Here is a 55,451-nt window from a genome sequence, read left to right on the forward strand (position 1 = left end):
TAGGAGAACCATCCTCCTTCATCACAGCGACATGGGCTCGAACTACACGTCGTGCCGGTTCGTGAATCGCTTGTACGACAACGGGATCCTGCCCTCGATGGGCTCGGTCGGTGACTCCTATGACAACGCGCTGATGGAGTACTTCCGGCGGCTCCCCATGACGGCTGAGTCGGCGAGCCCCAGTTGGTCATGCGGGGGCTGCGGCGCCGATCAACGAGTCGTGGATCTCCCAGGCGAGCTTGCCGGCGCACCAGCTGTGATTGCCGAGGATAGCGACGTCCACGTCGAGGCCGGGGTAGTGGTACAGGCGGGCGCTGACGCCGTCCTCCTCGCCGGTGTGTCCCCAGCGGACCACGGTGTCGTGGTCGTCGAGGATGAACATGACTCCGTAGCTGTACTTCCATGTGTAGCCGCGGGTCCGCTCGTCCTGCTGTTTGACCTGTGGGGTGAGCATCCGACTGGTCAGCTCTTGCCCCAGCAGCAGCCCACCGCGCAAGGCCCGGTTGAAGGCGATGAGGTCGGCTGTGGTGCAGGTGGCCCCGCCGTCGGCGGCCCCCTCGGGCGTCGTCGAGTAGATGTTGCGTTTCCAGCCGGTGACGGCGCCGTCGGCGTCCGTGGGCGGAAGGTATCCCTCGGCGATGTGGGGCTCGACGTCGTCGAGGGCGACGAAACCCGCGCCGTGCATCCCTGCCGGCTCGAACACGTGCCGGCGGATGTGGTCGAAGTAGGTGTCTCCGGTGATCCGCTCGATCAGCATGCCGAGCAGCAGGTATCCGGCGCCGTTGTAGCTGTACCGCTCGCCGGGCGCGGACAGCGGCGGCTCGTGCGCGAACAGCGGCAGATAGTCCTCGTGGCGGCGTAGCAGGTAGATCGGTTGGCGGCGGATCAGCTCGGCCCAGTTCTTTTCCCAGTCGCCCGACTCGTCGAACCAATCGGCGATGCCAGAGGTCATCGTGAGGAGCTGCTCGACGGTCACCTCCGCGGGCAACGTCGTCCCGGATAGGTCGAGCATGGTGCCGATGCGGTCGCCGAGGCCGAACTGGCCCTGCTCGACGAGGCGCAGCACGGCGACCGCCGTGAACATCTTCGATATCGACGCCACCCGGAAACGCGTTTCTTGATCGTTGTGGACCTGCCACGCCCGATTGGCCAGACCGAATGACCCGCGATAGACCTCCCGGCCAGCCTGTTCGATGCGGATCGCGCCGGAGAAGTCCGGCAGTGTCGTGAGTTTCCGGTCGTCGAAGGCGAGATCTGTGGGCATTTGGGCACCCTATGCTTCGGCGATGCCGCGAGTCCTTGAGACGACGGTACCTAACCCACCGGCTGCGCGGCGGCGGATTCCCACCGGTGTTGCCGTGGATAAGCTCCTCGAGTGCACCCTGACCTGGAGGCGTGGGAGCCGTGGCACCCGGCGGTGGCCGCGCGGCGACTGGCCGGCCTGGCGGCGCCCTGGTACGTGGCAGGCGGCTGGGCGATCGACCTGTTCGTCGGTGGCCCGCCCCGGGTCCACGATGACCTTGAGATCGCCGTACCTGCCGGACGGTTCGCGCTGGTCCCGCCGCTGCTGCCTAACTGCGACTTCTGGGTGCCGCAGGGCGAGGGCAGGCTGGCGCCGATGACCAGCACGGCCCTTGCCGGCGAGTCGCACCAGACGTGGGTATGCCAGCGGTCGGCGGGCGTGTGGCGGCTCGACGTGTTCCGGGAGCCGCACGCGGGCGACACCTGGATCTGCCGCCGCGACGAGGCCAGGATCCAGCGGCCATATGCCGAGATCATCCGCTACACCACGGACGGGATCCCGTACCTGATTCCCGAGGTGGTGTTGCTGTTCAAGGCGAAGGCCGCCCGGCCCAAGGACGAGGCCGACCTCGCACGGGCGTTGCCGCTGATGACCTCGCCGCAGCGGGCGTGGCTGCGGAAGGCGCTAGAAGTGGTGCATTCGGGACACGCGTGGCAGCGGGCGTGCTGAGGTCACCGGTGTGGTTCCGCAGAAAGGCGACCGAGGCGGTACAGCAGCGAAGTACAGCAACTGACCGAACCGCACCGGTTCGTAGACAACCTTGCGCGACCGGCTGATCTCGCGGGATGCGTCCCAACCGTTGGGGTCCACGCCCGGCGGATAGGTCGACTCGGCGTGCAGGCTGTGGCTCATGCCGAGTTGCCCCCAGCAGAGCCACTCGGCCATCGTCATCCCTAGGCGATAGCTGAAGGCTCCTTTTGCCATGACTTCGGCGCCTCGTGAGTACACCTCGTTGGCTACTAGCGCGTATCGCGGTTCTCGAGTCGTGCTGGTGACCGGGATACGACGAAGGTATGCCTGCAAGGGTGCGCACTGGGACAGAATTTCGTGGCCAGCAAGATGAGGGACATGTGCGAGCCACCGCGATACGTCGCGGCCCACAGTGATTGCAGCTTGCAAGACAGCTCGCCACGACGTGGTGATGCGGTAGCTTCCGTCTTGGGCATGCCCATGTCAGGCCAGGGCGTCATCGCAGATGCAACCACGTTGGCTCGTGGCCGGCCCTGCACATCCATGGGACTGCTGTGTTTGACGAACACAGGCACGTCGAACGTGTCGTCGTACTGATCGGACCATCTACGGCGTCAGCTCCCGGATGCACGACGCAGTGTGGCATGCCCGCCGGGGCCGTGATGAAATGTCACCCGTACCGGTCACGCGGCACGATCTTATTCGTGGAGCGGATTGAGCTGCCCCCGCTTCGATGGAGTGGAACCTAGCTAGGCTGGCTCGACCAGGTGGTTTTGGTAGGCCAGGACTACGGCCTGGGTGCGGTCCTCCACGTCCAGCTTCATGATCACCCGGCAGACGTGGGTCTTCACAGTCGCCTCGGCCAGGAACAGCCGCTCGGCGATCTCCCGGTTGTTAAGGCCGTGCGCCATCAGTTGCAGGATCTCGCACTCGCGCGGGGTGAGCCGATCAAACCGCCCGGGCTTACGGGGTGCCGGGCCGGAGCGATGGGCCAGGTCGGCGATCACGCTGCGGGTCACTGCAGGATGCAGGTACGCGTTTCCGGCATGGATCTCCCGTATGGCGTTGGCGAGATCGGTAGGGACGCCGTCCTTGAGCAGGAACCCCGAGGCGCCCGCCCGCAACGCCGCGTACACCTGCTCGTCGTTGCTGAACGTGGTCAGGACCAGCACCTTGACGGTGTGCCCGCGGTCGGCCGTAAAGTCGTCGGCGGTGAGCTGTCGGGTAGCGCCCACCCCGTCCAGGTTCGGCATCTGCAGGTCCATGATCACGATGTCGGGCTGCAGTTCGCGGGCCAGATTTACGGCCTGTAGGCCGTCGGCGGCCTCACCGACCACCTCCATGCCTGCCTGAACAGACAGCAGCATCGCGATGCCGGCCCGGACGAGTGGCTGGTCGTCGGCGAGCACGATGCGGATGGTCGCGGCGTCCACGGCTGGACTCCCCATACCCGAGATTCTCGATCACGACGACCGGCCCGCGCAGGCGTTCGGGCGGCAACCGCGCCTGGCGTACGACCACGGCGGTACACGGCGGCCGCACAGCGCCGCCGCAGGTGGACGACCCCGACAGGGCCGGTGACACACGATGAGGTCAGTCGTTATCCGCGGCCACCTGATCCTCACCAAGGAGCCGACATTGCGCACCACCATCGCCACGTTTGCGGCCACCACCGTGCGGCGAATCTACTCGGTGTGGTTGGTCGTCACCGCGCTCGTGCTGTGCGGCACCGCATACCGCAACGAGTTCGGCTCGGGCGTGCTCGTCGCACTCGGGGCCACGATCACGTTCACCATTCTCACCGGCGCGATCGCGTACCACCGGGTGCGGGGTCGCGCTGAGGCGGAACGTACCCTGCGCCGTCGGGAGGCGGAGCTGCGTGGCTTCATCACGATGGCGAGCCACGACCTGAAGTCGCCGCTGTCTGTCATCTCGTCCCACCTGCAGATGCTGCGCGAGGACCACGGCCGGACCCTCGGTGCCGACGGTGAGCGGGGCTTGGCCGCGATGGATCGGGCGACCCGGCGCATCGACCGGCTGGTGGAAGGGCTGCTTGGGCATGCTCGGGCCGAAGCGTCCGCCCTCCGGCTCGCCCCCGTGGCGCTGGACGACATGGTCGCCGACGTGGTGACAGAGCGCGTCACCGCCGGCAACGGGACCCGCGTGGTGACCGACGGCCCGCTGCCGACCTTGACGGCCGACGCGGTGCTACTGCGCCACGTCATCGACAACCTGGTCGGCAACGCCCTCAAATACGCCCCCGCGGGAACCCGGCCGAACGTCACGGTCTCGGCCCGGCACCTCGCTGGCGAGGTGCGGATCGAGGTGGCCGACCGGGGCATCGGGATCCCGGAAGACGAGCGTCCGCGGATCTTCGACGAATTCCACCGCTGCGCCAACAGTCGCGGGTTCCAAGGCACCGGGCTGGGCCTGGCCATCTGCCGCCGGATCGTGGAGCGGCACGGCGGCCGGATCGGGGTCGAGGAGAACCCCGGCGGCGGCAGCCGATTCTGGTTCACGCTGCCCTGATTCCCCAGCCCACTCCTGTTCCATCAGAAAGGATGTCGTCATGAACCGGATCGGTCGTTTGCTGGTCGACCTGCTTCTCATCGCGCTGGTCGGGGTGACCAACCTCCTCACGCTGAGGGGCGTCCGCGAGCCCTGGGTAGTCGTTGTCCTGGTGACAGGTGGTGTCCTCAGCGTCACGTTCGTTGCGTTGCGCAAGCGGATGCCCGGTACGGCCTTCGTCGTCCAAGTCGTTTGGTGCACCGTCGCGCAGCTGCCGGGCGGTCTTACACCGGTACCCGCGCTGTTGGTCGGGCTTTACGCGGTGGCGGCCCGCCGGCCGCTGTCTTGGCTCTGGGCGGCGCTGGTCGCGTGTCTCCTACCGGCCACGGTGTACGCCGTCAACTGGGGTCTGCATCTCAACTCGCTCGCTGCGTCGTCTCAGTACGTCTTAAGCGCAGCAGATGTCGCCCTCGCCGCAATCGTTCAAACCATCTTCATGCTCATCGTGCCCGCGGCTGTGGTTGCGGCTACCGGCTACCGACTGCCGCGCGGCGCCGTGGCACGGCGCGCCGCGGCCGCCGAGGTAGAGGCCCGGCACGAGGAGCGGCTGGTCGTCGCCCGCGAGCTGCACGACATCGTCGCCCACTCGGTCAGCATCATGGTGCTGCAGGCGGCCGGCGCTCGCGGCGTACTCGACACCGATCCGGCCAGGGCGGCCAAGGCGCTCGACGTGATCCAGGATGCGAGCACCCAGTCGATGGACGAGCTGCGGCGGCTGCTGCACCTGCTACAGACCGACGGCGACGACGACAGCGACCGGCCGCTGCCCGGCATCGAGGCCATCGACATGCTGGTGACCCAGTCACGGGCCGGCGGCCTCCGAATAGAGGTGACGGTCGATGGCGAACCAGGCCAGCTAGACCCAAGCGTAAGCACCACAGCTTACCGGCTGGTGCAGGAGGCTCTGACCAACACCCGCAAGCACGCCGACGACAACGTCACCGCGACGGTGACCATAGCCTGGATGCCGGACGGACTGCACCTGACCGTCGAGGACCGCAGGGCCGCGCCCCGCACCGCCCCGGCCCGGCACGGCCTCTCCACCGGCCACGGCCTGCTCGGGCTCAGCGAACGGGTAGCCACGGTGGAAGGCACGCTCAGGGCGGAACCGACCCCGCACGGCTTCCTGGTGAGCGCGGTCCTACCGCTCGCCCGCCAGCCGATCTCCGGGGCGACCCGATGACCACAACGATGCCTCCCCGGCGGGTGCCGACCCGGTTGGCCGACCTAGCGGTACCTTCTATCTTCCTGCTCGCCGGCCTCTGGGCCGCGTTCGGGCAGACCGCTCCGTCCGGGTGGTCTGGCCTCCCGCCTGCGCCGACCTGGCTGGTCGTGGTAAGCGTCGTCGTGTACTCCGCTGTCCTGGTGCCGCGACGCCACTGGCCACTAACCGTGTTCCTGCTCCAGTTCCTGGTGTTCGGCGGGTCGCTGGCGTTGTCGCTGGCGTTCGGTTATCTGCTCACCTTCGCCTCGTACCCCGCGCTGCTGGTGGGTCTCTACTCCGTCGCGGTGCACCGGTCTAAGCGCGTGCTCATCTGGGCACTTGCCAGCTTCGTCCCGCTCTGCTGCCTTGTGTTTTACCACCTCCGGGCCCGGCCCTTCCTCGACATCGGAACTATGGACTTCGACGGCAGCGGGACCTACAACCCCAGCCCCGAGGTCCTGCAGGGCATCTACACCTTCCTCGCAACGCTAGGCGCCGTGATGCTGATGCTGGCCGCGCTGGTCGTCGCCGCCGTCGGACGGCGCCTGCCGCGGCGGGCGGCCGCCCGCCGCGAGGCGGCCGCCGCCATCGATGCCCGGCACGCCGAGCGCACCGTCCTCGCCCGCGAGCTGCACGACATCGTTGCCCACTCGGTGAGCGTCATGGCCTGGCACGCCGCGACCGCCCGGGACGCGATCGCCGCCGAGCCGCGCCAGGCGGCCGAGTCGCTCGAGGTGATCCAGGACGTCGGCAAGCAATCCATGGACGAACTGCGCCGCTTGCTGCACCTGTTGCGGACAGTCCCCGGCGAGGAGGCCGACGCGATCACCCACCCCGGGCTGGACAGCCTCGACCAGCTGGTGGCACAGTCCCGGGCCGCGGGTCTCCCGGTCGAGGTCGAAGGTGAGGGCGAGCCGGCTCGGCTAGACCCGAGCGTCGGCACGGCCGCCTACCGCCTCGTCCAGGAAGCGCTCACCAACACACGGCAGCACGCCGGCCCCAGGGCCCATGCCGCCGTGCGGGTCGTCTGGGGTGCGGACCGGGTTACCTTGACTGTGGACGACACCGGCACTACTCCGGCGACCGGTTTCCACCCGGGGCACGGGCTCGGCGGCCTGCGCGAGCGGGTCACCGCTGTCGGCGGCGAGTTAACGGCTGGCCCCACCGCCACCGGTTTTGAGGTCAAGGGAGTGCTGCCGACCGCACGTCAGCGAACGACCGCCAGCCGTTGGCGACGAGCCCGTTGATGCCGGGCAGTGCGGTGCCGTTCGTCCGCACAGCCGCCGGCGGGATGCTGTACCCAAGAGCCTCGGCCATGGCGGCAGCGAGCAGCGCGATAACAAGAGGTGTACTAGTTCCTCGGTGTTGTCGGCTTTGGAGGGCGAGTTGCTCTGACTGCACCTGGAGACTGGCACGAGCAGGCAACGCGGTACCAGCGACCAGATCCATCACCTGCTGCTGTACACCGACGGCTTGCTCGGGCCAGGATCCGTCGACGATTGCGCCAATCGGCTCGCCGAACGCGTCACCAGCGTCCACGATCCGGCAGTAACTCTCGAGCGGCTCGATTACAGCACTACGGCCGAAGAGGACGCCTGCGTCCTCATCGCTCGACGCACGGAATAGGACGACTCGTAGTCGGCAGGGCATCCCAACCAGGGAAGCCGGGCAACGCATCATGAGCGGCTGACCGCACGCATCGTCTGCGCCAGAGCTTGGCCACCGTCGAGCAGGTCGCCGCGCCCCACGTGCCCGAGCTAATGGAGGGGCGAATTACAGGATCCCAGTCGGTCACGCCTATCCGCCACGTAATCGCCGCTCAGCAAGCGCGTCGAGAACCCGGCCGCCGATACGGGTGATCCGCGCCGCCGAGGAGATCCACGAACGCGTCACCTGCTGTCGGCCCTTGGCGCGCACGCTACCGCCGTGACGTCACGCGGCGCCGCCTTAACGTTCCGCAGGCGCACTTTCCGGGCCAGCCCGTGCCTCGCCACGCCACAGTGGCCACGCCTTTCTGGTGCGGGGTACGCATCGGCGCGGTGACGGTCTTGGAGAACGCCACATCCTCGTCCTTGGCCACGCGGCGCGCCGCGATCCCCATTGATCTCAGGCTCCACGCAGCAGCCTGTGACCGGGTGGAAACGGCTACACGACACGAGTTTCCAGCCTCCGAGTCCACAAGCCACATTGACCGGCTAGCCGCAACCGGACGGCACCTGTCCGGGACCGGGACGCGCCACCACCGAACCGGATTGTTCCCCACACGCCCGGCCGACACCAACGGCCGAACAATGTGGAGGGAATCCGAAATGCGCATCAATCTGGCGAAGCCGCTGACCGTTCTGACCGCCCTGGCCGTGGGGGCTGGCATCGCGGTCGCCGGTACCACGGCCGCTCCGGCCGCTCCGGCCGAGGTTTGTGTCACCAACGACAACCTGGCGCCCTCATGTGGGGTGCTCTGGGGCGTCGCCGCCGGCGGCTTCACCGAGGTCCGCCGCGATGAGGCGCACCAGGACTGGGAGAAGCTGTCCGGCCGCACCGCGACCATCTTCCACACCTACCACAAGGGCGACGAGGTCTTCCCCAACAAGGCCGAGATAGCGATGGCCCGGGACAAGAACAACCCCCGGGTGCTGGCGTTGAATTGGAAGGTCGCCCACGGCGCCTCTTGGGCCAAGGTCGCCAAGGGGGAAAAGGATGCCCGGATCGACAGGCTCGCCGCGCATCTGAAGACGAACTTCCGGGAGAAGTTCTTCCTCATCCTTCACCACGAGCCGGAGAACGACGTCAACGCGCGCAAGGGTTCCGGGATGGAGGCGAAGGACTTCGCCGCCATGTACCGGCACACCATCCAGCGCCTCGAAGCCCAGGGCGTGACCAATGCGATCAGCGTGATGGCGTACATGGGTAACGAGAAGTGGATGGCCCAGCGGTGGTGGTCCGACCTGTACCCGGGTAGCGACGTCGTCGACTGGCTCGGCCTGGACTCCTACGTGAACGCGGAGAAGGGCTACCACCACGGCACGTTCGCCGACCTGCTCGACCGCAAAGCGAAGGGCGGTAGGGGTCTGGGCTGGTACGACTGGGCCACCACCACACACCCCGGCAAGCCCATCATGATCGCCGAGTGGGGTGTCTACCACCGCGAACACGTGCCCGCCGACAAGACCGTCGGCTACAACTCGGTGGTGCCGGAGCTGGTCAAGCGCCCCGGGATCAAAGCCATCGTCTACTTCGACACCAAGGACGACGAGAAGGGTAACCGCGACATCAGCATCGACTCCACCAGTAAGAACCTAGCCGCGTTCCGCAAGCTCGCCGCCGACCCGATCTTCAACGTCAAGATCGGCTAACCCGCACCACCACGCCCCATGAGCCGCCCGGCACCCAGCCGGGCGGCTCGCCCGCGCCCCGGACCAACGGTCTGCGCGGTGCCCAGCTGCCCCAGTTGCCAATGCAGGGTGATGGCCTCGACTGCCCCGCCGCGCAGCCCGGTCTCGTCGACTTCCAGCCCGACAGCTCTACCGTCGCGCTCGATCCGTTTCGCCCGCACGGTGCCGATGACGGTTCCGCCGAGAACCTTCCGCGCCCGCAGCCCGGCCACGTAGCCCAGCACCTCGTCGACGCCGACCTTGCCCCGCGCGACCGGCGACCCGGGCTCCTGCTTAAAGACGAGCGGCTGGTGATAGACGGCTTCCATGGCCCGGCGCAGCCCCTCGATTCGTTCGAGGGCGGCGGCGTCCGACGCGTCGATCTTGTCGATGTCGTCGTGGACGTCGGCGAAGGCGGCCCGGAACTCCCGTAACTCCCGCTCAAGACGCCCCACCGCGTCGAAATCGATCTCCGCCCGCGTGAGCATGCCGCTGGCCCACATGACAAGCCCGGGACGCTCACGGTTGGTAACAAGGGGTCGCAGGTTCAAATCCTGCCCCGACTGCTGGGCGCATGTGGTGGCCCGCCAACGGCCGGGTGGATGCGAGAAGGTTCAGTGCGAGGTAGCCGCGGCGCGGCGGACAGCCCTAGAACTCGCCGACTGCGGGGTTTGGGCCGGGGTCGTCGTGCCGGCGTTCCGGTGATTCGATGCCGAAGCCCCGCGCACCGGGTCCGTTGTCGGACCGGGTGTCGGGCGGGGCCGGGCGGGTGGCTCTCCGGCCCTGCTTGAGCTGGAGGATGGCGCCGCCCGCGCACACCCCGCCCAGGGCGAGCGCCAGCAGGCCGACCACGACGCGTTGCGCGATGGTGCCCTCGCCCGCACCGACGACGGTGACGGTGCCGGAGAAGACCAGGACGGCGCCGACCAAGAAGGCGGTGCCGATGAGAAGAAATCCGATGACTTCGGCGGCGAACGCTGTCCGCGACATGGCCGCCGTGCGTTGGCGTTCCATCTGTCGATGGTAGACACTGGCCCGTTCCGCGAACAAGACGAAGTGGGCCGAGTGTCATGACCGCCGATGAGGTGCACACGGTGCTGGACGCCCTGGCGTCCGTCGGGTGCCGGGCCTGGATCAGCGGCGGCTGGGGCGTCGACGCCCTGGTGGGTCGGCAGACCCGGGCGCACCGCGACCTGGACCTCGCGATCCCCGCCGACGGGGAGGGCGCGGCGCTGGACGTGCTCGGCCGGCTCGGCTACGTCATCGAGACCGACTGGCGGCCGGTCCGGGTGGAGGTCGCCGGCCCGCGGGGGCGGGTTGACCTGCACCCGCTGACGTTCGACGAGGCCGGCGACGGTCTCCAGGCCGGCCTCGACGGTGCTGTCTTCCGGTGGCCGCGCGCCGACTTCACCAGCGGCGTCATCGGCGGCCGCCGGGTCGACTGCATCTCGGTCGGTCGGCAGTTGCTGTTCCACGGCGGCTACGAACCCCGCGACGTCGACCGGGCGGACCTCGCCCTGCTGCGCCGGCTCGCGGGGGAGTGAGGTCAGGCCGCGACGACCCGGTGGCGGACCACGGCGTCGAAGAGGTAGCCGAGTTGATTGTGGACGGTGGTGTCCGGCTGGGTGTTGCCGCGCACGTCCGTGGCCCGGGCCAGCAGCACGTGCTCGCCCGCGGCGGGCCGCCAGTCGAGCTCCCAGCGCTGCCAGGCCGCGCCCTCGCTGCCGCCGACCTTCCGCGCCCGGCGCCAGTGGGTGCCGCCGTCGGTGCTGACCTCGACGTGGCGGATGGCGCCGCCCGCCGACCAGGAGCGGCCGCGTAGTCGGGTGTGCTCGCCGGCGGGTAGCTGGGCGTCCTGGTCCAGTTCGAACGCGCTCTTGATGACCTGCCGGTCGAACGGCTTGCCCTCGGCGGGGTGGTCCGCGCCGAAGAGCCGGTAGAACTGGGTGTTCCACGGCGAGAACAGCGGGGCGTCGGAGACCTCGATGCTGCCCAGCCACTTGATCGAGGCGATGCCGATCCAGTGCGGCACGATCAGCCGCACCGGCCGGCCGTGGTCGGCCGGCAGCGGTTCGCCGTTCATCTCGTACGCGAGCAGCACGTCGTGCAGCGCCTTGCGTACGGGCAGCGGGCGGTGCACCGGGCCGAGGTCGACGCCGCCGGTGACGAAGTTCGGGTCGAGGCCGGACGGCAGCACGTCGACCGCGTTGCGGCCCAGGCCGGCGCGCCGCAGGACGGTGGAGAGCCGCACGCCGCGCCAGCGGGCGACGCCGATGCCGCCGAGTTTCCAGGCGGTGCCGGACACCGTCTGGCCCTGCTGGCTGGTGAAGTAGCTGCGGCCGTTGCCCGCGCACTCCACGGCGGACGTGATCGTTTCGGACGGTAGGCGGCGCAGGTCGTCGTACGAGAAATCGACGGGGCCGTGTCGCAGGCCGGCGCCGAAGAGGCGCAGCCGCCAGTCCGCCGGGTCGATGATCGGGGTGCTGGTGTGGTTGCGGACGAAGAAGCGGTCGATCGGCACCAGGTAGCCCTGGTCGGCCATGGCCGACCAGCGCATCTCGGCGTTGGTGCCGAGGACGTTGAACAGCTCGGGCGGCAGGGGCTTGACGATCGGTCCGGCGGCGGCCCGCGCCGGGGCGCCGGCGGCGGTCGCGCCGACCAGGCCGGCGGCGCTCATCGCGGCGGTCAGCTTGAGCAGGTCGCGGCGGGAGAAGCCGCCGGCCTCGCCGGCCAGCCACTGGCGCAGCCGAAGCCGGTCGTAGGTGCCCTCGTCCAGCATCTCGTCCATCCTCTCCCGGTGCCCGCGGCGGCGGGTAACGAGCATGGTAAACCGATGGGCCAGATAGGAGAAGAGGTATGGCTGGCACTACCTTGAAACTCTGGCCAGTGTCCTGGTTCGCGCCGGCCGTGGCCGCCTAGCCTGCGGTGATGCGTGGTCACCTGGAGTCCTTGCGAGCCGCCGTGCTCGCCGCCCTCGCCGCGGCGCTCGTCGCGGCCTTCGTGGTCGGACCGCGCGCGCTCGCGGCTCTCGGGCCGGGCGGCGGCTTCGACGACGAGCGCGAGCTGTCGGCGGCACTGGGCGCGGAGTTTCCCGGGTACTGGCGCTCCGGCGGCCGGGATCTCCCGCCCGGCCTGGAGCGGGCGGTCGACTACTGGTTCCGCTACCACGTCGCGAAGGCCGTGTTCGCCGCGCTCCTGCTGATCGTGCTGGTGGCGCTCGGCGTCCTGCTCTGGCGGGCGTTCCTGAGGGGCGGCCGCGGACTCTTCCTCGCGCCGGCCGGCGTTGTCGTCGTCGCGCTCGGGCTGTTCGCGACGGTGGCGCTGATGGCCAACATCCAGGGTGCGGCGGCGCCCTTCGCCTCGGCGCTGCCGATGCTGGTGTCCGGCGGGGAGCCTGCCGGGGCGCTCGATCAGGCTCGGCAAGCCCTCGCCGGTGTCGAGAGTGGAGGAAAGCGAATCCCGCCTCCCCTTGCGGGGATGATCTCTGACTTCGCGCGGTTCCATCTGGTGCTCGCCGTGGTCGCCGCGGTACTGGCGGTCGCGCTCGCCGGCGTGAGCGTCGCATCGTGGCGCAGGTTCGCGACGACCGATCGGCGCGCCCGGCGCGTGGTGGGGTCCTTCGGTGTCCTGACGGCGGTGACGTCGGCGGTCCTCATGATCGTCGTCGTGGCGAACGCGGGCACCGCGGCGGATCCGGCGCCGGCGCTGCTGGCCTTCTTCGACGGCGGCTGGTGACCGGTCAGCTGCCGTCGGAGCCGATCTCCGGGGGGATCGCGAGCGGGTGGCGCTCGTCGTCGCGGGCGGCGACGCGCTCCATCTCCCGGACGTACTGACGGCGGGTGATCGCGGCGGCGACCAGCTGGGCGACCAGCACGCCCTCGAGGCTGCCCGGCTCGGGCCGGGATCCGGCCGCGGCCGGGCCGATCTGCTCGTGGGCCGGCCGGGCCTCCGGGTCCGGGGAGGTGTCCTGGACGATCAGCCAGATCGTGTACGCGCATGTACAGGCCACAAATGCCGTGAGCATCAGCAGGAACAGCATCGCCAGCACCTCCGGGCGTCCATTGTCAGGAGACGATGTGCATCTCGTGGCTCGTGCCGTTCAGGCGGCGCCCGCCGTCCGCGGTCACCGTCACGATGTCCTCGATGCGTACGCCGAAGCGGCCCTTCAGGTAGATGCCGGGCTCGATCGAGAAGCACATGCCGGGAACAAGCGTGTGCGTCTCGCCCTCGACCATGTACGGCGGCTCGTGGGTGGTCAGGCCGATCCCGTGGCCGGTCCGGTGGATGAAGTACTCGCCGTAGCCGGCGTCGTCGATCACCTTGCGGGCCGCGCGGTCGATCTCCTGGCAGGCGACGCCGGGCCGGACCGCCTCGAAGGCCGTCTGCTGGGCGCGGCGCACGATCTCGAAGACCTCGCGCTCCTCGTCGGACGGCGGGCCGACGTGCACCGTACGGGTGGTGTCCGAGCCGTAGCCGTCGCGCAGGCCGCCGAAGTCGAGGACGACCATGTCGCCCTCCCGCACGACGCGGTCGCTCATCTCGTGGTGCGGGTTGGCGCCGTTGGGGCCGGAGCCGACGATGGTGAAGTCCACCGTCTCGTGCCCGTGCTCGCGCAGGAACCCGGCCAGGTCCGCGGCGATCTCGCGCTCCTGGCGCCCGGCGAAGCGCACGTCGACGATCTGCCCGTACGCCGCGTCCGCGGCCGCGCCCGCGGCGGCGAGGCGGTCGATCTCCTCGGCGTCCTTGACCGCGCGCAGCATCGGCAGCGTGCTGGTCATCGACGTGTAGCCCGAGGAGGGCAGCGTCTCCTGGAGCGCGAGCAGGTGCATCGCCCACGCGTTGTCGGAGACGGCGTAGCGGCCCTTCGGGTCGAGCAGACGGGCGGTCTGGGCGTACGGGTCGGTGCCGTCGGCCCAGTCGGTCAGTGACACCGCCGACACGCCGTCGGCGCGCTCGGCGTCGCCGCGTTCCAGGGTCGGGACGATCATGGCGGGCTCGTGCCCGGCGCCGAGCACCAGCAGCGTGATCCGCTCGGTGATCGCGGTCGGCTGGTAGCCGGTGAAGTACACGAGGTCGGGCCCCGGCGTCACCAGCAGGCCGGTGAGGCCGGCGTCGGTCGCCTGCGCGACGGCGCGCTCCATCCGCTCGGTGAAGTCCTTCGGGGTGAACTGGCGTGCCGTCATCGGCGAACACCTCCGGTGCTGCGCGTGCGTCGTGGACCGCTCACTGGAAGGTCTGTCGCCGACATGGGTTCTCCTCGCCCCGGCCGTGGTCGGCATGCGGCCACGCCCGAGCACTCAAGGCCGGTCGTCGCGCCCGGCGGCGAGGCCGGATTCGGACACCGGCGCCCTTGCAGCCTCACGGCTGATCGGAAGCGCCAGCATCGCCCGCGACGGATGATTCAACCCGGGCGCCGTGCATCGGCGGCCGACGGCGCCTCGTGCGGAACGCCGGACGGGTCGGCCGGTCCGGTGAGCAGTGTGGGCCGGACGGTGTCCGGGCCGTTGTCCACCGCCGGGAGTCGCCGCCCGGCGATGGTGAGAAAGTCTCGGTGTTCAGCCCCTGTATATCAGCTTCGGCGGCGACGGGAGCCCCAAGCGCGGTGCTTGGTCCCGGCGGGCGTTGATCACCCGCACGGCTGCCTTCGGTTGGATCACGCCGCCCCCGCAGGCCGGCGGCGTGATACTGCAGCCCGGGGACCGATGTCGTGAGCTAACCCGCAGGGGATGAGGCGGGTTCCTTTTCGGCCGCCGATGATACCGCTGGACCGGCTGCCGGGGTTCTGGCGTCGGAGTGTTCGCAACGCCCGGTACGGCGGTGCGGCGTTCTGTTCAGGAGGCAGCATGAGTGCGATGGATGGGCCCGCCTCGGGGCCGGCGGCGACGCCCGCCCCGGCGGCGGGCGGCGGAGCGAAGACACCCGGCAAGACGGTCGCCTACATCTCCTGGATCGCGCTGGCGTTGATGACCACCAGCTCGGTCGCCAGCCTCCGGCCCTCGCCCACGATGGCGGTGTACGGCCTGGCCAGCATCTTCCTCTACGTGGTTCCGGCGCTGGTGTTCCTGCTGCCGACCTCGCTGGTCTCCGCGGAGCTCGCCTCCGGCTGGAAGGGCGGCGTCTACAACTGGGTCAGCCTCGGCCTCTCCAAGCCGATGGGCTTCCTGGCCATCTGGTGCCAGTTCGCCATGACCATCTTCTACTACCCGAGCCTGCTCGGCTTCGTGGCCAGCACCCTGGCGTACGTGATCAACCCGGATCTGGCCACCAGCGGCGTCTGGACCGCGATCGTGATCATGGTCTGCTACTGGACCGGCGTGTGGGTCTCGTCGCGGGGCACCAGCTCGGTGGCCGGCCTGGCCAGCGGCGGCCTGATCATCGGCACGCTGGTGCCGGGCACGCTGCTGGTGCTCCTCGGCATCGTCTTCCTCGGCCAGGGCAACGAGTCGGCGGCGCCGATGACGGCCGACAACCTGCTGCCCGCCTGGGCCGGCCTGTCCAGCCTGGTGCTGATCGTCAACAACTTCCTGTCGTACTCCGGCATGGAGATGAACGCGGTGCACGTGTCCTCGCTGAAGAACCCCGGGCGCGAGTTCCCCCGGGCGATGTTCCTCGCGATGGGTCTCGTCCTGCTGATCTTCATCCTGCCCGCGCTGGCCATCAGTTGGATCGTGCCGGCCGAGCAGCTCTCCCTCACGGCCGGCGTCATGCAGGCCTTCGACGCGGTGTTCGCCGAGTTCGGCACGCAGTGGCTCACCCCGATCCTCGGCATCATGCTGGTGGCCGCGTCGCTGGGCGGCATGCTCACCTGGCTGGCCGGCCCGTCGCGGGGCCTGCTGCTGATCTCCCGCCAGGAGGGCTACCTGCCGCCCTTCCTGCAGCGGCTCAACAAGCACGGCGTGCAGCAGAACATCCTGGTGACCCAGGGCGCGGTCACCACCGTCATCGCGCTCGCGTACGCGTTCATCCCGGACGTCTCCAGCGCGTACTGGATCTTCTCGGTGATCACCACCCAGGTCTACCTGATCATGTACCTGCTGATGTTCGTCGCCGCCGTGCGGCTGCGGCGCAGCCACCCCGACCACCCGCGCGGGTACCGGGCGCCGATGCTGACCGCGCTCTGCGGCATCGGCTTCGCCGCCTCGCTGGCCGCGCTGCTGATCGGGTTCATCCCGCCGTCGCAGTTCGGCTCCGGAAGCGTCGGCTTCTACCTGGTGGTCGTCGCCGGCGGCGCGCTGGGCCTCGGCCTGCTGGTGCCGTTCCTGTTCTACAAGTTCCGCAAGCCGTCCTGGAAGATGGCGTCCACGGATGAGGAGTCGCTGGCATGAAACCCTCTGTCGCGCACACGAGTCATCGCACGGTCTACCTCATCTTCGGCGTCGCGTTCCTGGTGCTGGCCGGAACCGCGCTGCTCACCTTCCAGGGCGCCCAGGAGAGCCGCGAGGCCGACGCGAAGGCCGACCAGCTGATCAGCGAGCTCACCGCGGCCGGCGCGCGCGCACCGTCGCGGGAGCAGATCACCCGGGTGCTCGGCGACGACGGCGGCGCGATCTGCGCGAACGCGGACGAGGCGCTCAGCCGCGGCGTGCTCTACAGCCAGATCACCAACGGCGCCGCCGGCCCGGGCCAGCGCCCGGTCATCGCCGACAGCAAGATCGTCCAGGGCCAGCTGCTCATCATGAAGGTCTACTGCCCGGACAAGGTCGCGGAGTTCCAGGAGATCGTGGACGATCTCGAGTTCGACGACGTGGCCACCCGGTGACCGCCGTGGAGCTCCGCCAGCGGGTCGCCGACCTGATGGGCAAGGCGCGCAGCGACCTCGCCGAGCTGGTGGCCATCCCGTCGGTCGCCGACCCCCGGCAGTTCCCGCCCGAGGAATGCGCGCGGGCGGCCCGATGGGTGGCCGACGCCTTCACCTCCGTCGGCTTCACAGGCATGGGCCTGCACGAGACCGCGGACGGCAGCTCCGCGGTGTTCGGCGAGCGCCCCGGCACCGACCGGGACGCGCCGACGGTCCTGCTGTACGCGCACTACGACGTCCAGCCGCCGCTGGACGAGGCGGCCTGGCGCACCCCGCCGTTCCAGCTGACCGAGGCCGGCGGCCGCTGGTACGGCCGGGGCACCGCGGACTGCAAGGGCAACATCGTCATGCACCTCACCGCGCTGCGCGCGCTCGAAGGCCCGGTGCCGGTGAACCTGAAGGTCATCGTGGAGGGTTCGGAGGAGCAGGGCACCGGCGGCCTCGAGGACTTCGTCGTGCGCCACCCCGACCTGCTGCGCGCCGACACGATCCTGGTGTGCGACACCGGAAACGCGGCGGTCGGGCTGCCGGCCGCCACCGTGACGCTGCGCGGCATGGTCAACGTCGTGGTGACGGTCGAGGCGCTCGCCGGGGAGCTGCACTCCGGGATGTTCGGCGGCGCCGCGCCGGACGCCCTCGCGGCGCTCGTGCAGATCCTGGCGACGCTGCGCGACCAGGCGGGCAACACCACCGTCGCCGGCCTGGACCACACTCAGACGTGGACCGGCCAGCCGTACCCCGCCGATCAGTTCCGGGCGGACGCGGCGCCGCGCGACGGCGTCAAGCTGCTCGGCGACGGCACGGTGTCGGACATGATCTGGGCCCGGCCGGCGCTGACCATCCTGGGCATCGACTGCCCGCCCGTGGTCGGCTCGGCGGCGGCGATCCAGCCGCGCGCCCGGGCCCGGCTCAACCTGCGGGTGCCGCCGGGCACGGACGCCGTCAAGGCGCAGGACGCGCTCATCGCGCACCTGCAGGCGGTGGCGCCGTGGGGCGTACACGTCAATGTGGAGAGTGAGGCCGTCGGCCAGCCGTTCGAGGCGCGCACCGGCGGCCCCGCCTACCAGGCGCTGTCCGCGGCCATGAACGAGGCCTACGGCCGGCCGATGACCACGCTGGGGCAGGGCGGTTCCATCCCGCTGTGCAACGTCTTCGCCGACACCTACCCGGACGCGGAGATCATCCTGATGGGCGTGGAAGAGCCGCAGGCGCTGATCCACGCACCGAACGAGAGCGTCGACCCGCGCGAGATCGCCGACATGGCCCTCGCCGAGGCGCTGTTCCTGCAGCGGTACTCCGGCGGTCGTTAGCACCGGGCCGTCGGAGGGAGCAGCCTGTGCCCAACGCCCGTACCGACACCGTCGAACTGCTGGACGCGCTGACCGACCTGCTGCTGCGGTGGAGCTACGAGGGCACCACCGGCGCCGAGCGCATCGTCAGGGACGTCGCGCGGCGCTACGGCGTCGACGACGTCGACGTGGTCTTCCTGGCGGACGCCGCGGTCGTCACCGTCGGCGGGCACACCATCGCCCGCTCCGCGATGCCGATCGTCCCGCCGCTGCACCAGGTCTCGGAGCTGAAGCGGCTGCTCGCCACGATCGACGAGGGGCGGCTGACCGCGGCGGAGGCGACCCGCCGGCTGGCCGCCCTGCAGCGCCTGCCCACGCGCTTCGGGCGCGGCGCTCGGGTGCTCGGGATGGCGCTGTTCAGCGTCGGGTTCGGCATCTCCGTCCAGGCGACCTGGCAGGAGGTCGTCGCGTCCGCCGTACTCGGCCTGCTCGTCGGCTGCCTGGTCGTCGCCGGCGACGACCGGCCGCGCCTCGCGCTCGTCACGCCGTTCGCCGCGTCCGTCGCGGTGTCCGCGCTGGTGCTCGTGGCGTACCGGGAAGGCTGGATCGACGGCGGGCCCATCCAGCTGATCATCCCGGCCCTGTTCTACTTCATCCCCGGCGACGCGCTCTCCGCCGCGATGCTGGAGCTGGCCGGCGGCCGGGTCACCGCCGGCGCGTCGCGGCTGACCTCCAGCATCGCCTCGCTGCTGCTGCTGGGCTTCGGCGCGCTGGTCGCGACGGTGCTGGTCGACGTGCCGCAGGGCGCCCTGTTCGACGTCGACGTCGCGGGCAACCTCGGGCCCGTCGTGGTGGCGCTCGGCTGGGTGATCTTCGCCCTCGGCGTGCTGCTGACGTTCTCGATGGCGCCCGGCGACTTCGGGTGGGCGCTGTCGTTCGTGCTCGGCACCGCCGCCGTCGCCGCGCTGGCCGGCGCCGCCGCCGGCGACGAGGTGGGCACGTTCGTCGGCGCGACCGCGATGACCAGCGCGGCGCTGCTGCTCGGGCGCCGGCGGCGCTTCCCGCCGCCGTACGTGCTGTACCTGGGCGCCTTCTACGTGCTCACCCCGGGCTCGCACGGACTGCGGGGGATCGAGAGCTGGATCGGCGGCCATCCCGTACGGGGGGTCGCCAGCCTCGCCGACATGCTCGCGCTGCTCGCCGCGATCGGCATCGGCATGCTGATCGGCGCCGCCGCCGTGCGCCGCCCGCTCGCGGCCGGGACCTGACGTGTCCGGACCCGCCGACGGTCACCAGGCGTTCCTGCTCGAGCTCGGGCGGATGCTGAGCCTCGCGGGCACCGCCGTCACCGAGACGCAGGAGCGGCTGGCCGTGATCGCCGCCGCGAACGGCATCCACGACGTGCGGATCATCGTGTTCCCGACCGCCCTGATGATCGCGACCGGCGCGACCGGGAGTACCACCATCGACGCGATACCGCAGAGCACCGGCGCGCTGCGGCTCGACCAGATCTCCGCGCTCTACGAGGTGGTCAAGCTGGCCGAGGCCGGCGACCTGGACCCGGCCGAAGGGCTGGCCCGGCTGCGGGCCGTCCGCTCCATGCGGCCGCGCTACGGCCATGCCGCCACCGTGCTCGCGCACATGGTGATGACCGTCGGGCTCTGCCTGATCCTTCAGCCGACGCCGGTCGACGTGGCGATCGCCGCCGTCTTCGGCGCCCTGGTCGGCAGCCTCACCCCGTTCGCCCGCCTGCCCGGCACCCCGGGCATCCTCGCCCCGGTCGTCTGCGCGGCGCTCGTCGCGGCGCTCACCCTCACCGCCGTGGAGTACGGCTTCGCCGATCCGGGCCTGCAGATCCTGGTCGCCGCGCTCACCACGTTCCTGCCCGGTGGCATCCTCGCCACCGCGACCGTCGAGCTGGCCTCGGGGGAGATGGTCGCCGGGGCCAGCCGGCTGGTCTTCGGCGGCCTGCGCCTGGTGCTGCTCGCGTTCGGCATCGTGGCCGGCGCGGAGCTGGCCGGCCTGCCCGGCGCCGACGCGCTCACCGAGACCCCGGGCGGCGCGCTGGGCTGGTGGGCGCCGTGGCTCGGCGTGGTGCTGTTCGGGCTCGCGGTCGGCGTCTACTTCTCCGCGCCGCGCGGCACCATGCGCTGGGTCCTGCTGGTCCTGCTCACCGCCTGGCTCGGCCAGATCGTCGGCGAGCGGCTCGTCGGCGCGACCGCCAGCGGCTTCTTCGGTGCGATGGCGATGACGCCCGTCGCCCTCGCGGTCGCCCGGCTGCGCACCGGGCCGCCCTCGCAGGTCACCTTCCTGCCCGCGTTCTGGCTGCTGGTTCCGGGTGCGATCGGCCTCATCGGCGTCACCGAGGTGCTCGCCGACCCGGCCGCCGCCGGCATCGAGGCGCTGATCGAGCCGCTCGCCTCTATCGTCGCCATCACGCTCGGCGTCCTCTGTGGCGCGTCCACCTACCGTGGGGTGGCCGCGGCCCTGTCCGGCGTCCGGATCAAGTGAGGCCGGGGCGAGCCCGCCCCGGCCTCACTCACTCACACCGGGCCCGGGCCGCCTGGACCGCCCCGGCCATCGTCATATCCGTATCCGGGTCCACCTTGCGGGCCGCCGTATCCCGGTCCGCTCTGCGGGCCGTATCCCGGCTGGGGCTGGCCGCCGAGCGCCGCGGAGAGCGTCCGCACGATGTCGTCGACGCGGGGCCGCAGCAGCTGCCACTCCCGCCCGGTGGCGAGGGCCTCGTTCTCGGCGTCGACGCCGGAGATCAGGTCCTGCAGGAGCACGCCCACCTGCCCGGCCCGCTGCCGCTGCTCCTCGCCGGGAGCGGCCGCGGCGTGCTGACCCCACCGGGCCGCGAGCTCGGCGAGCTCGGCCCGCACCGGCGGCCAGGCCAGCGCGCGATCGGCGGCGGTCGTCGTGGTCAGGATCGCCGGCAGCCGTACGCCGACGACGGCGCGGCTGTCCGCCGCCAAAGCCTCGGCGGCGACCTGCCAGTCCTGCTTGCGCCGCGACCGCCAGACCACCAGCGCGCCGACCACGCCGGCGGCCAGCAGGATCATCAGGAACCAGAAGACCGGCCCGAGGTCCGAGGTGTCGGAGGCCGTCGAGGTCACCGGCGCGGCCGAGGCCGGGGTGGGCTCCGGCGCCTCGGTCGTCGGCGCCTCGGTCGTCGGCTCGGTCGTCGGTTCCGTCGTGGCCGGCGCCCGGGTGGTCGTCTGCGTCTTCGTCGGCTCGGCCGGCTCGGTGGTGGCCTCGGCCGTGGTCCGGTCCGGCGTCGCGGTCCTGGTGGGGCGGGTCGGCTCCTCAGTCTCCTGTGCGGTCGCCTCGCCGGTCGGTTCCTCCGGTTCGGTGGTGCGGGTGCGCTCGGTCCGGGTCGGCGTCGGCCGCTCGGTCGGCTCCTGCGCCGACGGCCGGGCCGACGGCGGGTTCGGTCTGTTCTCCCCGTCGCCGCAGGCCACCGGGCCGAACAGCAGGCCGAGCGCGACGGCCGCGAGGACCGCAGCGCCGGGCCGTCGGCCGTTGGGTGAGATTCCCATGTGTGGTCCCCTCGTCGCTAAACGTCGGACAAACCCCGCATCGACGTTAGGCGCGGCGGCCCGGCGCGTGATCCTCCGCAACGGGTGACGTCCGGCGTACGCGGGGCGCCATCCCCATGGGGTGAGGCCCTCCGCCCCAGGTTGGGCGACGATGCGGGGGTTTGGTCCGTCTTGGTGAACGGAGAGAGCCATGTGTCGCTGGCTGGCGTACTCGGGATCGCCGATCCTGCTGGAGGAGCTGCTCTACAAGCCGCAGTACTCGCTGATCAACCAGAGCCTGCACTCGCGCCTCGGCGTCGAGCCGACCAACGGCGACGGCTTCGGCGTCGGCTGGTACGGCGTCGACCGCACCCTCGACGCGGCCCTGTTCCGCGGCATCGGGCCGGCGTGGGGCGACCAGAACCTGCGCGAGATCGCCACGCACATCTCCTCGCCGCTGTTCCTGGCGCACATCAGGGCGAGCACCGGCACGCCGGTACAGCAGACCAACTCGCACCCCTTCCGGCACGGCCGGTGGATGTGGGTGCACAACGGCGCGATCCGGGAGTTCCACAAGGTCAAGCGGGACCTGGTGCTCGCGGTCGACCCCGCGCTGTACACCAGCATCGCCGGCTCCACCGACTCCGAGGTGATGTTCTACCTCGCCCTGACCTTCGGCCTGCGGGAGAACCCGGTCGAGGCCGTGGAGCGGATGGTGGGTTTCGTGGAGGCGACCGGCCGGCGGTACGGAGTGGAGTATCCGATCCAGATGAGCGTCGGCACCACCGACGGCGACCGGTTGTGGGCCTTCCGCTATTCCAGCGAGGGGGAGAGCCGTTCGCTGTTCTTCAGCACCGACATGACCGCGCTGCGCGAGCTGCATCCGGAGGTGGAGGCGCTGCGGCACGTCTCGGCGGAGACCCGCATCGTCGTCTCGGAGCCGCTCGGCGAGCTCGTCGGCGCCTGGCAGCCCGTGCCGGAGTCGAGCTATGGCGTCGTCCAGAAGGGTGCGGACCTACTGGCGCCGTTCAAGCCGATCACGCCCTGACCAGGCAGCGCGATGCGTGCATACGTATGACCGCATGCGGCGTAGTAGTGTTCAGGCATGTCGCAGTCCCGGCGGCGCCGGCCGAAGACCGAGAAACCGGCCGCCCCGGCCGTCGACGGCCAGCCCGAGGACGCCACCCCGGCGAAACCCCGCCGCAAGGCGGCGACCATGCGGGACATCGCCGCCGCGGCCGAGGTGTCGCAGAGCACGGTCTCGCGCGTGCTCAGCGGCGTCGAGACCCGGGTGCCGATCGCGCCGGAGACCCGGGAGCGGGTCATCGAGGCGTCGCGCCGGCTCGCGTACCGGCCCAACCCGCTGGCCCGCGGGCTGCGGGGCGCCTCCACGAACCTGATCGGCGCGGTGGTGCGCGACTTCAGCGACCCGTTCTTCGCCGAGGCGATCGAGGCCCTGGTCACCGAGTCGATGGCGCACGGATACAACGTCGTGCTCGGCCACGTGCATCCGCGGCTCGACGAGGCGATCCCGCTGACCTCGGTCCTCGAGACGCGGCACACCGACGCCATCGTGCTGCTGGGTGACGTGCGGGTCCACCCGCAGCTGCTGGACGACCTGCGCATCTCCCGGGTGCCGGTGGTGGCGCTCTGGCAGGGCACCAGCCCGCTGGAGTTCCCGACCGCCGACACCGACGACCGCGCCGGCATCCGGGCGGGCCTGGACCACCTGGCGTCGCTGGGCCACCGCCGCATCGCGTTCGTCGACGCGGAGCTGCCCGGCGGCTTCCGGGTGCGCGAGGCCGCGTACGCCGAGTTCATGCGCGAGCGGCTCGGCGGCGTACCGGAGGGATATCTCGAGCGCTGCCCCAACACCCTGGCCGGCGGCGACGCGGCCGTGCGCCGGCTGCTGGCCCTGCCCGACCCGCCGACCGCGGTGGCGACCTCGACGGACCTGATCGCCGTCGGGGTGCTGCACGCGGCGCACAGCCTCGGCGCCACGGTTCCGGACCGGCTGTCGGTCGTCGGCTTCGACGACATCCAGCTCTCCGGGCACACCGTGCCCGCGCTGACGACCTCGCGGATGCCGACCGCCCGGATCGTCTCGTACGCGATCAACCTGGCGGTCCGCCTGGCCCGCGACCCCGAGGCCGTGCCCGAGCCGGGCATCGAGATCTTCGCACCCGAGCTCGTGGTCCGGGACTCGACCGCGCCGCCCGCCCGCCGGCGCTGAGCCCGGGCTCAGCGCGGCACCCAGACGCGCATGCCGCCGGGGCCGCGGTTGGCCCAGGCGTGGTAGGGGACCGCGGGCACCGTGCCGCCGCCGGCGACGGGCACGTCCACCCCGATCACGCCGTCGCCGAGGTCGGGGCGCGGCGACGCGAGCGGCTCGCGCGCGGGGTCGCAGCGCAGGTCCTCCAGGACGGCGCCGTCCGGCAGGTCGGCCGACTCGAGGCAGTACACCAGCGGGCCGCGTTCGAACGCGACGCAGCCGCGCACGGCGTCGACGCGCGGGTCCGGCTCGGTCCGGCGTACGGGCGTGTCCAGGACCAGGACCGCCTCGTCGCCGGGCTGCCAGGTGCGGGTCCGCTCGGCGGCGCCGGGCGCCACCGGGACCGGTGCCTCGCCGGCGACCGACAGCGTCGCGGCTTCGCACCACCGCGGTACGCGCAACGACAGCGTCCACGGCCGCGCGGGCGTGCACGCGACGCGTACCTCGACGCGGCCGTCCCAGGGGTACCCGGTGCGGACCTCGAGCTCGGCCTCTCCGCCGCCGACGGGCGTGCGGATCACCGCCGGCGTGTACTGGTGCAGCTGGACACCGGTGTCGTCGGCCGTCGCCAGGTACTGCTGCCAGGAGCTCAGCAGCCGCATCAGGTTCGGCGGGCAGCAGGCGCAGGACTGCCACGGCATCCGCCGCCCGTGCCCGGCGGACTCGTAGGTGCGGTGCGTGCGCCGCTGCAGCGGGTTGACGTAGAAGAACTCGGTGCCCGAGCGGGACAGCCCGGACAGCACGCCGTTGTGGACGGCCCGCTCGATGGCGTCGGCGTAGCCGGGCTCGCCGGTCGCCAGCAGCAGGCGCCAGGACAGCATGACGCTCGCGATGGCCGCGCAGGTCTCCGTGTACGCGCGGTCCGGCGGCAGCTCGTACGGGTCGCCGAACGCCTCGTCCCGGTGCCGGCTGCCCAGGCCGCCGGTGAGGTACTGGCGCGTGCGCACCATGTCCTGCCAGCGGCGCCGCACCGCGGCGAGCAGCTCGGCGTCGCCGAGCTCGACCGCGACGTCGACGGCGCCGCAGTCGAGGTAGAGCTGGCGCACGCTGTGCCCGGCGACCTCCGCGGCGTACCGGACGGGCTCGTGGTCCTGCCAGTAGGCCGGGCCGAACCGTCCGTCGCCGAGCGAGCCGTGTCCGCGTAGGTCGAGCATCCGGGCTGCGAGGGCGAGGTAGCGGCCCTCGCCGGTGGTCCGGGCGAGCTCGGCGAGGGCCATCTCGATGCACGGGTGCCCGTCGATCCCGTCGCGGCCGCCGGCGCCGAACTCGCGGTCGATGTGGTCGACCACGCCGACCGCGATCCGCAGCAGCCGGTCGTCGCCGAGCGCCCGGTGCCACGCCACGGCGGCCTGTACGAGGTGCCCGGCGCAGTAGAACTCGTGCCCCCACGGCAGGTCGGTGTACGGCTCGCCGCCCCGGGTGGCCGCGACGAAGCTGTTGAGGTAGCCGTCCGGGCGCTGCGCCCGCGCCAGGACCGCGATCGCCTCGTCCGCCGACGCGCGCAGGCCGGGGTCGTCGCCGCGGCCCAGCTCCCAGCCGGCCGCCTCCAGCCACTTGTAGACGTCCGAGTCGAGGAACGGCAGCAGGGCACCGCCGGAGTCGGCGCTCGCCTGGTAGGTGCCCGCGGCGCCGGCGGCGAGCCGCAGGTTGTCCAGGGTCCCGGCCCGGCCCAGCTGGGCGAAGCCGTGCGGGATGGTGCGCTCGCGGTTGGCGCGCAGCCGCTCGCCCCAGAATCCGTCCAGGACGTCCACCCGCGTCGCGGGAATCGGCCGCAGCGCGGACCTCGCCGCCGGCGACGGCTGCACGACCTCTGCCAGGCTCATTTCACTGCTCCGCTCATCAGGCCCGAGACGTAGTAACGCTGTAGGAGGAGGTAGACGGCCACGCACGGAACGATCGAGATCGTGATGCCGGCCTGCAACATGCCCCAGTCGGTGCCGCCGAGGCTGGTCTCGGTGCGGGCGGCCGCGAGGACGAGCGGAAGGGTGAACTTCGAGCCCTTGCTCATCATCACCAGGGCGCCGAGGAACTCGTTCCACGACATGATGAAGGCGAACAACGCGACCGTGACGACGGCCGGGAACGCCGCGGGCAGGAAGACCCTGCGCAGCGCCTGGTGCGAGTTGGCGCCGTCCATGACGGCCGCCTCCTCGAGCTCGCGCGGCACCGCGGCGAAGCTGTTGCGCAGCACGTAGACGCTGAACGGCAGCTGGATGGCGGTGTGCACGATGGCCAGGCCGACCAGCGAGTTGGTGAGGCCCACCTTGGCGAAGGTCAGGAACATCGGGGTCAGCAGGGCCTGGTAGGGCACGATCAGGGCGAGCAGCAGGACGACGAAGACCAGCTCCTTGGCCGGCACCCGGAACCGGGCCAGCGCGTACGCGGCCGGGACGGTGAGCGCCAGGGTGAAGACGATCGTCAGCACCGCCGTGCCGAAGCTGTTGAACAGGTACGTCGGCAGCCCCTGCTGGTAGTTCCACAGCCGCTGGTAGCTGTCCAGGCTCAGCGCGTGCGGCAGGTAGGTCGGCGGCGTCGCGGCGGCCTCCTCGGTCGGCTTCACCGAGGCCAGCACCGACGCGAGCAGCGGCATCAGCATCACCGTGCACAGCGCGACGCACACCGCACCGACCAGATAGCCCCGCCGTCTCATGCGTGGCTCCGGCGGGTGAGCAGGAGCTGCAGCACGGTGAAGGCCAGGATGGTCAGCGCCAGCACCATCGACAGCGCCGCGCCGTAGCCGAGCTTGAGGTACGGGAACGAGTTCAGGTACACGAAGAACACCGAGGTCGACGTCTGGTTCTGCGGCTGGCCCGCGGTCATGATGTAGAACTGGTCGAACGCGAGCAGCGAGCCGACCACGCTGAGCAGCGTCACCAGCAGCACGGTGCGCAGCGTCAGCGGCAGGATGATCCGGGTCACCCGCTGCCGGAACCCGGCGCCGTCGACCACGGCCGCCTCGGTGATCTCGGTCGGTATCGCCTGGATGGCGCCGATGAACAGCACCATGCCGAAGCCGATCACCTTCCAGACCACGGACGCGGTGATCGCCATCAGCGAGCGGTCGGCGTCGACGCCGAGCCACACGATCGGCTCGCCGATGACGCCGAGGTCCCGCAGGAGGGTGTTGATGAGCCCGAAGTCGGTGCTGAACAGCCAGTACCAGAGCAGGCTCGACACGCCGAGCCCGATCACCACCGGGGTGAACAGCACCGTCCGGGTGATCCGGCGGGTCACGGTGTCGCCGGAGGTCAGCAGCGCGAGCAGGTAGCCGCCGATGATGAGGATCGGCGTGATGATCAGCGTGTATTCCAGGGTGAACCGGAACGACACCCAGAACTGCCGGTCGTGGAACGCCCGGGTGTAGTTGTCCAGGCCGACCCACGTCGGCGGGCTGATCAGCGACCAGTTGTGCAGCGACATCCAGCCCATCTGCGCGAGCGGCAGCACCGTGAACGCGAGCACGAACAACAGTGCCGGGCTCAGGTACAGCAGACCGAGCCACCTGCGTCTCCAGCCGCGGTACACGCCGAACCCTCCTAGCCCTGAGCGGCGATGTCCTTCATGGACTTCTTGGCGTCGGCGATGACGGTGTCGAGGTTGTCGCCGGTGTAGTACGCCCGTTGCAGCATCTGCAGCCAGGGCCCCTGCGGAGAGTTGATCTGCTCGAAGAACGTGGTGGTGTACGGCGTCCGCCCGACGGTGAGCGCCTGCGCCACGTCCTGCACGAGCGGTTCCGCCTCGAAGTACTTGTTCTTCACCATGTCCTCGCGGGTGGTGAGGTTGAGCGCCTTCGCGTACACCTCGACCTGCACCTCGTCGGAGAGCAGGAACTTCATGAAGTTCACCGCGTCGGCCACCCGCTTGCTGCCCTTGGGCACCACCACCAGGTCTCCGCCGATGAACGAGGCGGACGAGTTCGGCGCCGTGCCGGGCAGCAGGGCGATCCCGAACTTCATCTTGGGGTTCTGCTGGCGGGCGAGCGTGATGTTGAAGTTGCCGGTGCCCATCATGCCGACCTTGCCCGAGCCGAACTGCAGGTGGAACGTCTCGCCGTTCTCCGCCCGGTCGCCGGAGTGCACGTTGCCGGCCGTCACCATGTCCCTGGTGAACTGGAGCACCTGCTTGACGCCGTCGCCGGTGAGCGGCTCGTCGCCCGGGCCGGTGGCCTCGATCTTCGCCCCGGAGGCCCACATCAGCGGCCCGACGGTGAAGATGTTGCAGCCCGCGCAGTTGCCGGGCAGGTAGTAGCCCTTGACGTCGCCGCCGAGCGCGGTGATCTTGTCGGCGTAGGCCCGCATCTCGGCGAGGCTGACCGGCGGCTTCTCCGGGTCCAGCCCGGCGCGCTTGAAGAGGTCCTGGTTGTAGAACAGGGCCGAGACGTCGGCGTAGAGCGGCACGCCGTAGAGCCGGTCCTCCCAGGTCGCCACGGTCATGTGGCCCTTGCTCGCGGTCTTGAGCTCCGGCCAGTCGCGGACCCGGTCGGTGAGGTCGACGAGCTGCTGCGCCTTCTCGAACTGCGGCGCGTAGATGAGGTCCATGCCCATCAGGTCGGGCACCTCGCCGGACGCGATGCCCTGGGCGATCTTTCCGACCATCTCGGTGTGCGGGATGTAGGTGAGGTTGACCTTGCAGGTCGGGTTCTTGGTGTTCCACGCCTCGACCAGCAGGTCGACCATCTGCTTGTTGCCGCCCGAGCGCTCCCACATGGTGAGGTCGCCGGTGCCGGCGCAGGATGTCGTGGCCGGGACCACGGGCTCTTCGGCCGTCTCGTCGTCGCCGGAGCTGCACGCCCCGGCGAAGAGCAGCACGGTCGCGGTGGCTATGGCGGCGGCCCGCCGGGAACGGGTTCTCATCGCATGCCTCCTCTTACCTGAGGGGAACCCGGCCGGTCCTCGGACCTCCGGGTAAGCAGGCACGTTACTCGGGTGTGAATACGATTGCACTCATTCGATTTCATACTCTGCGACGGCCGCTCGTCCAGATATGGGATATCGTCTCGTTTATGAGAGACTCCCTGGACTCGCGGCTGGCCGCCCGGGTCGCCGAGCTGCGGGTGGCCCGCGGCTGGTCCCTGGACGACCTGGCCGGGCGCACCGGCGTGAGCCGCTCGACGCTCTCGCGCCTCGAGCGCGCCGAGATCAGCCCGACGGCGTCCCTGCTCGGCCGGCTCTGCGCCGCGTACGGGTGGACGATGTCGCGCCTGCTGGCCGAGGTGGAGGCCGGCGCCGAGCCGCCGGCCCTGGTCCGCGCCGCCGACCAGCGGGTCTGGCGCGACGAGGCGTCCGGGTTCACCCGCCGCTCGGTCTCCCCGCCGCACGCGGGCCTGCGCGGCGAGCTGATCGAGGGCGTGCTGGAGCCGGGCGCCGACATCGCCTACGAGGCTCCGCCGGTGTCCGGCATGGAGCAGCACGTCTGGGTCCTCGACGGCCGCCTGGAGTTCACCGACGACGGCACCCCGCACACCCTGGAGGCGGGCGACTGCCTGCGGCTGCGCCTGCTGGGCGCCACCCGCCTGCGCAACCCCGGCGCCGGCCCGGTCCGCTACGCGATCTTCGTGGCGCTGCCGTGAACATCACCCGGCTCACCCCGGACGGCTTCGAGGCCGCCGTGCCGGCCCTCGCCGCCCTGCTGGTCGACTCGGTGGCCGGCGGTGCCTCGGTCGGCTTCCTCGCCGGCTTCGACCACGCGGCGGCCGTCGCCTGGTGGCGCTCCCGGGCCGCGGCGGTCGCCGACGGCACCCTGCTCGTCCTGCTCGCCGCCGGCCCGGCGGGCCCCTGCGGCACGATCAGCATCGCGTACGCGGAGAAGCCCAACGCCCGGCACCGCGCCGAGGTCCTCAAGCTCGCGGTCCATCGCGGCGCGCGCGGCCAGGGCCTCGGCCGGCGGCTGCTGGCGGCCGCGGAGCGGGCCGCGGGCGAGGCGGGCGCCACCCTGCTGCTGCTCGACACGGAGACCGCCAGCGCCGCGGAGCGCCTCTACGAGAGCGCGGGCTGGGTGCGCTACGGCATCGTCCCGGACTACGCGGCGGGCCCGGAGGGCGTGCTCAAGGACTGCAGCTTCTTCTACAAGAGGCTCGGCTGACTTCTCACGGGGGAAAGGTGCGTTCCGATCGTGGTCTGGGTAAGCGCTGATGTGACAATGCGTTATCACCTGATCATGAGGAGTAATCGTCCATGGGGGTTCGCCGCGCCGGCGGGACGCAGCTGCTGATCGACTTCGGCGAGGTCGTCAGCCTCGCCCAGCCCGCCAGGGAGGTCGCCGAGCTGGCCGGGCTCGCCGGGTTGCCGGTGCCGGAGTTCTCCCGGCGGTACTGGGCGCACCGGCCCGCGTACGACGCCGGCGGCACCGCGCTCGCGTACTGGAGCGCGGTCATCGGCGCGGAGCCCGACGGCGAGCGGCTGCGCCGGCTCGTCGAGCGGGACGTGGCGAGCTGGCTGCACCTCGACCAGGGGACGCTGCGCCTGCTCGACGCCGTGCACGAGGCCGGTACGCCGGTGTCCCTGCTCTCCAACGCGCCCCGGGAACTCGCCCGCGCGCTCGGCCGGCACGCCGACCTCAAGTCGTTCGCCCACCTGCTGTTCAGCGCAGACCTCGCCCTGGTCAAGCCGGACCCGGCCATCTTCGCGGCGGCGCTGGAGGCCCTGCGCGCGGCGCCGGCCGACGTCGTCTTCGTCGACGACCGCCCGGCCAACGTCGACGCCGCGGCGGCGCTGGGCATCCGGGGCATCGTCTTCACGGGTACGGCGGCCTGCCTGGCCGGAGTGGCCCGGGCGGCGAATGTCGGATAACAGCCTCTCCACAATGGATGGCCTGGCCCGGGCGGTGCGCTAACGTGACGCGTCATGGGCAGGCGCTATCGAGTGCTCATGGTCTCCAGCAGCGGGGGCGTGTTGTTGGATCTGCTGGCGCTGCGCCCCTGGTGGTCGGGCCATGACGTGGTGTGGGTGGCGGTCCGTGCCCCGGACACCGAGATCGCCCTCGCGGGCCGGCGGGTGCACTGGCGGCCCGAGCTGTTCGCCTCGACCCGGCTGCGGCTGATCCCCGCGACCTGGCGCGCGCTGCGCCTGCTGCGCGCCGAGCGGCCGGACGTCGTGGTCTCCGCCGGTACGGGGGTCGCGGTCGGGTTCTTCCTCGCCGCCCGGCTGCTGCGCGTGCCCGGGCTGTGGCTGGAGACCCTGAACATGACCGGCCGGGCCGGCCTCGCCGCGCGGATCTGCACCCGGCTCGCGGCCGCGGTGCTGGTGCAGCGGCCGGAGCTGCTCGAGACGCGGCCGCGCGCGGTGCTGATCGGCGAGCTCTACTGATGGCCCGGATCCTCGTCACCGTCGGGATGGGGCGGTGGCCCTTCGACCGGCTCATCGGCGCGCTCGCGCCGCTCTGCGCGGTGCACGAGGTGTTCGCCCAGACCGGGGCCGCGACGGTGCGGCCGCCGTGCCCGCACGCGCCGTACCTGCGCCTGGACGAGTTGCAGGAGCGGCTCGCCGCCGCCGACATCGTCATCACCCACGCCGGCGGCACCGTCCGGCTGGTGCAGCGGCTCGGCGCGGTGCCGATCGCGGTCGCCCGCGAGCGGGCCCGCGGCGAGATGGTCAACGACCACCAGGTCGACTACCTGCGGGCCGAGGAGCGGGCGGGGCGGGTGATCGCGCTCTGGGACGTGCGGAGGCTGGTGGCCGCCGTCGCCGGGCACCGGTCGGCGGCGGCCCGGCTGCTCGCGGAGCGGCCGCTGCCGCCGCCGGTCACCGACGACCGGATGGTCGCCGTGCTCGACGACGTCTGCGGCCGTCTGGTGCGCCGGTAATTCGAACGGGCGATTGTCGGTTCCTTCGCACAGCATGTGCGTATTCCGTCTGGGTTAGCGGGTTGCCTGTAGGACGCAATCCGGGATCGACTCACGCGAGGTTTATCGCGCCGCATCAGAGGAGTGGAATACATGAGTGCGATTCCCCAGAAAACGATCGTTAGGCAGTATGTCCGCCGATCGGTGACAGTATTCCTGGCCGTTCTGCTGAGTATATTCGGCGTCCTCGTCGGCACCCGCCCGGCCGTGGCCGCGCCCGTGCCCGGAACCGTGCTCTCGTCCACAGTGGCCACCCTGCCGCCCGAGCTCGCGCCGCACGGCACTGCCCGACGCATCGAGTACGTCTCCACCGACCTCACCGGCGCGGCCGTCACGGTCACCGGCCTGGTGATCACGCCTCGGCGCAAGGCGCTCCGGACGGTGGCTTGGGGGCACGGCACCACCGGGCTCGCGGACCAGTGCGCGCCCTCGGACCACCAGGACGTGTTCTGGCCCGAGGCCCGCGCTGCGGTCGCTGAGCTGCTCAAACGCGGCTGGACGGTCGCGGCCGCGGATTACCCCGGCCTCGGCACGCCCGCGGCGCACCCGTACCTGATCGGCGGTACCACGGCCCGCTCGATGATCGACAGCGTGAAGGCGGCCCGCAATCTCGACAGCACGCTGACCACCCAGTACGCCGTCGACGGCCACTCGCAGGGCGGCCAGGGCGCGCTGTTCGCCGGCCAGCTCGCGCCCGCCTACGACGGCGTGCTCGAGCTGCGCGGGGTGGCCGCCATCGCACCCGTGTCCAACGTGGACCTGCTCGCCCCGGTTATTCCCGGAACGCCCGGACAGGGTTATCTGGTGATGGCCCTTTACGGCCTGAATGCGGTGGAACCCGGCTTCAATCCGTCCACCGTCCTGGCCCAGCCGGCCCAGCAGAGGATTCCGGTACTGCGGACCGGTTGCCTCAACGAAATCCTCGCGGCCTACGCGCCGTTGACGGCCCGGCAACTGCTGAACGGCGGCGCGCTGCCCCCGCCCGTTGTCAGAAAGCTGGCGCAGTACGACAACCCGGCGCAATCGGCCCCGAGCGCACCCATTCTCATCGTCCAGGGAACCGCCGACGAGGCCGTGCCGTACGACATCACGGCCGGGCCGCTGCTCAACCAGCTCCGCGCCTACGACCAGCCCGTCAGGTTCGTACCCCTGGAGGGCGAGACCCACGACGGCGCGGTCTTCGCGTCGACCACCCTGGTCGCCGACTGGATCGCGACCAGATTCGCCTGAGCGCGGCCGCACGGCGGGAGCGGCGGCGGCGCCCGGACGGCCCGGGTCGCGCGCGTGACATGATGCGCGTCGGTCGGCCGCGTGAGACGGCCCGGGCACGGACGGTGAGGCAATGCTGCAAGCGGGGCTGAGGCTCGGCGACCGATACCGCCTCGACGCCCGGATCGGCGCCGGGGGCATGGGCGAGGTGTGGCGGGCCTTCGACGAGGTGCTCGGCCGGGTGGTCGCCGTCAAGGCCATGCTTCCCGAGGTCGCCGACCAGCCCGACTTCGCCCGGAGGTTCCTGGTCGAGGCGAAGTCGATGGCGAGCGTGAACCACCCCGCCGTCGCGTCCATCCACGACTTCGGGCGCGGCGGCGGCATCACGTTCCTGGTGATGGAGTTCATCGACGGCGAGTCGCTGTCGCAGGCGCTCTCCCGCGCCGGCCGGCTCGGCGCCGCGGACACCATGCGGCTCGTCGCGCAGGCCGCGGACGGGCTGCAGGCGGTGCACGACCGGGGGATCGTGCACCGCGACATCAAGCCGGCCAACCTGCTGGTCCGGCGGGACGGCTCGCTGCTGATCACGGACTTCGGGATCTCGCGGACCCAGGACGGCACGCATCTCACCGTCTCGGGCGCGATCCTCGGCACGCCGACGTACCTGTCGCCGGAGCAGGTGCTCGGGCGGCCGGCGACGGCGCTCAGCGACGTGTACTCGCTCGGGCTCGCGGCGTACGAGTGCCTCGCCGGGCACCGGCCGTTCAGCGGGGAGAATCCCTACGCGGTGGCGTTGCAGCGCCTGCAGGCCGGGCCGCCGCCGCTGGGCGGCGACGTGCCGCCCGCGGTGGCGCAGGTGATCGAGCGGGCGCTGGCGATCGAGCCCGGCGAGCGGTGGGGTTCGGCCGCGGAGTTCGCGGCCGCGGCGCGCGCGGTCCTGCCCGGGCCCGCCGGCCATCCCGCCCCGCAGCCCGGCTGGTCGCCGCCCCCACAGCCGTGGGAACGAACCCCGCCACCGGCCGCCCAGCCGTGGCCGTCCGGGCCCACGACGCCCGGCTCCGGCGCGCGCGGACAAGCGACGCCTGGTTTCGGGGCGCGCGGATACGCGACGCCCGGTTCCGGAGCGGCCGGGTATGCGACGCCTGGTTCTGGGGCAGGCGGTTACGCGACGCCCGGTTCCGGGGCAGGCGGTTACGCGACGCCCGGTTCCGAGGCAGGCGGTTACGCGACGCCCGGTTCCGGGGCAGCCGGATACGCCACGCCCGGTTCCGGGGCGGCCGAGTTCGGGGCGTCCGGGTCAGGGGCGTCCGCGGCCGGTTCCGCGGTGGTTTCGCCGGCGGTGGATCACCCGGCGCAGGCACCGGACGCGGGCCGGCGGCCGGCCCGCCGCCTGGTGCTGGTCGCCCTCCTGCTGGTCACCGTCGTGGTCGGCGGGGTCACCGTCTGGCAGGTATTCGGCCGGGACGCGCCCGGCACCGGCCCGGCGGACGCCGCCGGCGCACCGCGCGTCAGCGCCGCGGCCGGGACGCCGGGCCTGGAGCCGTGCGGCCCCGTGCTCTGTCCCGTCGAGCCGCTCTGCTGGGGCGGTCTCCTCGCGAGCAACGGCAGGGCGGCGCCGCCCTGGCCGACGGACTGCGCGCAGACCCACGTCTGGGAGACCTTCGCGGCGATCCCGCTGCCCGCGGCCGCCGCCAAGAGCCGCGAGGACGAGCTCATCGGCAACAGCGCCATCGCGGAGGTCTGCACGCCCGCGCTAATGGCGTCGCGCAGCCGGAACCGGACCGCCACCGCCGACTGGGCGCTCGAGGCCTGGCCGATCCAGGTCGGCGGCACCGGGCCACGCCTGATCCACTGCATCGCCCAGCCGCAGGGCGAGAACCGCGAGCGCAAGGAACCCGCGTTCCTGGGCTGAGCTATCGCGCCGCGACGGCCTCGGGCACGAGCCGGCCGTCGCGCAGCTCGAAGCGCGCGTCCACCCGGTCCAGGCCCTCGGTGCGGTGGGTGAGCAGCAGCACCGTGTGCCCGGCCGACGCCGCGAGCAGGTCGTCCATCAGCGCGGCCGCGCCGGCCTCGTCGAGCCCCTCGGTCGGCTCGTCGAGGATCAGCAGGTCGGGCCGGGCGAGCAGGGCCCGGGCGGTGGCGAGCCGCCGCCGCTGACCGCCGGAGATCGTGCCGCCGCCGGTGCCGAGCCAGGTGCCGAGCCCGTCCGGCTGCCGCGCCAGCCAGTCGTCGAGCCCGACCCGGGCCAGCGCCACCCGCAGCTCGCCGTCGGTCGCGCCGGGCCGGGCGAGCCGCAGGTTCTCCCGTACGGTCGAAGCGAAGACGTGGTCGGTGCCGTCGCCGACGAGCACGGCCCGGCCCACCCCGGTGACCGTTCCGGCCCACGGGTCGAGCAGCCCGGCGAGCACCGCCGCGAGGGTCGACTTCCCGCCGCCGGAGGGCCCGAGGACGGCGGTCCGCGACCCGGCCGGCAGGTCGAGGTCGACGTCGCGCAGCGCCGGTCCCCGGTCCGGGTCCCAGCCCGCGACCAGCCCGCGCAGCGCCACGTCGCCGGCCGGCCCGGCGGGCCGTGCCGACGCGCTCGGCGGCCGGGCGGCGAGCTCGGCCAGCCGGGCCCGGGCGCCGGCCGCCCGCCGCCGCGCCACGGCCGCGCCGGGCAGCGCCGCGACGGGTTCGCCGAGGGCGACGACGCCGAGCAGCAGGACGGTCGCCCACTCGTGCGACAGGCCGCCGCCGGCTGCCGCGACGGCGGTACCGGCGACCGCGAGGCCCCAGCCGAGGTGGCTCAGCGCCGCGGCGGCGCCGGCCGAGCGGGCCGCGCGCGCCTCGAGGCGGGCGAGGCGCCGGCTCCGCCGATCCGGTACGGCCAGGGCGTTCCCGGGGTCGCCGGCGGCCAGCTCCTCCGCGCCGTCGACGGTCTCGACGACGGCGTCGCGCAGCTCGGCCCGGGCCCGTCCGGTGGCCGCCTCGATCCGGGTGGCGTGCCGGGCGGCGAGTGCCGGCGCGAGCACGGCGCCGATCAGCAGCCCGGCCGCGAGCGGCGGCGCGGCGGCGGGCAGCATCAGCGCGGCCGTGATCGCGCCGGCGGCCAGCGTCGCCGCCGCGGCGAGCGCCGGCAGGGTGCCGCGCAGCAGGCCGTCGACGCGGGCGTCGACGTCGTCGGCGACCCGGGTGAGCAGGTCACCGCGGCGGTGCTGCCGGGGACCCGGCACCCGCGGCACGAGGTCGGCGAAGACCCGCGCGCGCCACTCGCCGAGCCGGGCGAAGGCCACGTCGTGCGAGACCAGCCGCTCCAGGTAGCGCAGCAGCGGCCGGGCGACGGCGCTGCCCCGGACCAGGACGACCGCGGCCGAGAGGGTGAGCACCGGCGGGTGGTCGGCGGCGCGCACCAGCAGCCAGGCGGCGGCGCCGGTCAGCACCGCGCCGGCGAGCCAGGACGCGGCGCCGAGCCCGACGGCGGTGCCGGGCCGCGAGATCCGCCCGGCGAGGCCCGCGGGCAGGAAACCATCCGCCCGCGGCGACGGCCCGGCGGTGGCCGCCGGTGGTGGGCGCGGGGTATCCGACGGTGCGATCGGTGCGGGCGGCGGCGCGGGCGGTGGGACGTCGATGACGCGGTCGGCGGCGGCCAGCAGCGCCGGCCGGTGCGCGACCGCGAGGACCGCGCATCCGGCGGCCGCGGCCGCCCGCAGCCGGGCGATGACGAGCTCCTCGGCGGCCGCGTCCAGGTGCGCGGTCGGCTCGTCCAGCAGCAACACGGCCGGTTCGCGGCGCACCGCGCGCAGCGCAGCGGCCAGGGCGAGCCGCTGGCGCTGGCCCGCCGACACCCCGCCGCCGTGCTCGCCGAGGACCGTGCCGGGCGCGAGTTCCAGCCCGACGTCGCGCAGCGCCGCCCGGATCTCCTCATCCCCGGCGCCGGGGAACACGTCGGCGACCGTGCGGACGTGCGGCAGGGTCGGACGCTGCGGCAGGTACAGCAGGCCCGGGCCGGAGAGCTCGATCCGCCCGCCGGGAGCGGGCTGGAGGCCGGCCAGCACCCGCAGCGCGGTCGTCTTGCCCGCGCCGGAGGCGCCGCGGAGCGCGACGAGCTCGCCCTCGCGCACGGCGAGGAAGTCCAGGGCGAGCGCGTCTGCGGCGGCGCCGGGGTAGCGCACCCGCAGCCGCGACGCGAGGACCGCGGGCCGCGACCCGTCGGGGGAGAACGGCATGAAGCCCGCCTCGTCGGCGGCCGGCCGGGCCAGGATCTCGTCCACATCGGAGATCACCGCCGACGCGTCCGCGCTCGCGTGGTACTGCGCCGCCATCTCGCGCAGCGGCCGGTACACCTCCGGCGCCAGCAGGATCACCAGCAGCGCCGGGCCGAGCGGCATCGAACCCGCGGCGACCCGCAGGCCGGCCTCGACCGCGATGAGGCCGACCGACAGCGTCGCGACCAGGTCGAGCGCGGTCGAGGACAGGAACGCCACCCGCAGCACCCGTACCGTCGCGCGGCGGTGCCGGCCGGTCATCTCGCGGACCACCGCGGTCTGGCGTTCGGCGCGGCCGAAGACCCGCAGGGTCGGCAGCCCGCGGACCACGTCGAGGAAGTGTCCCGCCAGCCGGGCGTCGGACTCCCAGGCCGCCTGCGCCTTGCGTTGGGTGGCCCAGCCGATCAGCGCGCCCAGGACCGGGATCAGGGGGAGTGTCACGAGCGCGATCAGCGCCGACGCCGGGTCCGTCACGGCCATCGCCGCGATGACCAGCGGCGGCAGCGCCACGCCCAGCACCAGCGCGGGCAGGTAGCCGGAGAACCACGGCCGCAGCGAGTCCAGGCCGCCGGTGAGCACCGCGGCGAGCCGGCCGGCGCCGTAGCCGGCCACCCAGGCGGGTCCGCGGCGCAGGGCGGCGGCCAGGGCCGAGCGCCGCAGCTCGTCGGTGACCGCGGCGGCCGTGCGCCGCGCGACGACCTGCTCGGCCCAGGTCAGCGCCGCGCGCAGCGCGAAGGCGCCGGCGAGCAGCGCGAGCCCGTCGCGACCGGTGACGACGCGGGCCAGTGCGACGGCGACGGCGAGCGTCGCGGCCGCCTGCCCGGCGCCGAGCAGGGCCAGGACCCCGATTCCGGTACGGCCGGAGCGCGCGTGCCGCACCAGCCGCGGGTCGAGCGGCCCCCGGCTCAAGACGGCACCCGCTCGCTGGCGACCCGGCGCCGGAACACCCAGTACGAGTACGCCTGGTAGACCAGCACGCCCGGCAGCACGACCACGCCGACGACGCTGATCAGCCGCAGGGCCGAGTCGGTCGCCGCGGCGCCGGCCATGGTCAGCGACCACGCCGGGTCGAGCGTGCTGCGCAGCACCACGTCGCCGTGCGCGGTGAACACGGCGACCACCGCGCCCGCGATGCCCAGCGCCGCGCCGCCGAACGCGAGCGGCTCGGCGCCGTTGCGGGCGAGCATCGCGAGGCCCGCGCACAGCACCGCCGCGGCGAGGGCCGGCCGCGACCCGGTGCCGAGGCCGGCCGCGCCGAGGGCCAGCGCGCCGCCGGCGGACAGCGCGACGCTCAGCCGCCGGGCGCGCGCCCGGACCGGGCCGGTGGTGCGCAGGGCGAGGAACATCGCGCCGATCAGCAGCGCCGCGAACAGGGCCGCGCCCGCGCCGGCCAGGGCGGGCAGGCTGAACAGCGGCGCGGCGCTGCGGCCGAGGCCGGCGCCGGTGACCTGGCCGTCCGCGCCGAGCGCGAGGCCGTGGGTGAGCACGCCGAGCACCGCGCCCCAGAGCAGCACGATCCCGGCCGAGCTGGCCGCCAGCGCCGCGTCGCAGCGCCGCCGCCAGCGTGCGCCCTCGCCCTTGCCGCGGAACTCCAGCGCGACGCCGCGGACCGCGAGTAGCAGCAGGAGCGCGACCATCGGCAGGTACAGGCCGGAGAGCAGGGCCGCGTACCAGTCGGGGAAGGCCGCGAACGTCACGCCGATCGCGGCGACCAGCCAGACCTCGTTGCCGTCCCAGAACGGGCCGACGGTGCGGACGATCGCGCCGCGCTCGTGGTCGTCGCGGCCGGCGATCGGGCCGAGCATGCCGACGCCGAAGTCGAAGCCCTCGAGGACGAAGAACAGCACCCAGCAGAGGACCACCAGGCTGAACCAGACAGTGACCATGTTCCTCGCTCCTCAGTAGACCGGTGCTTCGGCGCGCGCGGCGGCGACCGGGTCCGGTTCCGGTGCCGGGGTGAGCGGCCTGCGGGTCAGCTGCCGGACCAGGCGCAGCCAGACGACGGCGAGCGCGCCGTACACGGCGGTGAATCCGATCAATGAGGCCAGCACCTCGGCGGCGGTCAGGCCGGGGGAGACGCCGTCGGCGACTTTGGAGATGCCGAACGCGAGCCAGGGCTGGCGCGCGGTCTCGGTGAAGAGCCAGCCGAAGGTGTTGGCGGCGGTCGGCAGCAGCGGGATCAGCGGCAGGTAGCGCAGGAACAGCCGGCCGGCCCGGCCCGCGGGGGTGCGGCCGCCGCGGGTCGACCACAGGTAGAGGGCGGCGGCCGCCATGGCCAGCATGCCGACGCCGATCATGAGCCGGAAGGTCCAGAACGCGACCGGGATCATCGGCACGTAGCTGCCCGGCCCGTACTGCGCGGCGTACTGGGCCTGCAGGTCGTCGATGCCCTGCACCTCGGCGCCGGGGGAGCCCTTGGCCAGGATGGAGAGCAGCCAGGGCACCTCGAGGCTGAAGAACGGCCGGCCGCCGCTGATGTCGCCGACCGCGAAGAGCGAGAACGGCGCGCCCGTGGTGGTCTCGTACAGCGATTCGGCGGCGGCCATCTTCATCGGCTGCACCTCGGTGATCACCTTGCCGAGGTGGTCGCCGGTCAGGGCGGTCAGCGCGCCGCCGGCGACGGTCATCCAGGCGCCGAGGCGGGCGAGGGGGTGGAAGCCGGCGTCGGACGCCATCCGCCGTACGGCGATCGCCAGCAGGAGCGACCCGCCCACCATGATCGCCCCGGCCAGGGTGTGCGGGAACGCGGCCAGGTTGACCTTGTTGAGCAGCAGCGCGCCGAAGTCGTCGAGGCGGGCCCGCCCGGTGACCGGGTCCAGGGAGTAGGCGACCGGGTTCTGCATGAACGAGTTCGCGGCCAGGATGATGAACGCGGACAGCACCGTGCCCACGGCGACGACCACGATCGTCGCCGCGTGCAGCCGCCGCGGCAGCCGGTCCCAGCCGAAGTACCACAGGGCCAGGAACGTCGCCTCGAGGAAGAACGCGAGCATGCCCTCGACGGCGAGCGTCGGGCCGAACACGTCGCCGTAGAAGCGGGCGAAGTTGCTCCACGCCATGCCGAACTGGAACTCCTGCACGAGCCCGGTGACGACGCCGACGGCGAACGTGACGATGAGCAGCCCGCCGACGAACTTGGTGAGCCGCAGGTAGTTCTCCCGGCCGGTGCGCAGCCAGGCGATCTCCAGCCCGGCGGCGGCGCAGGCCAGGCTGATCGACAGCGGCACGAAGAAGTAGTGGTAGATCGTCACCACCGCGAACTGCAGGCGGGTCAGGTCGAGCACATCCATGGGCCATCCCCTTCTACGACGATGCGTAGTAGATACTACGTGACGTAGTACGACGCTCTGCAGTAGAGTGGTCCGCATGGCATTGGGGGACCTCGAGCGCGAGGTCATGGCGCAGTTGTGGGACGCCGAGGAGCCGCTGACCGTGCGGCAGGTGCACGACCGGCTGAGCCGCGACCGCGACCTGGCGTACACGACGGTGATGACCGTGCTGGACCGGCTCGCCAAGAAGGGCGTCGTGCTGCAGCAGCGCGCCGACCGCGCCTACCGCTACGCGCCCGCGCAGAGCCGCGAGGAGATGACGGCCGCCCTGATGCTCGACGCGCTCAGCGCCGCGCCCGACGGCGTCCGCGACGCGGCCCTGGCGCACTTCGTCGGCCGGATCGACCCGTCCGCGCTTACCGCCGCGATCGAGGCGGCGCGGAAGGGCCCGGGCGCCGTGTGACCGCGCTGCTGCTCGGCGCGCTCGGGCTGACCCTGTCCCTCGCCGTTCCGGGCGTCCTGGCGAGCGCCCGCTGGCCCGACCGGGCGCCGGCCGCCGCGGTGCTGCTCTGGCAGAGCGTCACCCTCGCCGGGGTGCTCTGCGCGCTCGGCGTGGTGCTGGCCGGCCCGCAGGAGCTGGTCGGCGCGCTGGGCTCGGGCCGGATGGCGGGCGCCGCGGCGCTGATCGGCGCCCTCGCCGTCGCCGCGCTGATCATCCTGCGGCTGCTGGTCTCGCTGGTCCGGGTCGCCACCCGGGCGCGGGCCCGCCGGGCCCGGCACCGGATGCTGGTCGACCTGCTCGACACGGCCGAGCGCCACGGCGAGCTGCCGGCCGAGGTGCCCGACGGGCTGCGGGTGCTGCACGGGCCGCTGCCGTTCGCGTACTGCCTGCCGGGGCGCTCGTCGCGGGTGGTGCTCAGCAGCGGCGCGCTCCAAGTCCTGGACGCCGCGCAGGTGGGCGTGGTCATCGCGCACGAGCAGGCGCACCTGCGGCACCGCCACGACGTGGTGATGGAGTCGTTCACCGCGTTCTACGCCTCGGTGCCCCGCCCGCTGCGCAGCCGCGCGCCGCTTGACGCCGTACACCTGCTGTTGGAGATGGTCGCGGACGACGCGGCCCGGCGGCGCGGCGGCGCGGCCGCGCTGCGCACGGCCCTCGCGCTGCTCGGCGACGCGGTCGGCCCGGACGCGCCGGCCGACGCCGGCGGCGCCGAGGCCGAGCGCCGGCGCCGGATGGACCGGCTGGCCGGCGCCGACCCGCGGTCCGCCGGCCTGACCGTCGCGGCGGCCGGCGCGGCGGCCGGACTGCTGGTGTTACCGACAGTGATCGTGGTGTTGCCCTGGCTCGACCGTGCCCTCTCCGCGTGGCCCCTTTAAGTCTCCATTAATTACTGAGGGTCACTGGGCGTTATGCGGTGTGTGCCCTGGAAATGCCGGGTTCTCATACCCATTGATCGGGAGTACCGTGGTGCCGGCTCGGCAGTCCCCCCTCGTCCGAACCCCCGGGCGAACTGACGGGCCACCGCCTAATCGTGTTTCACGAGCCGGGGACCCAGGAAACCGGGGTCAAGCCACAGCTACATCGTGGCCGGGCGTGCTTCCCGCCCGAACCCGTCAGCTAACCCGGTCGGCGGATGAGGGAAGAAAGGACACTGCACCTACGTGAAACGGATTGAGGCGCGCCGCGCCGCAATTCTGCGCAGCGTCGCGTGCGCCGTCGCCGCGGTCGGGATTCTTCTCGCGCCCGGCGTGGCACATGCGGTGCCGTCACCGTCGAGCATCGAAAAGCAGATCGACGAGCAGTGGAACAAGCTGGAACCGGTCATCGAGCAGTACAACAACGTGCACAACCAGCTGCTCAAGAACCGGGCACAGCTCAAGAAGATCGACAAGCGGCTCGCTCCGCTGGAGCTGCAGGTCAATCTCGCCATGTCGCAGGTGGGCGCCATGGCGGGGCAGGCCTACATGCAGGGTTCGCCCAACGCCTTGAACGCCATGATCGTCAGTGGCTCGCCGACCGGCCTGACCGAGAAGCTCACGTTCCTCGACCAGCTCGGCCGGCACCAGCGCGAGTCGGTCGCGGACGTGTCGAAGCTGCGGGACAAGCTCTCGGCCGACCGTCGTGATCTGGACACCCTGACCTCTGCTGTCGCGGCCCGCGACAAGCTGCTCGGGCAGCAGAAGAAGGACATCCAGAAGAAGGTCGACGCCCTGCAGAAACTGCGGATCAGGGCGTACGGCGCGAGCGGCGGCGCCGACGGTCCGCTCAAGACGGGGCCGTGTCCCGTCGACTACACCAACGACAAGGGCGGCCGGGCGGCGCAGAAGGCGTGCGACCTCATCGGCAAGCCCTACGTCTTCGGTGCCGAGGGCCCGAGCGGTTACGACTGCTCCGGCCTGACCAAGGTGGCGTGGGCGGCCGTCGGGGTACACCTGGAGCACTACACAGGTGACCAGATCAGGGAGGGCAGGTCGGTCAGCCGCAGCGAAATTCAGCCGGGCGACCTGGTCTTCTACGGCAGTCCCGTGCACCACGTGGGCATCTATGTTGGCGGCAACACCATGGTTCACGCGCCACACACCGGTGACCATGTACGCATGGCCTCGATCGACCGCGGCGGTGCCATCACCGGCATCCGCAGACCGGCCTGACCGGGGCAGCAGCACACGGAGAAAGCCGCCACACTCGTGGCGGCTTTTTCTCTGTACCAGAATGATCAGATGTTTCCCGCCGCCTTCACCCGCAACGTGGCCAACAGCTGGGGCGATGCCGGCCGTGACTGGCTGGCCGGCCTGCCGGCGCTGGTCGACGCCGTCGCCCGCGACTGGCGGCTCAGCGTCGGCGCGCCGTACCCGCTGAGCTTCAACTGGGTGGCGCCGGTGCGCCGGGCCGACGGCTCGCCGGCGGTGCTCAAGCTCGGCGTGCCGACGGCGCCGGACCTGGCCGCCGAGGCCGCCGCGCTGTCGTTCTTCGCCGGCGCGGGCGCGGCCGCGCTGCTGGACCACGACGCGGACCGCGGCGCGCTGCTGCTGGAGCGGGTCGAGCCCGGGCGCACGCTGCGCACCCTGGTGCGCGACCACGACGAGCGGGCGACCGCCGTCCTGATCGCGGTGATGCGGCGCCTGCACCGGCCCGCGCCGACCGGCCTGGCCTGCCACGAACTCGCCGGCTACGGCGACGCCTTCGCCGCGCACCTGCGCCGCTACCCGGGCGACGACCCGATCCCGCGGCGCTTGGTCGAGCGGGCCGCCGGGCTCTTCGCCGAGCTGTGCGCCTCCGCGCCGCGGCGGGTCGTCCTGCACGGCGACCTGCACCACGAGAACGTGCTGGCCGGCACCCGGGAGCCGTGGCTGGCCATCGACCCGCACGGCGTGCTCGGCGATCCCGGCTACGAGGTCGGCGCGTCGCTCTACAACCCGTTCGACGGCGACGAGCCCGTGCTCGACCTGCTGCCGGCCCGGGTCGAGCAGTTCGCGGACGGCCTCGGCATGCCGCTCGAGCGGGTGGTCGCGTGGGGTTTCGTGCAGGCCGTGCTCTCGGAGGTCTGGTCCTCCGAGGGCGGGCCGGCGGCGCCCGGCCAGGGGCTCGAGGTGGCGCTCAGCCTTCGCCCGCGGCTGAGCTGACCAGGCGCAGCAGCCGGACCAGCTCGCCGCGCTCGGCGGCCGACAGCGGCGCGAGCAGCTCCTCCTGGATCTCCGCGGCCCGCTGCGCCAGCGCCGCCGCGCGCGCGTGCCCCAGCGGGGTCACCGTGACGGTGTTGCGGCGCCGGTCGGCCGGGTCCGGCCGGCGCTCGACGTAGCCGCCGTCGGTCAGCTCGTTGAGCGCCGCGACCATGTCGCTGAAGTGGATGCCGGTGCGCCGTCCCAGGTCCGCCTGGCTGGCCGGCCCGTCGTCGATCAGCGTGGTGAGCAGCCGGTAGTGGTAGCCGCGCGCGCCGAGCTCGGCGAAGCGCTCGGTGACCAGGCGGTGTGCCAGCGCCGCGGTCCGGGTCAGCAGCCGGCTCGGGAGGTCGTCCATGTGTGCAGACTAACATTTGCCAGACTAACGTTAGTCGGCCTAACGTTAGTCGCATGAACGATATTCAGCCGTTCCGCGTACACGTACCGCAGTCCGACCTCGACGACCTCGACGACCGCCTCGCCCGCACCCGCTGGCCCGACGAACTGCCCGGCGCGGGCTGGGACTACGGGATCCCGCTGTCCCGGGTCCGGGACCTGGCCGAGCACTGGCGCACCGGCTACGACTGGCGCGCGCACGAGGCGGCGCTCAACGCGTACCCGCAGTTCGTCACCGAGATCGACGGGCAGCGGGTGCACTTCCTGCACGTCCGGTCCGCGAACCCGGACGCGCTGCCGCTGCTGCTGGTGCACGGCTGGCCCGGCTCGGTGTTCGACTTCCTCGACCTGATCGAGCCGCTGACCGGCCACTTCCACCTGGTGATCCCGTCGATTCCGGGCTTCGGGTTCTCCGGCCCGACCGCCGAGCGCGGCTGGGACCAGCACCGGATCGCCCGCGCGTTCGCCGAGCTGATGACCCGGCTGGGCTACCCGCGGTTCGGCGCACAGGGCGGCGACTGGGGCTCCGGCATCGCCCGGGCGCTGGGCGCGGTCGCGCTCGAGCGGGTGGTCGGCGTGCACGTCAACTACCTGCCGCTGACCGGCCCGACCGCCGGGCTCTGCGACTCCGACCGCGAGCGCGCCGAGCGAACCGCGGCCTACGCCGCGAACCGGCCCGGCTACCAGGTGCTGCAGGCGACCCGGCCGCAGACCATCTCGTACGCACTCACCGACTCGCCCGCCGGCCAGCTCGCCTGGATCGCCGAGAAGTTCACCGAGTGGGCCGACCCGGCGTCGAAGATCAGCGACGACGTCCTGCTCACCGACGTGTCGATCTACTGGTTGACCCGCACGGCCGGCTCGTCGGCCCGGCTCGCCAAGGAGAGCGGCTACGGCGTGCCCTGCCCGGCGCCGATGGGCGTCGCCGTACTGCCGCACGACATCCTGCTGTCGGTGCGCCCGCTGGCCGAGCGCTCCTACGACATCCGGCACTGGACCGAGCTGCCGCGCGGCGGGCACTTCGCCGCCCTGGAGGTGCCCGGAGAGCTCGCCGCCGACGTGATCGCCTTCTTCGCCGCCCTCTGACCACGCCGGGCATAATCGCCTCTCATGAGCGACAGCCTGATCGACAGCCTGACCGCGGCGGTAGCCGCGCGGCCGGACGACGTGGCGCTGCGGCGGCACCTGGCCGAGCTGCTGCTGGCCGCCGGTCGGCACGGCGAGGCGGTCGGGCACGCCGCCCAGGTCCTGGCCCGCGAGCCCGACGACGACGCCGCCCGCCGGCTGATGACCGCCGCGCTCGCCGGCGAGACGCCGGCCCCGCCCGCGCCGGCCCCGGCGGACCCGCCGGCGCGGCCGGGCGTCGACTGGGCCGCGATGGAGAACCAGTTCCAGGGCGTCGTGCCGCCGCGGTTCGTGCCCGCCGGTGACGAGCCCGAGCCCGTCCGCGGCCCCGAAGACCGGGCGCACGACGTCGAGCGGGCCACGGTGACCCTCGCCGACGTCGGCGGCATGGACGAGGTGAAGCAGCGGCTCGAGCTCGCGTTCCTCGGCCCGCTGCGCAACCCGAAGCTGCGCACCCTGTTCGGTAAGAGCCTGCGCGGCGGGCTGCTGCTCTACGGCCCGCCCGGCTGCGGCAAGACCTTCCTCGCCCGGGCGGTCGCGGGGGAGATGGGCGCCGGCTTCATCTCGCTCTCCATCGTCGACGTGCTCAACATGTGGGTCGGCAGCTCCGAGCGCAACCTGCACGACCTGTTCGCGGCCGCCCGGACCCACGCGCCGTGCGTGCTGCTGCTCGACGAGATCGACGCCCTCGGGCACAAGCGCAACCAGCTCGGCTCGTCGGCCATGCGCACCCTGGTCAACCAGCTGCTCGCCGAGCTGGACGGCATCGAGGGCAACAACGAAGGGGTCTTCGTGCTGGCCGCGACGAACGCGCCCTGGGACGTCGACCCCGCCCTGCGCCGCCCCGGCCGCCTCGACCGGACCGTGCTGGTCCTGCCGCCCGACGCGGCCGCCCGCGCCGCGATCCTCGAATACCACCTGCGCGACCGGCCCATCGCCGACATCGACCTGCGCGCCCTCGCGGCCGCCACCGAGCACTTCTCCGGCGCCGACCTGGCACATGTCTGCGAGACCGCGGCCGAGTTCGCGCTGCGCGACGCGATCACCACCGGCGAGCTCCGGATGATCTCCCAGCACGACCTGACCGCCGCGATCCGCGAGCTGCGCCCGTCCACCGACGCGTGGTTCGCCACCGCCCGCAACGTCGCCATGTTCGGCAACGAGAGCGGCGAGTACGACGACCTGGCCGCGTACCTGAAGAAGCGCAAGCTGCGGTGACCGGGGACGACGCGTACCGCAGGGCCTGGCACCTCGCCGAGGCCGGCCGCTGCACCGAGGCCGAGTCGGTGCTGCGCGCGGCCCTGGCCACCGACCCGGCCGACGCCAACCTGCTGACCATGCTCGGATTCGTGCTGCGCCGGCAGTTCGACTACGTGGCCGCGCTGGCCGCCTGCGACGCGGCGATCGCGGCCCGGCCCGGCCTCGCCGACGCGCACGGCGAACGCGCCGAGTCGCTGCTCTGCCTGCTGCGCGACCGCGACGCGGTCGCCGCGGCGACCGAGGCCGTCCGGCTCGCGCCGCAGCATCCCGCGAGCCACCTGGTGCTGGCCCGCGCGCTGGCGTCGGACCGCCGCTTCGACGCGGCGGTCGCCGCCGCGGACCGGGGCCGGTCCCTGGCTCCGCAGTCGGTCGACGGCCTGCTCGCGGTCGCCGACGTGAACCGCGTCGCCGGCCGGCGGGACGCGGCCGAGCGGGCGGTCCGGGCCGCGCTCGCGATCGACCCCGACAACGCGTACGGCCGCTGGCTGCTCGCCATGCTCGACGCGGAGCGGCTGCGGGTCGGCCGGTCGATGCGGGCCCTGCGCGACGTCGCGCGCGCGAACCCGGCCCGCCCCGACGTGGTCTCGATGACCTGGCCGATCCGGGGCCTGCTCGGCGCACTGCGCGTCTGGTTCGCGCCGGCGATCGCGCTGGTCACCGCCGGCGCCCTGGCCGGCGGGTGGTGGCCGCCGGCCGCGACCCTCGCCCGGATCATGGCCGGGCTCTTCGCCGCGGTGGTCGCCGGCTTCGCGCTGCGGCTGCTGGTGCCGGCGGGCCGCCTGCCCTGGCGCTGCCTGCGCCTCGCGCCGGGCCTGCTGCGCCGCGCCGTTCACGGCGGGGTGGTCACCGTGTGCGCGCAGGTCGCGCTCCTCATCGGGTACGCGGTGACGGGCCGCTGGTGGCTGCCGGTGCTCGCCCTGGCGGCCGTCGCGGTGCTGTGGGTCCTCGGGCTGGCGGAGCTGGTCGGCGCGCGGATGGACGACCCCGGCTACCTGCGCTCGCTGCAGGAGGTCGCCCGGGACCTCCGGGAGTGGCGCGCCGACTTCGGCCAGTGGTGGCGCGACTCGAAGCGCTCGCTCCGCGAGACCTGGAACGACGACAACTCGGACTCGCTGCCGAGGTGACCGGGCGGGTCAGTCCGTCACCCGGATCGAGAACCAGTTGTTCGTGTCGTAGTGCGGCTGCGTCGTGACGTCGCCGGTGACGATCTGCGGCAGCACGTACGCGATGTCCTTGCGGACCACGTCGTCCAGGATCCGGCCGAGCCGGACCGCGGGCCGCCCCGGCGCGTAGCGCAGCCAGAGCTTCCACGTTCCCGCCGGCAGCGCGCCGATCCGCACCGCGAAACCGGACTCGGTGCGAGACGCCGGCAGCTCCCTGGTCTCGGTGCCCCGCAGCTCCAGCACCGGATCGGCGAGCTCGGCGCCGACCACGCGCCCCTCGATCCGCACGCCGTCCGCGTCGATCAGCACGTTGCCGACCTCGGCGTACACCGGCCGGTCCCAGACCCGCACGGCGAGGCTACCGTCGGGCTGCCGGAAGGGCAGCTCGACGCGGGTGGCCGTGCCGGCGATCAGGGCCCGGGTGTCCAGGCGGCCGGCCCGGACCGCCGAGCCGTCCGCGGTGCGCAGCTGCCAGGTGCCCTCGGTCAGGTCACCGCCCACCGGCACACTGTCGTCGCCGCGCCACCAGACCAGGTCCGCGCCGCCCGCCAGCACCAGCTCGCCGTCCGCGGTGACCAGCGCGTCGGCGGTCGGCACGGCCGCCGTCGCCGCCGGGCCCAGCACCGGCTGCGGCGCGCCCCGCCGCTGCCAGCGGAGCCACCAGCGCCGGGCCTTGCGGGCCGCGAGACGCTCGAACAGCTGCTCGTAGCGCTCGGCGATCAGCGCCGGGTCGTAGCGCTCCGAGTTCTTCAGCGCGGCGTCGGCCATCGCCTCCCGTTCCGCGTCGTCGTTGATCAGCCGCAGCAGCGCGGCCGCCATGGCGGCCTCGTCCCCGACCGGCGTGAGCAGGCCGTCCATCCCGTCCTGCAGGATCTCGGCCGGACCGTGCGGCGCGTCCGTGCTGACCACCGGCACCCCGCACCGCATCGCCTCGACCAGGGTCATGCCGAACGACTCCCGGTCGGAGGCCACGGCCGCGATCGCGCCCTTGGCCCACTCCGTCTCGATCGGCGTGTACGGGCCCATCATCAGCACGTTGTTGTGCAGCCCCAGCTCGGCGACCAGGGCCCGCAGGTCTTTTGCGGACTGGCCCTGGCCGTAGATCCGCAGCTGCCAGTCCGGACGCTCGGCCGCCACCGCGGCGAAGGCCCGGATCAGCAGCTCGTACCGCTTGCCGGGCACCAGCCGGCCGGCCGCCACCACGATCTTGTCCCGGCCGTGCGACCGTGGCACGGCCGGCGCCGGCACGCTGTTCGGGATGGACATGAGCTCGGTGTTCGGGAGCTTCACGTGCGTGCGGTAGTCCTCGGCGTCGCGCTCGGTGTTGGTCACGAACGCGTCCAGCTTGCGCAGGTGGAGCGGCAACTCCGTGCGCATCGCCTTGCGCTGGTGCCGCCGCGTCAGGTGCTCCTGGCCGATCTTGATCATCCGATCCGGAGCGAACCGGGCGGCGTAGGCGATCAGTCCGGCCCGGGTGGCGATCACCACGTCGGCGTCGCTCGCCTTCAGGTAGCGCGCGTACCGCTCCTCGATCATCAGGTCGTAGTCGGCGGACCGGTAGTCGGCCTTCGGATAGACCTTCGGTGGCAGACCGCGTTGCGGATCGTCCTTGACATAGTCGGGATGCGCGGTTCGCGCCTCGACCAGCGTCATCAGCCGCACGGCCGGGTGCAGCGGCAGCTGGGGCACGTCGCGCCAGCGGTTGGTGCTGAGCACTTCGACCTCGTGCCCCCGCTCGGCGAGCGCGCCGCCGAGGTTGAAGGTCGTGGTGATCGTGCCGCCGATGCCGAAGCCGTAGTTGATGAGGAAAAGGACCTTCACGGGTCGGAACCTTAGACTGACCACGCGCCCGCTGTCTGTCCCGGCCGGTTTCGCGGCCGGTCGTGTCGGATCCGGACCGTGCGGTTCGTCGTCCGGATGAGCGGCCGCCACGAGGGCGCCGCCACGACCACAGGAGACGCCGGCCGATGCCGCACACACAGGTCAGGGTCCACCGCATGTTCGAACTCGTGGAGCCGATCGCCACCGTCACCTTCTCCGAGATCCCCAACGAGGAGTTCCTGGCCCTCGGCATGCGCAACTACTGGGACGGATACTTCGCGGGCCGCGCCGCGCCGCTGGGGCCGGCACCGGCCGCGGTGGTGCACGCGGTCTTCTACAACTTCGCCGACGGCGAGGTGGCGCGCCACATCCCGTGGGTCTGGGGGAGGACCACCCCGCAGGAGGCGATCGCCGTACGCGAGCGGGGCAGCGCCGCCGCGCTGCGGCAGCTGATGGGTGAGCTCGTCGACGCCCCCGGCCTGGTACGGGTCGCCGACCTCGCCACCCGCGCGGCGCTCAGCGCGCCGACCGAGGGCCGGGCGCTGTACGCCGGGCTCCGGGCACTCGACGTGCCCGAGGAGCCGGTCGCCCGGCTCTGGCACGCGGCGACGCTGCTGCGGGAGCACCGCGGCGACGGCCACAACGCCGCCCTGCTCGCGCACGGCATCGGCGGCACCGAGGCACACGTCCTGCTCGCCCTCTCCCTCGGCATGCGGGCGGAGGAGTTCGGCCGGGTACACCATCTGCCCAGGGAGCAGTTGGCCGCCGTCGTCGACGGGCTGCGCGCCCGCGGCCTCGTGGACGCCGCCGGCGGGTTCACCGACGCCGGCCGGGAGACCAGGCAGCGGATCGAGGCGCTCACCGACGAGCTGGCGGCGCCGCCCTACGACGTACTCACCGAGGCCGAACTGGACGAGCTGATCGCGGCGCTCGAGCCGATCGCCACCGCGGCCCGGGCCGCCTAGCCGCGGTCGAACTGAGCCTGACTCACCGAGGCGGCGGTGTGCCCGCCTGCTCGGCCACCATGAAGGCGGCATACCAGTCCGGCCAGTCGTCGTCGCGCTGCCCGGTGCGCTTCTCGTGCTCGCCGTGCGCGGCCTCCGCACGCCGCAGGGCCTCGCTCAGCTCGTCCGCCGAGGCGTACGCCGTACCGGCGGTGTCGATGCGGCCCGGCAGCCGCGTGGTGACCTCCTGCAGCAGCCAGCCGTTGCCGTCCGGGTCGCGCAACGTGGCGTACGAGCCGTAGCTGGCGCGGTCGTCCGCCGGGCCGCTCACCCGGGCACTCGGGTCGCCCGGCGGGAACTGGGCGCCCGGCGTACCGGGGTGGAAGACCTCGCTGACCTCGGCGCCGCCGGCGGCGAGCAGGTCGCGCGCGGCGCCGATGTCGGAGACGACCAGGTAGAGGCCCTGGGCCGAGCCGGGCTCGGCCGTGGTGACGTTCGTGCCGAACTGGACCGAGCACCCCGAGCCGGGCGGGGTGAACTGGATCACCCGGAAGCCGTTGTCGAAGGCGAAGTCGGCGTCGAGCCGCCAGCCGAGGCCGGCGTAGAACGCCTTCGCACGGTCGACATCGGCGACGGGGATGACGACGGCCTCGAGCTTCAGATCCACCTGACTACCTCCTCGGTGTGGTGTCAGACCAGTGGCCGATCACGACGGTCGGCAACCCGCCTTCTGGCATCCGGCGATCGCTGGTCCTGTGCTCATCTTCGCTGCAAAGCATGGGGCCGTGCAGCGACTTCGGTTGGTCCGATACGCCGGCGCGGTGGCGGCCGTGCTGCTGGCCGCCGCGGCCCGTCTCGGTGGTGCCCGGCGTCGAGCCCGGCTGGGAACAGGTTGCCGACTACGCACTCGAGTGGGCGACAACCCATGCGCGACCGGAACAAGCCTGACCTCCAGGTCCAATCGCCTGCCGCTACTGCTCCGCGCCGGGCAGAATACGCAATCGGGACTATCCACGCGCTGGACGCCGCACGCTCGCGCCGCTCCTGGAACAACCGCGTCCAGCCGGTGACCGGGAAGGACTGCCATGAAGATCGTCGTAATCGGTGGTACCGGCCTGATCGGTTCGAAACTCGTGACGAGACTTCGGGACCAGGGCCACGAGATGGTCCCGGCGTCGCCGAACACCGGGGTCGACACGCTCACCGGCGACGGACTCGCCGACGCGCTGGCCGGCGCGTCCGTGGTGATCGACGTATCCAATTCGCCGTCCTTCGAGGACGACGCGGTGATGAGGTTCTTCGAGACCTCCACGCGTAATCTGCTCGCCGCCGAAGCGGTCGCCGGCGTCACCCACCACGTCGCGCTGTCGGTGGTGGGAACCGACCGTCTACCCGAGAGCGGCTACTTCCGGGCGAAAATCGCTCAGGAGCAGCTGATCGAGAAGGCCGCGATCCCGTACTCGATCGTGCACGCGACGCAGTTCTTCGAGTTCGTGGGCAGCATCGCCGACGCCGCCACCGTCGACGGCACGGTCCGGATGGCCCCGGTGCTGTTCCAACCGATCGCGGGCGACGACGTCGCCCAGGCGGTGGCCCGGGTCGCCGTCGACACGCCGCTGCACGGCAGGGTCGAGGTCGCCGGACCCGAGCGATCCCGGATGGACGAATTCTTCCGGGAGGCCCTGGCCGCCCGCCACGATCCGCGTACGGTCGTCACGGATCCGCACGCCCGCTACTTCGGAGCCGAGCTCAGCGAGGGCACGCTGGTGCCCGACGGAAACACGATCCTCGCCGAGACCCGCTACCGCGACTGGCCCGGGCAGCCGACGCCCGGCAGGTAGGCCCCCATGCCCGACGCCGAGCATGAGCGGCCACCGCCAAACCGCGGCATACCTCACCCGCCGGCTACGCGACGGCTTCGACGTACCACACTGGCCGCAGTCCGATCGGCTCCGCCGGCAAGGGCGGGGCCGATCGTGCTTCCGGGCGTCCCGATCTCGCCGCCCGAACGCCTCCAGGGTGCGCGGGCGTTGAGGCGGACAGATGTGACGGGAGAAGCGCCCGCGGTCTACGAAACGGTCTTGGTCAGCGTCTCGAAGGCGCTGTCCAGGTCGACGTCCCACTCGGTGCCGGCGGCGTCACGGACCTCGACCTCGTAGGCGACACCCGGGTCGTCCCCGGCGCCGACGTCGGTGACGGTGCCGCCGCCGACGGCCGTCAGGGCCGCCTTCTCGGCGGAGGAGCGCTGGTCTGCGGTCAGCGCCCGGTCGTCGCCGTCGGGAGTGTCGACATGCTGGCCGATCACCCTGAGTTCCTCATCGAGGACGACCTCGACCTCGGTGCCGTCCGGCTTGCGGATCTCCACCTCCCAGGCGGGCTCGCCGGGCTCGTCGCCGGCGTCGATGTCGGTGACCGTCCCGCCTCCGACGGCCCTGACGGCGGCGGCGGCGACCCGGTCGTGGTCCTCGCCCCGCGCGTCGGCGTTCGCGGCGGTGGCCCAGACCCCGCCGCCGGCGGCGAGAACGGCGATGACGCCGGCGGTGACGATGACGCGCTTGCTGCGGAGCTTGGCGGTGTTCACGGGAATCGCTTCCTTCCGGTCTGTGGACTTGCTGTCTGCCACAGACTGCGCGTTCGTCCCTGAACCCCCGCTGAACGCGGCTGAAGGTCCGTTCAGACCGGGAGCCGTACGGTGAATCGGGCCCCGCCGAGAGCCGAGGGTGAGACGGCGACCGTTCCGCCGTGCGCGGCGACGATCTCCTTGACGATCGCCAGGCCGAGGCCGCTGCCGCCGGAGTCGCGGGCGCGGGCCTCGTCGAGTCGGACGAAGCGGTCGAAGACCCGCTCGCGCTGGGCCGCGGGGATGCCGGGACCGTCGTCGTCGACGGTGAACTCCACCGCGTCGCCGGTCTCGCGGACGCCGACGGCCACCACCGCGGTGGCGTGCCGGGCGGCGTTGTCCGCGAGGTTGCGGACCACCTGGGCGAGCGTCGCCGCGTCGCCGCGGACCCGGCCGGCGCCGACCCCGCTGGTGTCGACGGCGACGCCGGCGCGGGCGACCCGCCGGGCCTCCGCCAGGGCCAGGTCGTCGAGGTCGACGTCGGTACGTGCCTGCCGGGCCCCGCCGTCGTCCGCCCGGGTGAGCAGCAGCAACTGCTCGACGAGGCGTTGCAGGCGGGCCGACTCGGCCAGCACGGTCTCGGCGAGTTCGCCGTCGGGCAGGGCGCCGGGGTGCGCCTGGGCGACCTCGGCCACCTGGCGGATGCTTGCCACCGGCGAGCGCAGCTCGTGCGAGGCGTCGGCGACGAACTCGCGCTGCCGGTCCCGGCTGTCCTGCAGCCGGGCGAGCATCCGGTTCATGGTCCGGGCCAGGCGGCCGATCTCGTCGCCGGGGCGCGGTTCGGGCACCCGCCGGTCCAGCCGCTCCCCGGTGATCTCCTCGACCTTGCGCCGGATGCGTTCCACCGGGGCGAGCGAGCGGGACACCACTGTCCAGGTCGTGCCGCCCACCAGCAGGACGAGTAGTGGCAACCCGACGAGCAGCGGGGTGACGAGCGCCGCCGTGGAGTCGTCGACCTCCTCCAGGGACACGGCGACCGAGACCCGGTACCCGTCGTCGTCGTCGGTGACCACCAGGTAGGGGTGGTCGGCGCCGGGCAGCCGCACCTCGTCGGCGGGCCGGGAGGGCAGCGGCACCGCGGACCGGACGACGGTGCCGTCGGGCCTGGTCACCTGCCAGACCTGCTCGTCGAGGTCGCTGTCGTCGTCCGGCTCCACCGCCGCAAGACCCCCGGCCGCGGCCTGCTCGACCAGCTCCGACGCGCGCTGCTCGGCGCTGCTCTCCAGACCGTCGCGCAGCGACTCGCGGACCGTCGCCACCAGGAGGAACGCGCCGGCGGTCAGCGCGAACGCCACCACCAGGACGGCCGCGGCCGTGGTGCGTACGCGCACCGACGAGGCACCCGGCCACCGCTCAGCCACCGTCGCTGCCCAGCCGGTAGCCGGCCCCGCGCAGGGTCTGGATCGCCGCGCGGCCGAACGGCCGGTCGATCTTGTTGCGGAGGTGGCGGATGTAGACCTCGACGATGTTCGGGTCGCCGGCGAAGTCGTCGTCCCACACCGCGTCGAGGATCTGCCGTTTCGACACCACGTCGCCGGGGTGCCGGAGGAGAAATGAGAGCAGCGAGAACTCCCGGGCGGTCAGCTCGACCTCGGTGCCGCCACGCCAGACCCGGCGCGCCGCGGGATCGAGCCGGAGGTCGCCCACCTCGAGCTGGGTGGGACGTTCGGGGGCGCCGCGCCGCGTCACCGCGCGCAGGCGGGCCACGAGCACCGGGAAGGAGCACGGCTTGGTCAGGTAGTCGTCGGCGCCGGTGTCGAGCCCTTCCACCTGATCCCACTCGCCGTCCTTGGCGGTGAGCATGAGGATCGGCGTCCAGTCCTTCCCGGCGCGCAGCGCCGCGCAGACCTGGTAGCCGTTGATCCCGGGCAGCATCAGATCCAG

General features: G+C 72.5%; 50 protein-coding genes, 3 pseudogenes and 1 riboswitch (1 of these 54 cut by a window edge). Of the genes and pseudogenes, 32 read left to right on the top strand and 21 right to left on the bottom strand.

What is annotated here, in order from left to right:
- Nucleotides 1–13: 13 nt before the first annotated feature.
- A pseudogene (locus ACIBSW_RS35535) lies at nt 14–139 on the top strand (IS3 family transposase); the annotation flags it as partial.
- Between the two features lie 48 nt (nt 140–187).
- Here ACIBSW_RS35535 and ACIBSW_RS35540 read toward each other — a convergent pair.
- Nucleotides 188–1,264: a serine hydrolase domain-containing protein gene (locus ACIBSW_RS35540; RefSeq protein WP_354720498.1), complete on the bottom strand. Its 1,077-nt coding sequence runs from the start codon at nt 1,262–1,264 to the stop codon at nt 188–190.
- A 111-nt stretch (nt 1,265–1,375) separates the two neighbouring features.
- Between ACIBSW_RS35540 and ACIBSW_RS35545 the strand changes: the two genes are divergently transcribed.
- Entirely contained in the window at nt 1,376–1,972 is a 597-nt protein-coding gene (locus ACIBSW_RS35545; protein WP_354720500.1) for a nucleotidyltransferase domain-containing protein, read from the top strand.
- Between the two features lie 770 nt (nt 1,973–2,742).
- Here ACIBSW_RS35545 and ACIBSW_RS35550 read toward each other — a convergent pair.
- Entirely contained in the window at nt 2,743–3,441 is a 699-nt protein-coding gene (locus ACIBSW_RS35550; RefSeq protein WP_404799554.1) for a response regulator, read from the bottom strand.
- A 139-nt stretch (nt 3,442–3,580) separates the two neighbouring features.
- Here ACIBSW_RS35550 and ACIBSW_RS35555 point away from each other — a divergent pair, with 139 nt between their 5' ends.
- From ACIBSW_RS35555 to ACIBSW_RS35570, 4 genes are all read left to right on the top strand, one after another.
- The gene (locus ACIBSW_RS35555) at nt 3,581–4,522 is read left to right on the top strand and encodes a HAMP domain-containing sensor histidine kinase (protein ID WP_354720504.1); all 942 of its coding nucleotides are present in this window, start codon (nt 3,581–3,583) and stop codon (nt 4,520–4,522) included.
- A gap of 40 nt (nt 4,523–4,562) precedes the next feature.
- Nucleotides 4,563–5,744 carry a histidine kinase gene (locus ACIBSW_RS35560; RefSeq protein WP_354720506.1) on the top strand — a complete coding sequence of 394 codons (1,182 nt, stop codon included), beginning with the start codon at nt 4,563–4,565 and terminating at the stop codon, nt 5,742–5,744.
- Nucleotides 5,745–5,953: 209 nt separating this feature from the next.
- Nucleotides 5,954–7,012, top strand: coding sequence for a sensor histidine kinase (locus tag ACIBSW_RS35565; RefSeq protein WP_404799555.1), 1,059 nt, complete (start codon nt 5,954–5,956; stop codon nt 7,010–7,012).
- Between the two features lie 1,062 nt (nt 7,013–8,074).
- Nucleotides 8,075–9,118 (top strand): glycosyl hydrolase, encoded by a 1,044-nt coding sequence (locus ACIBSW_RS35570; protein WP_354730244.1) that lies wholly within the window; start codon nt 8,075–8,077, stop codon nt 9,116–9,118.
- On the opposite strand, the gene ACIBSW_RS35575 is transcribed toward ACIBSW_RS35570, so the two are convergent.
- Together ACIBSW_RS35575 and ACIBSW_RS35580 are read right to left on the bottom strand one after the other, a co-directional pair.
- The gene (locus ACIBSW_RS35575) at nt 9,115–9,624 is read right to left on the bottom strand and encodes a hypothetical protein (protein ID WP_354730242.1); all 510 of its coding nucleotides are present in this window, start codon (nt 9,622–9,624) and stop codon (nt 9,115–9,117) included. The genes ACIBSW_RS35570 and ACIBSW_RS35575 overlap by 4 nt on opposite strands.
- A 160-nt stretch (nt 9,625–9,784) precedes the next feature.
- Nucleotides 9,785–10,150, bottom strand: a complete 366-nt coding sequence (locus ACIBSW_RS35580) for a hypothetical protein (protein WP_354730240.1) — start codon at nt 10,148–10,150, stop codon at nt 9,785–9,787.
- Nucleotides 10,151–10,206: 56 nt separating this feature from the next.
- Between ACIBSW_RS35580 and ACIBSW_RS35585 the strand changes: the two genes are divergently transcribed.
- The gene (locus ACIBSW_RS35585; protein ID WP_354730238.1) at nt 10,207–10,680 is read left to right on the top strand and encodes a nucleotidyltransferase domain-containing protein; all 474 of its coding nucleotides are present in this window, start codon (nt 10,207–10,209) and stop codon (nt 10,678–10,680) included.
- A 2-nt stretch (nt 10,681–10,682) separates the two neighbouring features.
- On the opposite strand, the gene ACIBSW_RS35590 is transcribed toward ACIBSW_RS35585, so the two are convergent.
- Nucleotides 10,683–11,960: a sulfite oxidase gene (locus tag ACIBSW_RS35590; protein ID WP_354730236.1), complete on the bottom strand. Its 1,278-nt coding sequence runs from the start codon at nt 11,958–11,960 to the stop codon at nt 10,683–10,685.
- A gap of 104 nt (nt 11,961–12,064) precedes the next feature.
- Here ACIBSW_RS35590 and ACIBSW_RS35595 point away from each other — a divergent pair, with 104 nt between their 5' ends.
- Nucleotides 12,065–12,871 carry a hypothetical protein gene (locus ACIBSW_RS35595; protein ID WP_354730234.1) on the top strand — a complete coding sequence of 269 codons (807 nt, stop codon included), beginning with the start codon at nt 12,065–12,067 and terminating at the stop codon, nt 12,869–12,871.
- A 4-nt stretch (nt 12,872–12,875) separates the two neighbouring features.
- Here ACIBSW_RS35595 and ACIBSW_RS35600 read toward each other — a convergent pair whose 3' ends face one another.
- Complete coding sequence (locus ACIBSW_RS35600; RefSeq protein WP_354730232.1) at nt 12,876–13,175, bottom strand: hypothetical protein; 300 nt, start codon at nt 13,173–13,175, stop codon at nt 12,876–12,878.
- A 25-nt stretch (nt 13,176–13,200) separates the two neighbouring features.
- Complete coding sequence (locus ACIBSW_RS35605; RefSeq protein WP_354730230.1) at nt 13,201–14,319, bottom strand: aminopeptidase P family protein; 1,119 nt, start codon at nt 14,317–14,319, stop codon at nt 13,201–13,203.
- Between the two features lie 660 nt (nt 14,320–14,979).
- Here ACIBSW_RS35605 and ACIBSW_RS35610 point away from each other — a divergent pair.
- The 5 genes from ACIBSW_RS35610 to ACIBSW_RS35630 are packed head-to-tail and all read left to right on the top strand — an operon-like array spanning nt 14,980 to nt 20,734.
- Nucleotides 14,980–16,461, top strand: coding sequence for an APC family permease (locus tag ACIBSW_RS35610; RefSeq protein ID WP_354730228.1), 1,482 nt, complete (start codon nt 14,980–14,982; stop codon nt 16,459–16,461).
- Complete coding sequence (locus ACIBSW_RS35615; RefSeq protein ID WP_404799556.1) at nt 16,458–16,895, top strand: hypothetical protein; 438 nt, start codon at nt 16,458–16,460, stop codon at nt 16,893–16,895. The genes ACIBSW_RS35610 and ACIBSW_RS35615 overlap by 4 nt, the downstream gene beginning before the upstream one ends.
- Nucleotides 16,892–18,244: a dipeptidase gene (locus tag ACIBSW_RS35620; protein WP_354730733.1), complete on the top strand. Its 1,353-nt coding sequence runs from the start codon at nt 16,892–16,894 to the stop codon at nt 18,242–18,244. The genes ACIBSW_RS35615 and ACIBSW_RS35620 overlap by 4 nt, the downstream gene beginning before the upstream one ends.
- 26 nt (nt 18,245–18,270) lie before the next feature.
- On the top strand, nt 18,271–19,491 hold the full coding sequence (locus ACIBSW_RS35625; RefSeq protein ID WP_354730735.1) for a threonine/serine exporter family protein: 1,221 nt from the start codon (nt 18,271–18,273) through the stop codon (nt 19,489–19,491).
- 1 nt (nt 19,492) lies between these two features.
- On the top strand, nt 19,493–20,734 hold the full coding sequence (locus ACIBSW_RS35630) for a threonine/serine exporter family protein (RefSeq protein ID WP_354730737.1): 1,242 nt from the start codon (nt 19,493–19,495) through the stop codon (nt 20,732–20,734).
- Between the two features lie 32 nt (nt 20,735–20,766).
- Here the strand turns inward: ACIBSW_RS35630 and ACIBSW_RS35635 are convergent, their stop codons facing one another.
- Nucleotides 20,767–21,765, bottom strand: a complete 999-nt coding sequence (locus tag ACIBSW_RS35635; protein WP_404799557.1) for a hypothetical protein — start codon at nt 21,763–21,765, stop codon at nt 20,767–20,769.
- 190 nt (nt 21,766–21,955) lie between these two features.
- On the opposite strand from ACIBSW_RS35635, the gene ACIBSW_RS35640 reads away from it, so the two are divergent.
- Nucleotides 21,956–22,792: a class II glutamine amidotransferase gene (locus ACIBSW_RS35640; RefSeq protein ID WP_354728188.1), complete on the top strand. Its 837-nt coding sequence runs from the start codon at nt 21,956–21,958 to the stop codon at nt 22,790–22,792.
- Nucleotides 22,793–22,849: 57 nt separating this feature from the next.
- Complete coding sequence (locus ACIBSW_RS35645) at nt 22,850–23,977, top strand: LacI family DNA-binding transcriptional regulator (protein WP_354728190.1); 1,128 nt, start codon at nt 22,850–22,852, stop codon at nt 23,975–23,977.
- An 8-nt stretch (nt 23,978–23,985) separates the two neighbouring features.
- Here the strand turns inward: ACIBSW_RS35645 and ACIBSW_RS35650 are convergent, their stop codons facing one another.
- Genes ACIBSW_RS35650 through ACIBSW_RS35665 form a run of 4 tightly spaced genes read right to left on the bottom strand, consistent with a single transcriptional unit; the run spans nt 23,986 to nt 28,869 of the window.
- Entirely contained in the window at nt 23,986–25,839 is a 1,854-nt protein-coding gene (locus ACIBSW_RS35650) for a beta-L-arabinofuranosidase domain-containing protein (RefSeq protein ID WP_354728192.1), read from the bottom strand.
- Nucleotides 25,836–26,666: a carbohydrate ABC transporter permease gene (locus ACIBSW_RS35655; protein WP_354728194.1), complete on the bottom strand. Its 831-nt coding sequence runs from the start codon at nt 26,664–26,666 to the stop codon at nt 25,836–25,838. Before ACIBSW_RS35655 ends, ACIBSW_RS35650 begins: the two co-directional genes overlap by 4 nt.
- Entirely contained in the window at nt 26,663–27,541 is an 879-nt protein-coding gene (locus ACIBSW_RS35660; RefSeq protein WP_354728196.1) for a sugar ABC transporter permease, read from the bottom strand. Before ACIBSW_RS35660 ends, ACIBSW_RS35655 begins: the two co-directional genes overlap by 4 nt.
- 11 nt (nt 27,542–27,552) lie before the next feature.
- Nucleotides 27,553–28,869 (bottom strand): sugar ABC transporter substrate-binding protein, encoded by a 1,317-nt coding sequence (locus tag ACIBSW_RS35665; protein ID WP_354728198.1) that lies wholly within the window; start codon nt 28,867–28,869, stop codon nt 27,553–27,555.
- Nucleotides 28,870–29,018: 149 nt separating this feature from the next.
- Here ACIBSW_RS35665 and ACIBSW_RS35670 point away from each other — a divergent pair, with 149 nt between their 5' ends.
- From ACIBSW_RS35670 to ACIBSW_RS35705, 8 genes and pseudogenes are all read left to right on the top strand, one after another.
- Nucleotides 29,019–29,585, top strand: a complete 567-nt coding sequence (locus ACIBSW_RS35670) for an XRE family transcriptional regulator (protein WP_354728200.1) — start codon at nt 29,019–29,021, stop codon at nt 29,583–29,585.
- Nucleotides 29,582–30,097, top strand: a complete 516-nt coding sequence (locus tag ACIBSW_RS35675) for a GNAT family N-acetyltransferase (protein ID WP_354728202.1) — start codon at nt 29,582–29,584, stop codon at nt 30,095–30,097. Before ACIBSW_RS35670 ends, ACIBSW_RS35675 begins: the two co-directional genes overlap by 4 nt.
- Nucleotides 30,098–30,189: 92 nt before the next feature.
- Nucleotides 30,190–30,804, top strand: a complete 615-nt coding sequence (locus ACIBSW_RS35680; RefSeq protein ID WP_354728204.1) for an HAD-IA family hydrolase — start codon at nt 30,190–30,192, stop codon at nt 30,802–30,804.
- 54 nt (nt 30,805–30,858) lie between these two features.
- The gene (locus ACIBSW_RS35685) at nt 30,859–31,320 is read left to right on the top strand and encodes a glycosyltransferase (protein WP_354728206.1); all 462 of its coding nucleotides are present in this window, start codon (nt 30,859–30,861) and stop codon (nt 31,318–31,320) included.
- Nucleotides 31,320–31,817 (top strand): hypothetical protein, encoded by a 498-nt coding sequence (locus ACIBSW_RS35690; RefSeq protein WP_354728208.1) that lies wholly within the window; start codon nt 31,320–31,322, stop codon nt 31,815–31,817. The genes ACIBSW_RS35685 and ACIBSW_RS35690 overlap by 1 nt, the downstream gene beginning before the upstream one ends.
- 183 nt (nt 31,818–32,000) lie before the next feature.
- Entirely contained in the window at nt 32,001–33,086 is a 1,086-nt protein-coding gene (locus tag ACIBSW_RS35695) for a lipase family protein (protein WP_354728210.1), read from the top strand.
- Between the two features lie 112 nt (nt 33,087–33,198).
- Nucleotides 33,199–33,954 (top strand): annotated as a pseudogene (locus tag ACIBSW_RS35700) (serine/threonine-protein kinase); the annotation flags it as partial.
- Between the two features lie 140 nt (nt 33,955–34,094).
- Nucleotides 34,095–34,286, top strand: a pseudogene (locus ACIBSW_RS35705) (hypothetical protein); the annotation flags it as partial.
- Between the two features lie 692 nt (nt 34,287–34,978).
- On the opposite strand, the gene cydC reads toward ACIBSW_RS35705, so the two are convergent.
- Genes cydC through ACIBSW_RS35720 form a run of 3 tightly spaced genes read right to left on the bottom strand, consistent with a single transcriptional unit; the run spans nt 34,979 to nt 40,599 of the window.
- Complete coding sequence (gene cydC / locus ACIBSW_RS35710) at nt 34,979–38,218, bottom strand: thiol reductant ABC exporter subunit CydC (protein WP_354728212.1); 3,240 nt, start codon at nt 38,216–38,218, stop codon at nt 34,979–34,981.
- The gene (gene cydB, locus ACIBSW_RS35715) at nt 38,215–39,195 is read right to left on the bottom strand and encodes a cytochrome d ubiquinol oxidase subunit II (RefSeq protein WP_354728214.1); all 981 of its coding nucleotides are present in this window, start codon (nt 39,193–39,195) and stop codon (nt 38,215–38,217) included. Before cydB ends, cydC begins: the two co-directional genes overlap by 4 nt.
- 12 nt (nt 39,196–39,207) lie before the next feature.
- Nucleotides 39,208–40,599, bottom strand: a complete 1,392-nt coding sequence (locus ACIBSW_RS35720) for a cytochrome ubiquinol oxidase subunit I (protein ID WP_354728216.1) — start codon at nt 40,597–40,599, stop codon at nt 39,208–39,210.
- Nucleotides 40,600–40,675: 76 nt separating this feature from the next.
- Between ACIBSW_RS35720 and ACIBSW_RS35725 the strand changes: the two genes are divergently transcribed.
- From ACIBSW_RS35725 to ACIBSW_RS35740, 4 genes are all read left to right on the top strand, one after another.
- Complete coding sequence (locus ACIBSW_RS35725) at nt 40,676–41,041, top strand: BlaI/MecI/CopY family transcriptional regulator (protein WP_354728218.1); 366 nt, start codon at nt 40,676–40,678, stop codon at nt 41,039–41,041.
- Nucleotides 41,038–41,955, top strand: a complete 918-nt coding sequence (locus ACIBSW_RS35730; protein ID WP_354728220.1) for a M48 family metalloprotease — start codon at nt 41,038–41,040, stop codon at nt 41,953–41,955. The genes ACIBSW_RS35725 and ACIBSW_RS35730 overlap by 4 nt, the downstream gene beginning before the upstream one ends.
- Nucleotides 41,956–42,091: 136 nt before the next feature.
- A riboswitch (cyclic di-AMP (ydaO/yuaA leader) is annotated at nt 42,092–42,226 on the top strand.
- Between the two features lie 14 nt (nt 42,227–42,240).
- Entirely contained in the window at nt 42,241–43,230 is a 990-nt protein-coding gene (locus tag ACIBSW_RS35735; RefSeq protein WP_354728222.1) for a C40 family peptidase, read from the top strand.
- A gap of 69 nt (nt 43,231–43,299) precedes the next feature.
- Nucleotides 43,300–44,202: an aminoglycoside phosphotransferase family protein gene (locus ACIBSW_RS35740; protein WP_354728224.1), complete on the top strand. Its 903-nt coding sequence runs from the start codon at nt 43,300–43,302 to the stop codon at nt 44,200–44,202.
- Here the strand turns inward: ACIBSW_RS35740 and ACIBSW_RS35745 are convergent.
- Complete coding sequence (locus ACIBSW_RS35745) at nt 44,177–44,596, bottom strand: MarR family winged helix-turn-helix transcriptional regulator (protein ID WP_354728225.1); 420 nt, start codon at nt 44,594–44,596, stop codon at nt 44,177–44,179. The genes ACIBSW_RS35740 and ACIBSW_RS35745 overlap by 26 nt on opposite strands.
- 62 nt (nt 44,597–44,658) lie before the next feature.
- Here ACIBSW_RS35745 and ACIBSW_RS35750 point away from each other — a divergent pair, with 62 nt between their 5' ends.
- The 3 genes from ACIBSW_RS35750 to ACIBSW_RS35760 are packed head-to-tail and all read left to right on the top strand — an operon-like array spanning nt 44,659 to nt 48,143.
- Nucleotides 44,659–45,720 (top strand): epoxide hydrolase family protein, encoded by a 1,062-nt coding sequence (locus ACIBSW_RS35750; RefSeq protein ID WP_354728229.1) that lies wholly within the window; start codon nt 44,659–44,661, stop codon nt 45,718–45,720.
- Nucleotides 45,721–45,744: 24 nt separating this feature from the next.
- Nucleotides 45,745–46,977 (top strand): tetratricopeptide repeat protein, encoded by a 1,233-nt coding sequence (locus tag ACIBSW_RS35755; RefSeq protein WP_354728227.1) that lies wholly within the window; start codon nt 45,745–45,747, stop codon nt 46,975–46,977.
- Nucleotides 46,974–48,143, top strand: a complete 1,170-nt coding sequence (locus tag ACIBSW_RS35760; RefSeq protein WP_404799558.1) for a tetratricopeptide repeat protein — start codon at nt 46,974–46,976, stop codon at nt 48,141–48,143. The genes ACIBSW_RS35755 and ACIBSW_RS35760 overlap by 4 nt, the downstream gene beginning before the upstream one ends.
- Before the next feature lie 9 nt (nt 48,144–48,152).
- Here ACIBSW_RS35760 and ACIBSW_RS35765 read toward each other — a convergent pair whose 3' ends face one another.
- Entirely contained in the window at nt 48,153–50,003 is a 1,851-nt protein-coding gene (locus tag ACIBSW_RS35765) for a glycosyltransferase (RefSeq protein WP_354728745.1), read from the bottom strand.
- A 176-nt stretch (nt 50,004–50,179) separates the two neighbouring features.
- Here ACIBSW_RS35765 and ACIBSW_RS35770 point away from each other — a divergent pair, with 176 nt between their 5' ends.
- A complete protein-coding gene (locus ACIBSW_RS35770; RefSeq protein ID WP_354728743.1) occupies nt 50,180–50,968 on the top strand; it encodes an SCO6745 family protein in 789 nt (262 codons plus the stop codon).
- 22 nt (nt 50,969–50,990) lie between these two features.
- On the opposite strand, the gene ACIBSW_RS35775 is transcribed toward ACIBSW_RS35770, so the two are convergent.
- A complete protein-coding gene (locus ACIBSW_RS35775; RefSeq protein WP_354728741.1) occupies nt 50,991–51,614 on the bottom strand; it encodes a VOC family protein in 624 nt (207 codons plus the stop codon).
- A 418-nt stretch (nt 51,615–52,032) separates the two neighbouring features.
- Between ACIBSW_RS35775 and ACIBSW_RS35780 the strand changes: the two genes are divergently transcribed.
- Nucleotides 52,033–52,788 carry an SDR family oxidoreductase gene (locus ACIBSW_RS35780; RefSeq protein ID WP_354728739.1) on the top strand — a complete coding sequence of 252 codons (756 nt, stop codon included), beginning with the start codon at nt 52,033–52,035 and terminating at the stop codon, nt 52,786–52,788.
- 227 nt (nt 52,789–53,015) lie between these two features.
- Here the strand turns inward: ACIBSW_RS35780 and ACIBSW_RS35785 are convergent, their stop codons facing one another.
- From ACIBSW_RS35785 to ACIBSW_RS35795, 3 genes are all read right to left on the bottom strand, one after another.
- Nucleotides 53,016–53,528, bottom strand: coding sequence for a PepSY domain-containing protein (locus ACIBSW_RS35785; RefSeq protein WP_354728737.1), 513 nt, complete (start codon nt 53,526–53,528; stop codon nt 53,016–53,018).
- A 92-nt stretch (nt 53,529–53,620) separates the two neighbouring features.
- Nucleotides 53,621–54,928 (bottom strand): ATP-binding protein, encoded by a 1,308-nt coding sequence (locus ACIBSW_RS35790; RefSeq protein ID WP_354728735.1) that lies wholly within the window; start codon nt 54,926–54,928, stop codon nt 53,621–53,623.
- Nucleotides 54,921–55,451: the 3' portion of a response regulator transcription factor gene (locus ACIBSW_RS35795; protein ID WP_354728733.1), read on the bottom strand. It continues 147 nt past the right edge of the window; the window shows 531 of its 678 coding nt (coding positions 148–678); its start codon lies off the right edge, out of view; its stop codon occupies nt 54,921–54,923. Before ACIBSW_RS35795 ends, ACIBSW_RS35790 begins: the two co-directional genes overlap by 8 nt.

The sequence above is a fragment of the Actinoplanes sp. NPDC049668 genome (assembly GCF_044465445.1).
In the GTDB taxonomy this organism is placed as follows: domain Bacteria; phylum Actinomycetota; class Actinomycetes; order Mycobacteriales; family Micromonosporaceae; genus Actinoplanes.

What these genes read in the sequence shown, in the direction of transcription:
- ACIBSW_RS35540 (WP_354720498.1), bottom strand. Translation starts at nt 1,264, where the DNA reads ATGCCCACAGATCTCGCCTTCGACGACCGGAAACTCACGACACTGCCG.
- ACIBSW_RS35550 (WP_404799554.1), bottom strand. Translation starts at nt 3,441, where the DNA reads ATGGGGAGTCCAGCCGTGGACGCCGCGACCATCCGCATCGTGCTCGCC.
- ACIBSW_RS35555 (WP_354720504.1), top strand. Translation starts at nt 3,581, where the DNA reads ATGAGGTCAGTCGTTATCCGCGGCCACCTGATCCTCACCAAGGAGCCG.
- ACIBSW_RS35560 (WP_354720506.1), top strand. Translation starts at nt 4,563, where the DNA reads ATGAACCGGATCGGTCGTTTGCTGGTCGACCTGCTTCTCATCGCGCTG.
- ACIBSW_RS35570 (WP_354730244.1), top strand. Translation starts at nt 8,075, where the DNA reads ATGCGCATCAATCTGGCGAAGCCGCTGACCGTTCTGACCGCCCTGGCC.
- ACIBSW_RS35575 (WP_354730242.1), bottom strand. Translation starts at nt 9,624, where the DNA reads ATGCTCACGCGGGCGGAGATCGATTTCGACGCGGTGGGGCGTCTTGAG.
- ACIBSW_RS35580 (WP_354730240.1), bottom strand. Translation starts at nt 10,150, where the DNA reads ATGGAACGCCAACGCACGGCGGCCATGTCGCGGACAGCGTTCGCCGCC.
- ACIBSW_RS35585 (WP_354730238.1), top strand. Translation starts at nt 10,207, where the DNA reads ATGACCGCCGATGAGGTGCACACGGTGCTGGACGCCCTGGCGTCCGTC.
- ACIBSW_RS35590 (WP_354730236.1), bottom strand. Translation starts at nt 11,960, where the DNA reads ATGCTCGTTACCCGCCGCCGCGGGCACCGGGAGAGGATGGACGAGATG.
- ACIBSW_RS35595 (WP_354730234.1), top strand. Translation starts at nt 12,065, where the DNA reads ATGCGTGGTCACCTGGAGTCCTTGCGAGCCGCCGTGCTCGCCGCCCTC.
- ACIBSW_RS35600 (WP_354730232.1), bottom strand. Translation starts at nt 13,175, where the DNA reads ATGCTGTTCCTGCTGATGCTCACGGCATTTGTGGCCTGTACATGCGCG.
- ACIBSW_RS35605 (WP_354730230.1), bottom strand. Translation starts at nt 14,319, where the DNA reads ATGACGGCACGCCAGTTCACCCCGAAGGACTTCACCGAGCGGATGGAG.
- ACIBSW_RS35610 (WP_354730228.1), top strand. Translation starts at nt 14,980, where the DNA reads ATGAGTGCGATGGATGGGCCCGCCTCGGGGCCGGCGGCGACGCCCGCC.
- ACIBSW_RS35615 (WP_404799556.1), top strand. Translation starts at nt 16,458, where the DNA reads ATGAAACCCTCTGTCGCGCACACGAGTCATCGCACGGTCTACCTCATC.
- ACIBSW_RS35635 (WP_404799557.1), bottom strand. Translation starts at nt 21,765, where the DNA reads ATGGGAATCTCACCCAACGGCCGACGGCCCGGCGCTGCGGTCCTCGCG.
- ACIBSW_RS35640 (WP_354728188.1), top strand. Translation starts at nt 21,956, where the DNA reads ATGTGTCGCTGGCTGGCGTACTCGGGATCGCCGATCCTGCTGGAGGAG.
- ACIBSW_RS35645 (WP_354728190.1), top strand. Translation starts at nt 22,850, where the DNA reads ATGTCGCAGTCCCGGCGGCGCCGGCCGAAGACCGAGAAACCGGCCGCC.
- ACIBSW_RS35650 (WP_354728192.1), bottom strand. Translation starts at nt 25,839, where the DNA reads ATGAGCCTGGCAGAGGTCGTGCAGCCGTCGCCGGCGGCGAGGTCCGCG.
- ACIBSW_RS35655 (WP_354728194.1), bottom strand. Translation starts at nt 26,666, where the DNA reads ATGAGACGGCGGGGCTATCTGGTCGGTGCGGTGTGCGTCGCGCTGTGC.
- ACIBSW_RS35665 (WP_354728198.1), bottom strand. Translation starts at nt 28,869, where the DNA reads ATGAGAACCCGTTCCCGGCGGGCCGCCGCCATAGCCACCGCGACCGTG.
- ACIBSW_RS35670 (WP_354728200.1), top strand. Translation starts at nt 29,019, where the DNA reads ATGAGAGACTCCCTGGACTCGCGGCTGGCCGCCCGGGTCGCCGAGCTG.
- ACIBSW_RS35680 (WP_354728204.1), top strand. Translation starts at nt 30,190, where the DNA reads ATGGGGGTTCGCCGCGCCGGCGGGACGCAGCTGCTGATCGACTTCGGC.
- ACIBSW_RS35685 (WP_354728206.1), top strand. Translation starts at nt 30,859, where the DNA reads ATGGGCAGGCGCTATCGAGTGCTCATGGTCTCCAGCAGCGGGGGCGTG.
- ACIBSW_RS35690 (WP_354728208.1), top strand. Translation starts at nt 31,320, where the DNA reads ATGGCCCGGATCCTCGTCACCGTCGGGATGGGGCGGTGGCCCTTCGAC.
- cydB (WP_354728214.1), bottom strand. Translation starts at nt 39,195, where the DNA reads ATGGTCACTGTCTGGTTCAGCCTGGTGGTCCTCTGCTGGGTGCTGTTC.
- ACIBSW_RS35720 (WP_354728216.1), bottom strand. Translation starts at nt 40,599, where the DNA reads ATGGATGTGCTCGACCTGACCCGCCTGCAGTTCGCGGTGGTGACGATC.
- ACIBSW_RS35725 (WP_354728218.1), top strand. Translation starts at nt 40,676, where the DNA reads ATGGCATTGGGGGACCTCGAGCGCGAGGTCATGGCGCAGTTGTGGGAC.
- ACIBSW_RS35740 (WP_354728224.1), top strand. Translation starts at nt 43,300, where the DNA reads ATGTTTCCCGCCGCCTTCACCCGCAACGTGGCCAACAGCTGGGGCGAT.
- ACIBSW_RS35745 (WP_354728225.1), bottom strand. Translation starts at nt 44,596, where the DNA reads ATGGACGACCTCCCGAGCCGGCTGCTGACCCGGACCGCGGCGCTGGCA.
- ACIBSW_RS35755 (WP_354728227.1), top strand. Translation starts at nt 45,745, where the DNA reads ATGAGCGACAGCCTGATCGACAGCCTGACCGCGGCGGTAGCCGCGCGG.
- ACIBSW_RS35770 (WP_354728743.1), top strand. Translation starts at nt 50,180, where the DNA reads ATGTTCGAACTCGTGGAGCCGATCGCCACCGTCACCTTCTCCGAGATC.
- ACIBSW_RS35780 (WP_354728739.1), top strand. Translation starts at nt 52,033, where the DNA reads ATGAAGATCGTCGTAATCGGTGGTACCGGCCTGATCGGTTCGAAACTC.